Raw genomic sequence first — 46,164 nt, 5'->3', positions numbered from 1 at the left:
TGAGCATGTCGTCGGTGTAGTCGAAGCCGTATTTGCGGGCGTAGCCGGTGAGCCAGTCGGCGAGGGGGTCGGTGCGCCGGTCGGGGGGTTGTTGCCGGTTGAGGTGTTGGTAGAGCCGGCGGACGCCGCCGTAGACGTCGATGCCGTACAGGAGGCGGGCGTGGGCGGCGCCGCTGGCTTTGGCGGCGATGGGGGCGGCGAAGGTGAGCGGCTCCCAGATGATCAGATCGGGTCGCCACCAGCGGGCGAACTCCACCAGGCCCGCGATCATGGGGAAGCTGCTCACCCGATGCCAGCCCTTCACGGCGTCGGCCATGCCGGGCTTGAGATAGTCCCAGGTCGCCTTGGCCGGGTCGTCGAAGGCGTCGTACGGCGCCATGATGCCCACCCGCAGCGCGTCCAGCGCGTCCTGCCGGTGCTCGGTGATCCGCCACTGGTTGCGGTCCTCGCCCACGGGCACGGCGGTCAGCCCGGCCTGGGTGACCACCCCGGCGAACGACGGCTGGCAGGCCACCCGCACCTCGTGCCCGGCCGTGCGCAGCGCCCACGCCAGCGGCACCATGTACTGAAAAATGCTCTTCTGCGGATTGACCGCGAACAGGATCCGCATGCTCACCCCGTCTCGTGCGCTTCCGCCGCGGCCTCCAGGCCCTCCAGCAGCGGCACCCGCGGGGTCCAGCCGGTCGCCCGGTGGAAGGCCGCCGGTTCGGCCACGAAGTCCAGCACGTCCGTCGGCATCGAGTGGTCCGCCGGCGGGACCGAGACGACCGGGGCGGGCGGCCGCCCCGACCGGGTCGCCACCACCTTCGCGATCAGCGCGAACAGGTCCGCGACACTGGTCGCCTGGCCGGTGCCGATCACCCAGTGCCCGCCCGCGACCACCTCGGCCTGGTCCAGGGCCGTCACGAACGCGGACGCGGCGTCGTCCACGCACAGCAGGTCGCGCTTGGTCGAGCCGTCGTGCCACATCGTCAGCGGCTGCCCGGCGAACGCCCGGCGCATCATCACCGACACCACCCCCCGGTCCAGGGCGACCGGATCCGTGCCGCGGCTGTAGAGGGTGGCGAGCCGCAACGTCGAGCCCTTGATCAGCCCTTCGGCGGTGGCCGCGGCGACGGCTCGCTCGGCGGCCAGCTTGTGCCGGTCGTAGGCGGTCAGCGGCTCGTCGGGCTCGCTGCCGTCGAGCCGCGCCGACGCCGAGCGCCCGGCCTGCGACACCGACCCGGCGAACAGCACGACCGGGGGCCGCGCGCGCCGCTGGGCGCGCACCGCGTGGACGAGGTCGTGAACCAGGCCCAGATTGACCCGTTCCGCCGTCGGATCGGCCGCGGCCGCCCGCCATGTGCTCGCCTTGCCCATGTGCGCGACCAGATGGATCACCACGTCGGCGCCCTGGGCCGCGGCGGCGACCGCGTCGCCCGCGGTCAGGTCGAGGGCGCGGACCTCCACCTCGGCGTGCGGCCGCGGCGGCACGACGACGGGCCGGCGCCCGACGAGCCTGAGGCGGACCGGCCGGGCGGCCAGCTCGCGGGTGATGGCCGTCCCGAGCAGGCCCGAGGCGCCGAGTACGGTGATCAGTGGTCTCGCGGCTGTCGTTGCCACGTCATCTCCTTCGGTCGATCTGGCCGGGGGCGCGCGCTCAGGACGCCTCAAGCGGCCGGGCCGGCGCGGTCCGCCAGGTCAGCGGCGGTGGCAGCATCCCTCTGGTGTTCCTGTCGATGTAGCGCTCCCACTCGGGGCGTTCGATCCGGAAGGTGTGCAGGTCCCAGAGCTGCCCCCGGAAGTAGAGGTGATCGCGCAGGGCGCCGATCTCCTGGTCGCCCTCGGTGATCCCGAACGAGGCGAAGCTGGCCTCGGTGGTCTGTCCGAGCACCCGGTCCACGTTCAGCGTGGCGAAGGCGTAGTTGACCAGCAGGAGCACCGCTTCCGAGCCGATGCCGAGCCGGGAGCGGCGCGGGTCCAGGTAGACCGCGCAGCGGATGTGCCCGGCCGGGTCCAGCCCGTGCAGGCCGCCGAAGCCCAGCCGCTCGCCCGTGCCGGCGGTGCTGACGTGGAAGGCCGCGTAGGCGCCCATCATGCCGCCGCCGCCCGCGCGCATCGCCGGGCGGATGCTCTCCACGCCCGACCGTACGAAAACCTGGGCGAAGCCCGCCTGGTCGGTGCTGCTCGCGGGATGGAGCACCACCCGCCGCGAGGCCGTGTGAGGAAAGAGCACGTCCGTAGGTCCCTTCTGTGCGCGAGGGCCTCAGGCCCGGTTCGAATCCGCGACGCGGTAGCGGTCCCAGGTCATCTCGCCGACCGGCGGCGGCAACTCCTCGATCTCCCTCAGGTCGTCGGCGGTGAGCCGCAGGTCGGCCGCCGCCACGTTGTCCGTGAGCCACTGCAGCTTCCGCGTCCCCGGGATGGGGACGACGTTGTCGCCCTGCGCCATGGTCCAGGCGATGGCCACCTGCGCCGGCGTGGCGCCGTGCCGGGCGCCGATCGTGCGCAGCCCCTCGACGATCGCGGTGTTCGCGCGCATCGCCTCGGGCAGGAAACGCGGGTCGCGCCGGCGGGAGTCGCCGGTGTCGAGCACCGTGCCGCCGAGCGTCCCCGGCAGGTAGCCGCGGCCGAGCGGCGCGAAGGCGAGGAAGCCGACGCCGTGTTTCCTGCTCCAGACCAGGACGTCGGCACGGCTGGCGGTGGCCCACACCGACAGCTCGTACTGCACGGCGGCGATCGGGAAGACCGAGTGCAGCAGCTCCAGCTCCTCGCAGGTGGCGTGGGAGATGCCCAGGGCCCGGACCTTGCCTTCGGTCACCAGCTCGCCCAGCGCGCCCCAGGTCTCCACGAGGGGGACGTCGGGGTCGACGCGGTGGAGCTGGTAGAGGCCGATGGCCTCGACCCGCAGCCGGCGCAGCGACGCGTCGCAGGCGGCGCGCAGGTGCTCGGGCCGGCCGTCGCGCTGGAACTTGCCGTCCGGGCCCACCACCAGGCCGCCCTTGGTCGCGATCGTCACCCGGTCCCCGCAGTCCTTGAGTGCCTGGCCGAGCAGGCGCTCGTTGGCGTACGGGCCGTAGATGTCGGCGGTGTCGAAGATGGTGACGCCGTACTCGACGGCCTGGCGGATGACACGGACGGACTCCTCGTCGTCCCGCTCGGCGGGGCCGTAGCCGTGCGACATGGAGCTGCAGCCGAGGCCGATCGCGCTCACCGAGAGGCCGTCCGTGAGTTGGGTCGTGCGCAATGTCTACCCCCTGTTCACCAGGTAGGTGATAGGTCAGTTGCCCGTGGCGGCCGGCGGCTCTGCGTCCGGCACCAAGAATTCGGCCAGGAGCCGCGGGGTCGCGTCGTGGGCGAACGTCACCGCCTCGTCGGCGGCGAAGTCCGGGATCTCGTAGAAACGGGCGCCGGCCGCGGTCGTCACCCGCACGGTCGTCAGGCCCAGCAGCCGCTGGAAGAGCGACTGGCTGAGCGTCCAGCCGATCACGCCCCGGCACTGCAACGCCACGGTGGCCCGGCGGATCACGCCCGACCTGGACACCAGGTACGGCCCGGCCCTGGCGTGACCCAGCGACCGGTACGCGACCACGGCCAGCGCCCACGCCGGCGGCAGCAGCCACAGCGGGATCTGCCAGAGGGCGCCCGGGATCGCGTCCCTGGCGCCGAGCCAGGCCAGCAGCCCCGCCACCAGCGCCAGGGCCAGGGTCGAGCCGGCGAGCCTGCGGTAGAGCGCGGTCCGCGGATGGGCGCGCAGCGGCGTCTCCAGCGGCCGGTGCTCCGCGCCCAGCACGGCCAGCGCCACCCGGCGCGCCTCGGTCACGGACGTGCGGGGCAGGATGGCGCTGGAGGCGTCGCTGCCGGGCACCCAGCGCAGCCCAGTCGAGATCACCTCCGTCTCGGCCAGCCTCATCCACCGCGACAACAGCGGCTCACTGAGGTGGATGCCGCGCAGGCGCCGCTCGTCGCGCAGCACCTCACGGGTCTGGAACAGTCCCTGCCTGGTCAGCAGCACCGTGCCGGCCTCGGTCGCGGTGCGGACGAGCTGGAAGTTCCACTTCTCCTTGAGGAAGGTGATCATCAGCCCGATCGTGCCCACGACGAAGCAGCCGGCCGCGCCGACGGCGATCGACCATCCCGTGCCGAGGCTCTCCCAGCCCACCGCGCCGGCCAGGATCTCCCTGAGGTCAACGTCGAACATCTGCAACGTCATGTAGGAGCTCCACAGGAACAGCGCGGCGGCGAGGAACGCCCATATGCTGATCACGTTGTAGAGGAACCACGACCACCGGAAACGGGCGATGACGTCCTCGTCCGCGGCCTGCCCTGTGACGTGGTCGGTGGCCTGTTCCGCCCCGCCGAGTCCCAGCAGCTCGTCGCGCAGGCGCTCCGCCGCGTCCGAGGTGACCGCGTCCAGTTTGAACGACGTGCCCGCCTCGCCGGAGGACAGGTGCACCACGCGCAGCCCGGCGAGCTTGTGCCGGAGCTTGGCGCTGGTGTCCGCGGTCCTGATCCGGTCCCTGGGAACGGAGCGGGAGCGGCGGACCAGCCAGCCCCGGCGGATCTCGACCCGGTCGGGCGTGACGCGGTAGCGCGTGGTCACCCAGCGCCTGAAGTCCATGACCGTGGCCAGCGCGCCGATCGCGGTGGCGACGAGGATCGGCCAGGCGTCCAGGCCCCGGCCGAACACCACGGTGACGAGCACGCTGGGGATGATCGTGAGCACGAGCCTGACCGCGTCGACCCAGGCGACCCGGCTGCTCAGCCGGGACCAGGGGATGCCGGCCCAGCGGTCCGCGCCGGGTTCGGGAGCCGCCTGCTGGTCTGCGGCGGGTTCGGGATCAGGCGGCCGGTCCACGGCGGGTTCGGAAGCCGCAGGCCCGTCCATGCCGGATTCGGAAGCCGCAGGCCGGTCCACCGTCTCGCCCGGGTTCACGTCGCGTCCCCCGGGGTGTCCTGGGTGATCTCGGTCAGCCGCCGGGCCAGCTCGCCGGCCACCGTCACGTCCAGGCCGGCGATGCCGATGCCGCCCTCGCGGGAGGCGGTGGTCACCTTGAGGGTGGCCAGGCCGAGCGCGTTCTGCAGCGGGCCGCGCCTGGTGTCGATGGACTGGATCCGGGAGATCGGGATGATCCGCCATTCGCGGGTGATCCAGCCGGTCAGCGAGTAGACGGCCTGGTCGGTGACCTCCCAGCGGTGAATGAGGTAACGGCACGCCGGCATGACCGCCACATTTACCGCATAAATCGCCGCGACGATAATCAGCAACGGTCCCAGCCACGACCGCACGCCGGGCACGAGCCAGTACGCCGCACCCAGCGCGGCGGAAACGGCTATTCCCCACAGCAGCGCGTTCAGCGTCCACATGAGAATGACCCGGCGGTCCAGCCGGTTGCGTGGCGGGCGCAGTTCGAGCGGTTTTCGCATCAGTCGGGAAGCGGGGTGATGGGTGTCGGACATGTCGCCATCCTGATTTCGTGGTCGTCCGGGGCACGATAAACGGATCGCGGCCAATTGCATTCGCCGCGCCCGCGTTTTCCCGGCCGGCTCCCGCGCCCCGGGAGCCGGCCCGGTCGCGCCGCCGCGCTGTCTCGCTGGCGGGACAGCGCGGCTGACCGGCGACGCTAGGCCGGCGTCTTCTCCTGGGCCGCCGCATCGTCGGCGGTGGTGAAGCGGACGATGAATTCGGCCAGGTCGCGGAAGGTTTCGCCCTCGAAGCCCTCGAACCGTTCGAGCAGCTTCAGATGGGTGACGTTCTCCAGTTCGAGCAGCACCTGAACCATCGAGAACGAGTCCAGGTCGTGCAGGGACTCCGGCTGAGGCACGTCGGGCTGCTCGGCGCAGATCATCTCGGCCGTGCCCCGTACCATCCGCTCCACATCATCGACCAAGGTGAGGTCGACACCGGCGGCGAGATCGTTGTCCGACATGTTTATCTGTCCTTTCATGCGGCCATCGGCGATGTTCTGTGTTGCGAAGCGAGCCGCCTCGAATGCTTTTATCGGTCGGTAAACGCCGCCGACAGTAGTCAGCGCCGACCGGGCAGGGCAATAGCGCCCGCCCTTTCCCTGGAATAGCCGCTCCGCACGCCGGTGTGGTAGACCTTGGAAAAATTCCCGTGAAAGGAGGGCGACCGAGAAATGTTGTTTCCCCATACCGAGTCCGGGCAGGTCGAGCTGCGCCCGGCCGGCGTGAAAGACGCCGCCAAGGTCTACGACATCCTTTTCCGGCTGGGACACGGCGGGCTGCCGCTCCTCGACAGATACGTCGAGGGCTTCGGCCGGGGCCTGGCCGCGTGCTTCCTCGTCCACCGGAAGGACACGGGGGAGACCGTCGGGGTCAGCACCCTGGGCGAGCTGTCCATGGCCGGGCACCTGAAGGCGGAGGTCCACCTCGCGGGCGAGCCGGAGGGGATCCGGCGTGACACGACCGCCCTCACGGTCAACTTCGCGTTCGCGATGTGGCGCACCAGGAAGGTCTACCTGCACGCCACCGACCCCGCCGTCGAGGAGCTCGGGTTCGCCGGGCCGCACGCGGCGATGGTGCGGGCCGAGGCGGTCCTGCCCAAGCACACGTACTTCCACGGCCGGGTCTGGGACGTCCACGTCTTCGCGGTCTACCGCGAGGACTGGGACGAGCACGGCGTGGACCTCGTCAAGAACATCGTCTGAAAGAACATCGTCTGAAAGGGTGACGTCTCCCGATGACCCTCTACGTCTGGGGCTACCTGCCGGAGTATGAGAAAGAGCGCGACGACATCCTCGACGCCGTCGACACCGTGTTCCGGTCGGGCAGGCTGGTGCTTGGGCCGTCCGTGGAGTCGTTCGAGCGCGAGTTCGCCGCCTACCACGGCCTCGCCCACGCCGTGGGCGTCGACAACGGGACGAACGCCATCGTGCTCGGCCTGAGAGCCCTCGGGATCGGCGCCGGCGACGAGGTGATCACGGTCTCGAACACCGCCGCGCCGACGGTGGTGGCCATCGACGCCGTGGGGGCCGTCCCGGTGTTCGCGGACGTCGACCCCGAGACGTACCTGATGGACGTGTCGCAGGTGGAGGCCGCCATCACCGAGCGCACCCGCTGCCTCCTGCCCGTCCACCTGTACGGCCAGTGCGTGGACATGGCGCCGCTGGAGCGGCTCGCCGAGCGGCACGGCCTCGTCATCCTGGAGGACTGCGCGCAGGCCCACGGGGCCCGGCACCACGGGCGCGTCGCCGGCTCGATGGGCAGGGCCGCGGCCTTCTCCTTCTACCCGACCAAGGTGCTGGGCGCCTACGGCGACGGCGGCGCCACCGTCACCGACGACGACGAGGTGGCCGCCAGGCTGCGCCGCCTGCGCTACTACGGCATGGAGAACAGGTACTACGTCGTCAGCACCCCCGGCTACAACAGCCGCCTCGACGAGGTGCAGGCCGAGATCCTGCGGCGCAAGCTCACCAGGCTGGACGACTACGTCTCCAGGCGGCGCGCCATCGCCGACCGTTATGCCGAGGCGTTCGCCGGCACCGGCCTGATCACCCCGGCGACGGCGCCGGGCAACGAGCACGTCTACTACGTCTACGTGGTCCGCCATCCCGAACGCGAACGCGTCATGGAGGGACTGAAGGAGCACGGCGTCTCGCTCAACATCAGCTATCCGTGGCCGGTACACACCCAGTCGGGTTTCGCGCACCTCGGCTACGCGAAGGGGTCACTGCCGGTGACCGAGGCCGTGGCCGAGGAGATCTTCTCGCTGCCGATGTACCCCTCGCTCTCCGACGCCGACCAGGAACGGGTCATCGACGCCCTGCACGCCGTGCTGGCCGGGCTCTGAAGAAGGACGACCCCATGACCCGACCCGCCCCGACGGCCGAGGGCACGGATGACGGCGCGCTCATGTCCACCGCCGCGTTCCACGACTGGTGGGCCGAGCGGCTCGCCGCCGGCCGCTTCGACGTGCGCAGGATCCCGTTCGCCGAGCTGGACGCGTGGTCCTTCGACGCCGGCACCGGCAATCTCGGGCACGCGAGCGGCCGCTTCTTCACCATCGAAGGGCTGCAGGTGCGCGACGGCGGCGTGGACACCTGGACGCAGCCCGTCATCAACCAGCCGGAGATCGGCGTGCTCGGCATCGTCGTCAAGAGGTTCGGCGGCGTGCTGCACTGCCTGATGCAGGCCAAGATGGAGCCGGGCAACGTCAACACGCTGCAGATCTCGCCGACCGTGCAGGCCACCAGGAGCAACTACACGCGGGTGCACCGCGGCGCGCTGCCGCCGTACCTGGAGCTCTTCCTCGGATCGCGGCGCGGCAGGATCGTCGTCGACGTGCTGCAGTCGGAGCAGGGCGCCTGGTTCTGGCGCAAGCGCAACCGCAACATGGTCGTCGAGGTCACCGAGGACCTGCCGGTGCGGGAGGACTTCTGCTGGCTCACCCTGGCCCAGATCCGCGAGCTGACCAGGATCGAGAACCTCGTCAACATGGACGCCAGAACCGTGCTGTCCTGCCTGCCGTTCGAGATGCCCGCCCGGGCCGGCGCGCCCCGCGACGCGTTCGGCGAGGCGCTCGTCCGCTCCTACCGGCATCCGCAGGGCGCGCTGCACACGGCGGGGGAGGCGCTGAGCTGGTTCACCGAGGCCAAGACCCGCTGCGACTGGTCGGCCCGCCTGGTGCCGCTCGACGCGGTCAAGGGCTGGGAGCGCGGCGCGTACGAGCTGGCCGAGCGCGACGGCCGGCTGTTCAGGATCATCGCGGTCGAGGCGGAGGCCCGCACCAGGGAGGTCACCCGTTGGACGCAGCCCCTGCTGTATCCCTGCGGCCAGGGCCGGGCGGTGTTCCTGGCCCGGCCCATCGAGGGCGTCCTGCACCTGCTCGTCCAGGCCAGGCCCGAGTACGGCCTGATGGACATGGTGGAGATGGCGCCGACCGTCCACCTGCCGCCCGGCATGGACGCCCAGGACGTCGAGGACCCGTTCCTGCGGGGCATCCTGCTCTCGCAGAGCGGCGTGACCAGGTACGACACCGTGCTGTCGGAGGAGGGCGGGCGCTTCTACCAGGCGCTGACCCGCTACCAGATCGTGGAGGCGGGCGACGAGGTCCCGCTCGACGTGCCGCCCAGCTTCCGCTGGATGACCGTCCGGCAGTTGCTGGACCTGCTCCACCACGGCCACTACCTGAACATCGAGGCCCGCAGCCTGCTCGCCTGCCTGCACAGTCTGTGCTGACCTCCCGCCGCCCGGCGGAGGAGAAGAAGTCGGAGTCTTCGATGCGCCTGCTGTTCACCACCGCGCCGCTGCGTGGGCATCTCCACCCGCTGGTGCCGCTGGCCTGGGCCGCGCGCGTCCTCGGTCACGAGGTCGTGGTCGGCGCGCCGGAGGCGTTCTGCGCCGTCGTGGCCGCGACCGGGCTGCCCGTCGCCTCCCTCGGCGCCGCGGACGGCTTCGTCGAGCTGGTGGGTCAGGAGCCGGAGGCGGAGGACTCCGCGGGCCGCAGGAGGGCCCACGGGCACGCGTTCGGCCGCATCGCCGCCCGTTGCCTGCCCGGCGCGCGGGCGCTGGTGGACGACTGGCGTCCTGACCTGGTCGTGAGCGAGCGGGCCGAGTTCGCCGGGCCGCTCGCCGCCGCGGCCGCCGGCGTGCCGCACGTGGAGTACCAGTGGGGCGTCGCGCCACTGGCGGAGTACGGCACGGCCGCCGCCGAGGAGCTCGGCGCCCGGCCGCCCGAGCCCGCCGAGGTGCTCAACCCCTGGCCGCCGCGGATGCGGCGGCCGCACGCGGCGCCGCACCGCGGCATCAGGGACGTGCCCTACTCGGGGGAGGGGCGGGTGCCCGGCTGGGCGCTGCGCCCCCGCTCGCGCCGGCGCGTCTGCGTCACCTTCGGCACCGTCGTGCCGCGGCTCGGGGCCGAGCGGGTCGGCGGCCTGCTCCTTCCCCTGCTGAACCGTCTGTCGGGGCTCGGCGCCGAGGTCGTGGTGGCCGCGGAGGAGCAGGTCGTGGCCGCCTGGCCGGAGCTCGCCGGCGCGGCCGACCACGTCGGACGGCTGCCGCTCGCGCAGGTGCTGCGGGTCTGCGACCTGCTGGTGAACCACGGCGGCCACGGCACCGTGCTGACGGCGCTGTCCGCCGGCTGCCCGCAGCTCGTCATCCCGCAATTCGACGACCAGTTCGACAACGCCGACGCGGTGGCGGCGACCGGCGCCGGAATCCGGCCCGCGCCCGGTGAGTCCGGGCCCGGGCAGCTGGCCGAGCGGTGCCGCGAGCTCCTCGGCGATCCCGGCTACGCGGCCGCCGCGGCCGGCGTCGCCGCCGAGATCGCCGCGCAGCCCGACCCGGTGGACGTCGTGAACCTGTTGGAGAAGCTGGCGAGCTGATCGCCGCACCGAACCGAGGAGCCCGCCCCATGTTCCAGGAGAACGCGATCACCGAGCTGTCGATACCCGGCGCGTTCCGGCTCACCCCGCCGCAGTACCCCGACGTGCGCGGCTATTTCATGGAGGGTTTCCGCGGCGGGGTGTTGTCCGACGCGATCGGCTACCCCTTCGTGACCGGCCAGGTGAACTGGTCGGCCAGCCGGCGCAACACCCTGCGCGGCATCCACGGCACCACGCTGCCGCCCGGGCAGGCCAAGCTCGTCACGTGCGTGCGCGGGGCGGTGCTCGACGTCGTGGTGGACCTGCGGGTGGGCTCGCCCACCTACGGCCGGTACGAGACCACCCGCCAGGAAGCGGACTCCGGCGTTTCCGTCTACCTCTCCGACGGCCTCGGCCACGCCTTCCTCGCACTGACCGACGACGCGTGCATGAACTACGTGTGTTCGGAGGCGTACATGCCCGGAACCATGATCGAGATCGACCCGCTCGACCCCGCGATCGGCATCCCGTGGCCGCTCACCGAGCCCCCGATCATGTCCGAGAAGGACGCCGGCGCCCCCACCCTGGCCGAGGCGCGCGCACAGGGGCTGCTCCCCGCGTACGAGGACTGCCTGGCCCACTACGCCGCGCTGAAGGCAGTCCCCTGCCCGCACTGACGCCCCCTGCCCCTGCTGTTGAGCGGAGTTCATCTGATGAGTGCCAGGACCCCCGACGGGCTGCGGATGGCGGTCATGGGCTGCGCCGACATCGCCTGGCGGCGGACGCTGCCCGCGATGGCCGGCGATCCGCGGGTGCAGGTGGCGGCGGTCGCCAGCCGGGACCTGAGGCGGGCCGAGCGCTTCGCCGAGCGGTTCGGCGGCGTGCCCGTCGAAGGGTATGAGGCGCTGCTGGAGCGCGCCGACCTCGACGCGGTCTACATCCCGCTGCCGGCGCTGCTGCACGCCGAGTGGGTGGAGCGGGCGCTGCGGGCCGGCCTGCACGTCCTGGTGGAGAAGCCGATGACCGGCAGCCACACCGAGACCGCCCGGCTGGTGGCGCTGGCCCGGGCGCGCGGCCTGGTGCTGCTGGAGAACTACATGTTCCTGCACCACTCCCAGCACGCCGCCGTCCGTGACCTGATCGCCGGCGGGGCCATCGGCGAGCTGCGCGGCTTCGCCGGCGCCTTCACCTTCCCGCCCAAGCCGCAGGGCGACATCCGCTACCAGCGCGAGGTCGGCGGCGGCGCGTTCCTGGACTTCGGCGGCTACCCGGTGCGGGCGGCGCTCTACTTCCTCGGCGACCTCCAGGTCGTCGGCGCGGTCTTCCGGCACGACCCGGAGCTGGACGTCGTGATGTCGGGCAACGTGCTGCTGAGCACCCCGGACGGCGTCGCGGCCCAGCTCACCTTCGGGATGGAGCACTCCTACCACAACGCCTACCGGCTGCTCGGCAGCACGGGGCAGATCCTGCTCGACCGCGTGTTCACCCCGCCGGAGACCCACCGCCCGGTGTTGCGCATCGAGCGCCAGGACAGCCGCGAGGAGCTCGTGCTGCCCGCCGACCACCAGTTCGCCAACGTGATCGCGGCGTTCGCGCGGGCGGTGCTGCACGGTGAGGACCTGAGCGCCCAGCAGGAGGGCACGCTGCGGCAGGCGCGGCTGATCGACGAGATCGGGGACACGGCCGTGTACGCCGACATCCGCTCGGGCACGCCCCGCGCGGCGGCCCCCGTCCCGCACTGACCTGCCGTACGGGAGCCGCCGCCGTTGCACGCTGACCTTCCGTCCGGGACGGTCGCCGCCCGCCCGCGCTCGACGGGCAGGCGACGGGCCGGTCAGCGCAGGGTCAGACTGCGCAGCTCCGGCCACAACCGGGACCAGGGCAGCCGTGGCCGCTCGCAGATCCACAGCGGCGTACCGATCGCGATGCCCACCCGGCCCCGCACGGTCCCCGCCCTCCTGACCACGCCGAAGTGCCGGCGCAGGTCCTGCTCCGACCCGCCGACGTACAACACCGTGGTCAGCTGATCCGCCGGCCGGCCGAAGTGCCAGTAGCCGCGGTGCGGGCTGTAGGGGCGCGGCAGGCCGCGGGCCGGGCCCATGACCTCCAGCACGCCGGCCTGCCAGTAGAGCTTGGTGACGACGGCGGTGTTCGCGGGCAGCGACCGGTGGACCTGGGCGACCGAGTCGGCGAACTCCGGCCAGCCGAACTGCACCAGCGTGTCGAAGCGCTCGCGCCGATCGTCGACCGACGTCGGCGGCTTGACCTCCGAGGCGGCGTCGATCGGCAACCCCAGCAACGTCAGCGCCGCCGACAGCGCGAACACCGGCCACGTCGGCACCCAGCGCCACCAGCGGGCCGGCCGCCGTTCCTGCAGCTGCACCGCCGCCGCCGCGAACAGCACGGGAAAGATCCCGGTCACGTACGTGAACCGCCCGTTGGCCGCCACCACGGCGACGACCACCACCAGGGCGGCCCACCCCAGGTAACGATGCGGGCGCAGCTCGGGCGAGCGCAGCAGCTTCCACAGGCCGTAACATCCCAGCACCGTCCCGATGACCAGGCCCATCGTGGCCAGCGTCTGCGGCAGGAAGGCCAGGCGGCCGCCCCACATCAGCTCGGTCTCCTCCGACAACACCGCGGTCATCTCCGCCTGCGGCCAGCCGTTGGCCGCCTGCCAGACCAGCCCGGGGACCGTGGCCGCCACCGCGACCGCCGCGCCCGCCCACAGCAGCGGCCGCGTCAGCATCCGCCGCGGCCCGGCCGCCAGCACCCCGGCCGCGATCCCCGCCCAGAAGATCGGGATCAGGAACTTGACCTGCAGCGCCACCGCCGTGGCCACGCCCGCCCACAACAACGGCAGGTCGGCGGCCGGCCCGCGCGCGCCCTCGGCGTGCAGGCGGACCCATCGCGTCACCAGCCACCCGCACAACGTCCACAACACGAGGTTGAACGTGCCGGTGTCCAGCTGCCCGCCATGGTTGAGGAAGGCGATCGCGAACGCCGCCGCCGCCATGACCTGGGCCCGGCCCCGGCCGCCGAGCTCGCGCGCGATGAGCGCGCACACCACCACCCCGGCCGCGACCGCCAGCGCGTCGGGCACGCGCAGCCAGAACAGCGAGCCGGGGACGAGCGTGTCCATGAGGTGCGCCAGCAGCGGCACGAACGGCGGCTGGTCGGCGTAACCCCAGTCGAGGTGGCGGCCGGCCGCGACGAAGTACAGCTCGTCCATGCTGTGGCCGTAGCGGTGGACGGTGAGCAGGAGCAGCGCGGCGACGGCCGCCGCGATGGCGCCCACCGGCCGCCACGCCGCCGGCGGCGGGCCGGTGGGCGCCGGGCCCGCGTCCGCCTTCTCGTCCTCCACGACGCTCACCGGCCGCTCCCCGGGCCGATCAGGTCCGGACGGGTCCAGCCGTCGAGGTCGTACTCGGCCAGGCACTGCTCGGCGAAGCCCTTCAGCGCCTGCGCCTGCCCGCTGGCCTGGTACGCCTGCAGCGTCTGCACGCGGATGCCCTCGTGGTCGCCCGCGTACGAGCGCTCATAGAGCTCGTGCCGCCCGGCGAACTCGGTCCCCACGCAGTCCCAGAGCAGCTTGAGCAGCTTGACCCGGTCCACGGCCTCCATCCCGCGCGAGCCGCGCAGATAACGGTCCAGGTAGGGCCGGACCTCGGGGTTCTTCCAGTCGTCGGCGTGCGAGTTGAGATAGATCAGGCCGCTGCCGAGCGTCTTCAGGATGATCTCCCGCACGCGCGGATAGCCGACGCCCATGAACGTGCGGTACGCCATGGCGAAGTTGAGGTTCGGCTGGACGGCGCCGCCGTGCCAGGGCATCGGTGACCTGGCCATCGCCTCCGACAACCCCCAGAACAGGTCGCGCCAGTTGAGGATCTCGCCCACCTGCGCCTGCACCCCGCGGAAGGTCGAGACGCCGGTCGCCTCGATGCCCTTCAGCACGCACCCGGCGATGAAGTCGAGCTTGACGGCCAGTCGGGCGCAGCCGTGGAAGGTGAACCGCTCCTGCACGCCGGAGCCGGCCGCGAACGAGTTCGCCGCGCCGGCGTCGTACATGAAGACGTTCTCCCAGGGCACGTGCACCCGGTCGAAGACCATGATGGCGTCGTTCTCGTCCATGCGGCTGGACAGCGGGTAGTCGAACGGGCTGCCCTGGGCCGCCGCCGCCCACTCGTAGGAGGAGCGGCAGAGCAGCTTGAGCCCGGGGGCGCTGGTCGGCGTGGTGAACACCAGCCCGAACCTCTTGTCCCTGATGGGCAGGCCGAAGTGGGCGATGAAGTTGGCGTTCGTGAGGGCCGAGCCGGTGGCGACGACCTTCGCGCCGGATACGATCAGGCCGGAGTCGGTCTCCTCCTCGACGTGCACGCACACGTCCGCCGTCCGGTCGGCCGGGCGGTCCCGGTCGACGGGGGGATGGGCGATGGCGTGGTTGAAGTAGAGCACCCGCTCCTGCGCCTCCTTGTACCAGCGCAGCGCGTTGTCGCGGAACGGGCCGTAGAAGTCCGCGTTGGCCTCCAGCGTGCCGAAGAAGCCCGCCTTGTAGTCCGGGGTGCGGCCCATCCAGCCGTAGACGTGCCGCTGCCAGGCCACGATCGCGTCGCGCGCCACCACCAGGTCGGCCGCGGACCGGGCGGTCCTGAAGTAGGGGTGGGTGAATCCGCCGTTTCCCGTGTCGGTGGGCACACGCAGGGTGCCGGCCGCCTCGGGTTCGTGCAACGCGTCGTACAGCCGGGCGATCGAGCGGGCGCTATTGCGGAAAGCGGGGTGGCTGGTAACGTCCGCCACGCGCTCGCCGCCGATATAAACGGCACGCCCGTCGCGCAGTGAATCCAGGTATTCGGCGCCGGTCATCGGCCGGATGTCATTCACCTGTCCGGCGGTGGTGGGGGAAACGGTCGTCATCCTCGGCATTCTCCTTCTGGTCTGCGGAGATCGGCCCTCCGACCTGAGGTTTTCCGCGCCCGTGCGTCCCGCTGGCGGGACATGCCGGTAATTGTTCCCGGGTATTTGTGTTGGCAATTCGGCGAGGGCCGAACTTATCATGCACAAGCAGCGGCCGGGCGGCAATGCGCGGTCGCTGTTGCCGTTTACAGGAGGCGCTGGTTAGAGTGCGACCCGAGTTTCGTGCCGAATGCCTGCGAATAGCGGGCGAACAATGTGCGAGAAGTGCTCAGGAAAGGTTGCGATGTCCGGCGGAGTAGATTATCCGCGAATCGGCGAGGGAATCCTCTCCACCATCGGAGCGACCCCGCTGGTCCGCCTCGATCGCCTCTTCGGCAAGGCGGAGGCCCGCTTCTACGCCAAGCTCGAGGCGGTGAACCCGGGCGGCAGCATGAAGGACCGCTCGGCCATGGGCATGGTGCTCGGCGCACTGGAGCGCGGCGAACTCGTCCCCGGCCGGTCCACCGTCGTCGAGTCCAGCTCCGGCAACCTCGCCATCGGCCTGGCCCAGGTGTGCCTGTGGCACGGGCTGCGCTTCATCTGCGTGGCCGACCCCAAGATGACCTCCCAGAACCTGGCGATCCTGACCGCGTACGGCGCCGAGGTCGACATCGTGCGGGAGCCGGACAACGACATGGGCGACTTCCTGTCGGCCCGGATCCGGCGCGTGCGCGAGCTCATCGAGCACCTGCCCAACGCCTACTGGCCCAACCAGTACGCCAACCCGCTCAACGCCCGCGCCCAGGAGAGCATCATGCGGGAGATCGACGAGCAGCTCCACGGCGAGGTGGACTACCTGTTCGTCGCCACCGGCACCTGCGGCACCATCAACGGCTGCGCCCGCTACATCGCGGGGCGCGGGCTCTCCACGCACATCGTCGCCGTCGACGCCGAGGGCAGCGCGATCTTCGGCGAGCGGACCTGCCGGCGGCTCATCCCCGGCCACGGCGCCGCCTTCCGCTCCGAGCTGTACTACGACGGCATCGCCCACTCCGTGGCGCGGATGACCGACCAGGACTGCGTGGTCGGCTGCCGGCGGCTGGTCGGCGCGGAGGCGATCCTGGGCGGCGGCTCCTCCGGCGCCGTGGTCAGCGCGGCCGCCCAGCGGCTGGCCGGCCTCCCGGCCGGGGCGAACTGCGTCCTGCTCCTGCCGGACCGTGGCGAGCGGTACCTGGACACCATCTACTCCGACTCCTGGGTCGAGGAGAGGTTCGGCGACGTCACCCATCTCTGGAAGGAGCAGATGGCATGTTGATTCTGGGCAGGAGCGACGTGCTCGATGTGCTGGAGGGCGCGGAGGACACCGTCTGCCGCATCGTCGGGCGCACCTACGCCGAGCACGCCCGCGGCCGTACCGTGGTGCCGCACTCGCTCTTCCTGCGCTTCCCCGATCGGCCCCGGGAGCGCATCATCGCGCTGCCCGCCTACGTCGGCGGCGAGCGTCCGGTCGCCGCGCTCAAATGGGTGGCCTCCTTTCCCGGCAACGTCGCCGCCGGCCGCGAGCGGGCCTCGGCCGCCATCCTGCTCAACTCGCTGACCGACGGCCGCTCCGAGGCGCTGCTCGAAGGGGCGGTCATCTCCGCCCGGCGGACCGCCGCCAGTGCCGCCGTGGCCGCCGACGCGCTCACGGCCGGCGCGCCGGCCGGCGTCCGCAGCGGGGTCTCGCTGATCGGCTGCGGGGTCATCGGCTACGAGATCCTCCGGTTCCTCCTGGCCCGGCTGCCAGGACTGCGCGAGATCACCCTGTACGACGTGGACCGCTCGCGCGCCGCCGCCCTCGCCGAGGGTCTCAGCGAGGGTTTCGCCGGGCCGGACGCGCCGAAGGTGACCGTCACCGAGGACGTGCGGGAGGCGATGGCCGCGCACCGTCTGGTCGCCCTCGCCACCACGGCGATCGAGCCGCACCTCGGTACCGAGGCGTGTCTGCCCGGCACGGTCGTCCTGCACGTGTCGCTGCGCGACCTCACCCCCGAGTCGATCCTCGCCGCCCGGAACGTCGTCGACGACACCGACCACGTCTGCCGCGAGGCCACCTCCCTCGACCTGGCCGCGCGGCGGTCCGGCGGACGGGACTTCATCACGGCCGAGCTCGGCGACCTGCTGGCGGGGACCGCCTCGCTGCCTTACTCCGCCACCGAGATCACGGTGTTCTCGCCGTTCGGGCTCGGCGCGCTCGACGCGGCCCTGGCCGCCCACGTCTTGGACGAGGCCGCCGCACGCGGCCTGGGAACGCACGTACCCGGCTTCTTCGCCGACCCGCGCCAGGGCGGCATGACCTTTTGACCCACTGCTGAGGAGATGAGATGTCCACGGAGGAGAAGTTCCTGGTCGTGGTCAACCACGAGGAGCAGTACTCGGTCTGGTTCGCCGACCGGGAGCTGCCCGCAGGGTGGCGGGCCGAGGGTGTCTCGGGGACCCGCCAGGAGTGCCTGGACCACATCGAACGGGTCTGGACTGACATGCGCCCGCTCAGCCTCCGGCTCCGCATGGCCGCCGAGTCCGTCTGAGAGGTCACCCGATGTCTTCGCCGATCCCCGTCCATGAGCAGCCCGTCCATGAGCAGCCCGTCCATGAGCAGCCCGTCCATGAGCAGCCTGTCCATGAGCAGCCTGTCTCTGGCCCGCCTGCTTCTGGCCCGCTCGTCTCCGGGCCGCCTGTAGCCGGCCTGCCTGTAGCCGGCCCGCCGGTCTCCGGCCTGCTCGTCTGCGAGTTGATCGCGGAGCGGGCGGCTCGGAGTCCGCAGGCCGTGGCGGTCGAGTGCGGATCGCGGTCGCTCACGTACGCCGAGCTCATGGACCTCGCGGGCGCCCTCGCGGAGCGCCTGCGCGCAGAGGGCGTCCGGCGCGCCGAACCGGTGGCCGTGGTGCTGCCGCGCGGGGTGGAGCTCGTGGCCGCGCTCATCGGCGTCCACCTGGCCGGGGCCGCCTACCTCCCGCTCGACCCGGAGCACCCGGGGGAGCGGCTGGCGTACATGCTGGCGGACTCGGGCACACGGGTGCTGATCACGACGGCCACCACTCCCGCCCCGCCCACGGAGGCGACCGCCGTGCGGTCCGTCGTCCAGATGGAGGACCTCGGCGAGCCTGCCGGCCGCATGGAGGACCTCGGCGAACCTGCCGGCCGCGCGGAGGACCTCGGTGAGCCCGCCGGCAGCGCGGATGGTCCGGGCCCGGTGCACCCGGATGATCCGGCCTACCTCATCTACACCTCGGGCTCGACCGGGCGGCCCAAGGGCGTGCTGGTGACGCAGCGCGCCCTCGCCAACTTCGTGTGCTCCATGAGCGAGCGCCCCGGCCTCGCCCCGGGGACCGCGTTCCCCGCGCTGACCACCGTGGCGTTCGACATCGCCGCACTGGAGCTCTTTTTGCCGCTGGTCGTCGGCGGCCGGGTGGTGATGGCCGGGCCCGCCGACGCCCGCGACCCGGACCGGCTGATGGCCCTGCTCGCCCGCATCGCCGCGACGGTCATGCAGGCGACTCCGGCCACCTGGCGGCTGCTCCTCGACGCCGGCTGGACCCCGCCGCCGGGCTTCACCGCCCTGTGCGGCGGCGAACGCCTGCCGCCCGAACTGGCCCGCCGCCTCTGCGCGATCGGCACGCGCCTTTGGGACCTGTACGGCCCCACCGAGACCACGATCTGGTCGTCCGTCGCACGCCTGGAGGACGGCCGGGTACACGACTTCGCGCCCGTCGCCGACACCACGCTGCACGTTCTCGACGCCCACCTGCGGCCCACCCCGGACGGGGAGCTCTACATCGGTGGCGACGGCGTGGCGCTCGGTTACCACGCCCGCACATCCCTGACCGCAGACCGCTTCATCCCCGACCCCTTCGCCGCGTCACCCGGGACCCGCCTCTACCGCACCGGCGACCTCGCCACCCGGCACCCGGACGGGAGGATCGAGATCCGCGGCCGCGCCGACGACCAGATCAAGATCCGCGGCCACCGCATCGAGCCCGGCGAGATCGAGGGAGTGCTCGCCACCCACGAAGGCGTGCGCTTCGCGGTCGTCCAGGCAGTTGTCCACACCACCTCCGCCGCCGGCGATGATCCGGATCCGGTCGCTTACGGTCGGTTTGCGGATGTCGTCTCGGCTGGTGGTGATGATCCGCGTCTGGTCGCCTACGTTCAGCCTGCGGACGCCGCCGCGCCGCCCGCGCCCGGTGAGCTCTACGACCACTGCGCGCGCGTCCTGCCGTCCTACCTCGTGCCCGCAGACTTCATCGTCGTCGCCGTGTTTCCTCTGACCCCCAACGGCAAGATCGACCGCGCCGCCCTGCGCGCGCTGCCGCCCTCGGCGCCGACCGGGGGCCGCGCGCCCGAGAGCGCGGCGGAGCAGGCCGTGGCCTGGGCGTTCGCCCGTGAGCTCGGACTCCCGGCCGTGCCCGCGACCGCGGACTTCTTCGTCCTCGGCGGCCATTCGCTGTCCGCCGTGCGGGTGACCGGCGCTCTGAGCGTCGAGTGGCAGGTGGAGCTGCCGGTGGCGGAGCTGTTCGCGGCCCGTACCGTCGAGGCCCTGGCCGCCCGCTTGGAGAAGGCGGGCCACGCCCGTCCGCCGCTGCCGGCGGCGACCGGGACCGGCGCGCCGCCGCTGTCGTTCGAGCAGCGCCGCATGTGGTTCCTCCAGCAGCTCGACCCTGAGGGCACCGCGTACCTGGAGTCGTTCGCCGTCCGGCTGCCCGAGCCCTTCGACCTCGAACGGCTCCGCACCACGCTGACCCGCCTCCTGACCCGCCACGAGACCCTCCGCACCCGCTATGTCACGGGCCCGGACGGCGAGCCCGGGCAAATCGTCGAGCCCGTGGCGGTCGAGCCTGTGGCGGCCGAGCGCGTCATGGTCGAGCCCGTCGTGGCCGAGCCCGCTATGGTGCTCGCCGCCGAGCTGGCCCGTCCCTTCGATCTGTCGTCCGCACCGCCGGTTCGCGTGCGTGTCGTCCGCACAGGGACCGGCGAGCACATCGTGCTGTTCGTCCTGCATCACATCGCCACTGACGACCGCACCCACGACGTGCTGGCCGGGGACCTGCTCGCGGCATACGCGGGTCGCGAGCTCTCGCCGCCGCCGGTCCGGTACGCGGACTATGCGGCCTGGCAGCGCACCCGGCTGACGCGCCCGGCACTGGAGCCGCAGTTGCACTATTGGCACGAGCGCCTCGCCGGCTGCGGTGTCACCGAGCTGCCCGCCGATCATCCGCTCGGTGATGGCCCGCCCGCCGATCGCCCGCTTGCCGATCACCTGCCCACCGATTACCCGCCCGCCGATCACCCGCTCGGTGAGCGGCGGCGTCCCGCTGGGTCGGTTGCCTTTGAGGTTTCGGCGCCGCTGGCCGCTCGCCTCGCACAGGTCGGTAGCCGTCACGCGGCGACGCCGTTCATGACCTCGCTGGCCGGCTTCCTCGGCGTGCTCAGCCGCTACACCGGGCAGGAGGACGTGGCTGTCGGCGTGCCGATCTCCCTCAGGGACCGGCCGGAACTGGACGACGTGGCCGGCCTGTTCGTCAACACCGTCGTGATCCGGGCCGACATGGCCGGGCGTACCTCGTTCACCGGCCTCCTGACGCAGGTCCGCGACGCGGTGGCGGACGCGCGCGCGCACGCCGAGGCGCCGTTCGAGCTGGTCGTCGAAGCTCTAGCGGCGCACCGGGGCCCGGCGCGGAACCCGCTGTTCTCCGTGATGTTCGTCTGGCACGAGGAGTCGCCGCACCTGGCCGACGTGGGCACGCCCGGGCCGGCGGAAGCCAAGTTCGACCTCACCTGCCACCTGACGCGCCGCACCGACGGCACCTTGTCCGGCCGCATCGAGTACGCGGCCCACCGCTACGCCCAGACGTCCGCGACCGGTCTCGCCGACGGTTTCGTCCGCCTGCTGGAGGCTGCCGCCACGGCCCCGGAGACCCCGGTCCGCCGCCTCCCCCTGCTCCCCTCGCCGACGCCGACGATCGGCAGTCCGGGGACGGGGACGGGGAGGCGGCAGCTGGAGCAGTTGAGGCCCGCGGACCTCGTACCGGACGGCGATCGCGGCACCGTCCTGGATCTGATCGCCCCGCATGCCGCCGGTGACGCGACCGCCGTCCGGGCGGCCGGCCGGGAGGCGGGCGACCTCACCTTCCGCGAGCTGGAGCGGCGGGCCAATCGGCTGGCGCACCGGCTGCGGGACCTGGGGGTCCGGCGCGGCGACCTCGTCGCGGTGTGGTTGCCGAGGACGCCCGACCTGATCGTGGCCCTGCTGGGTGTGCTCAAGGCCGGCGCCGCGTACGTTCCGCTCGATCCGGCGCATCCGGCCGCACGGCTCCGCCAGGCGCTGGCCGACTGCGCGGCACCGCTGCTCATCGCCGCCTCCGCGGCGACACCGCCCCTGCCGGACGGGGTGCGGGTGGTGGCGCTGGGCGGGGCGGTTGAGCGGGTCGCCATCGACGCATGCCCATCGACGGCTCCCGAGGTGGAGCTGAGCCCGGACGACCTGGCGTACGTGGTGTACACCTCGGGCTCCACCGGGCGGCCCAAGGGAGCCATGATCACGCACGGCGGCCTGGCGAACTACACCCGTTGGGCGCGCCGTGACCTGCGGCCCGAGGCAGGGTCCGGCTCGCCGCTGCACACCTCCATCGCCTACGACTTGGCGCTCACCTCGCTCTATCCCACGCTGGCGTCCGGCGCGCCGGTCCGGCTGGTCGATGAGGCCGCGGGCGTGGAGGCGCTCGTGGCGGCGCTGGGCGACGAGCCGTTCGGCACGCTCAAGCTGACCCCCACCCACCTGAGCCTGCTGACCGTGTCGACGCCCCCGGAGGCGCTGGCCCGCGCCGCCCGGTGCCTGGTGATCGGCGGTGAGGAACTGCGCGGGGAGCACCTGGCCGCCTGGGCGGTCCACGCTCCCGGCACGCGGGTCGTGAACAGCTACGGGCCCAGCGAGACCTCCGTCGCCTGCTGCGCGCACGAGGTGGCCGCGGGGGACGCACGGCCCGGACCGGTCCCCATCGGCCGGCCGCTGCCCGGCGTCACCGTGCATGTGCTGGACGAGGCCATGGGACCGGTGCCGCCCGGCGTCGTGGGTGAGATCTACGTGGGTGGTCGCGGGGTGGGGCGCGGCTATCTGGGCGATCCGCTGCTGACCGCGGACCGGTTCGTGCCCGATCCGTTCGCCGGAGAGCCGGGGGCGCGGCTGTATCGAACGGGGGATCTCGCCCGGATCGGGGCGAACGGCCTGCTGGTCTTCCGGGGCCGTGCGGACCAGCAGGTCAAGATCAACGGGTACCGGGCCGAGCCGGGGGAGGTCGAGGCGGTGCTGGCCGGGCATCCGGCGGTGCGCGCCGCCGCCGTCGTACTCGACCGGTCCGATCCCGGCAACCCGCGACTGGCCGCGCACGTCGTCCTCGCCGATCCCGGCAACCCGCGACTGGCCGCGCGCGTCGTCACCGCCGGCACCGGCGAGCGCCTCGCCGAGGTGCGGGAGTACGCGGCCGACCGGCTGCCCGCCCACCTGGTGCCCACGCTCTGGGGGACGCTCGGCGCGTTGCCGCTGCTCGGCAACGGCAAGGTGGACCGGCGCGCGCTGCCCCGCCTCGCCCCGCCGGAGGTGAACGCGACCGGCTACGTCGCGCCCGCCACCCCGGCCGAGCGGATGATCGCCGAGGTGTGGGCCGAGGTGCTCGGAGTGGAGCGCGTGGGCCTGCTGGACGACTTCTTCACGCTCGGCGGCCAGTCCATCCTGGCCACCCGGGCGGTGGCCAGGCTGCGCGGACGGTTCCCGCAGCCGCTCACGGTGCGGGACCTGTTCGCCGCTCCGACGGTGTCCGCCCTCGCCGAACTGGCCGCCGCGCGCGCCGCCGTACCCATGCCCGTCCTCCCCGCACCCGCCCTCATCACTCCGGCGGACCGCTCCCGCCCCCTGCCCTTGTCGTTCGCCCAGCGGGGCCTGTGGGTGCTGGACCGGCTGCGGCCCGGGAGTACGGACTATCTCGTCGCGGTGGCGCTGCGGTTACGGGGCCCGCTGGACGCCGACGCGCTCGGACGGGCGTTCGCCCAGGTGGTGGGGCGGCACGAGATCCTGCGCACCCGCTATGTCCCGGATCAGGACGGCGAGCCCGTGCAGGTCGTGGATCCGCCGCCGCAACCGTTCCCCACCGTCGAGAGCGGCGACCCGCGGGCGGTGCTCGATGCGGAGCTGGCGACCCCGGCCGACCTGGAGCGCGGCCCCGTGCTGCGGGCCAGGCTGGTACGTGTCGCGCCCGACGAGCACGTGCTCGTCCTCGTCACCCACCACATCGCCACGGACGGCTGGTCGAGCGGGATCATCGCCGCCGACCTGGCCGCCGCCTACGCGGGTGCGGAACTCCCCGCGCCGCGCGTCCAGTACGCGGACTTCGCCGCCTGGCAGCGCGGACAGCTCACCGAACCGGTGCTGCACGCGTCCCTGGAGTACTGGCGTGCGCGCCTGGCCGGACTGGAGCCGGCCGAGCTGCCGGCGGACCGGCCGCGACCGGCGATCAACGACCATCGGGGCGCGGTCGTGCGGTTCGAGGTGCCGCCCGCGCTGGCCGGCCGGCTCGCGCGGGTGGGGGAGCGGGCGCGGGTCACGCCGTTCATGACGTACCTGGCCGGCTTCCTGGCGCTCGTGGCCCGGTACACGGGCCGGGACGACGTGGCGGTCGGAGTGCCGCTGTCCGGGCGCGACCAGCCCGGCACCGAGGACCTCGTCGGCTACTTCGTCAACACCGTCGTCATGCGGGCCGACCTGAGCGGCGACCCGTCGTTCGGCAGCCTGCTCGAACGGGTGCGTGAGGTCGCCACCCAGGCGTACGAGCATGCCGGGCTGCCGTTCGAGCGGCTGGTCGAGGAGCTGGCGCCGGAGCGGCGGCTGTCCGGGCACCCGCTGTTCCAGCTCCTGTTCGCCTTCCGCGAAGAGGGGGAGGAGCGCTACGACCTGCGGGGGCTGGACGTCTCCGCCGAGCCGCTGCCGTCGCGCACCGCCAAGTTCGACCTGACGCTGGAGCTGACGCGACGGGCCGACGGCGGCCTGAACGCGGAGATCGAGTACGCCACCGCCCTGTACGACCAGGACACCGTGGAGCGACTCGGACGCCACTACCTCGGGCTGCTGGAGTCCGCCACGGACCCGGCCACCACGCTGAGCGACCTGAAGCTCCTCGCCGAACGGGAGCTGCACGCGCTCACCACCGGCGCGAACGGGCCCGTCGTCACCCGACCCGAGGCCGGGCTGCCTGAGCTGATCGCCCGCCAGGCCGCGTCGGCCCCGGAGCACGTCGCGGTGGAGTGCGGGGGAGAGGTGCTCCGCTACCGGGAGCTGGACGAGCAGGCCAACCGGCTGGCGCACCACCTGCGCGACCTCGGCGTACGCCGTGACGACGTCGTCGGTGTCTGCCTGCCGCGCCGGCCCGGCCTGGTCGTCACCCTGCTCGCCGTGCTGCGCGCGGGCGCCGCCTACCTGCCGCTCGACGCCTCCCATCCGGCCGAACGACTGGCTTGGACGCTGCGGGACTCCGCCGCGAAGCTGGTCATCGTCGAAGGCGCGGGGGAGCCGGGGCCGGGGCACGGCGTGCCCGTGCTGGCCCTGTCGGCCGCGTGTACCGCCGCCGCGATCCAGCCCGGAGACCGCGCGCCCGCCGCCACCGACCCGGACGGCCTGGCGTACGTCATCTACACCTCCGGGTCCACGGGCAGGCCCAAGGGCGTGGGGGTCACGCATCGCGGGATCCGCAACCGGGTGTTGTGGACCGTGCGCCGGCACGCCCTCGGCTCCGCCGACCGGCTGCTGCAGAAGACCTCCCTCACCTTCGACGCCTCCGTGTGGGAGTTCCTGGGTCCGCTGGTGTCCGGCGGCACGGTGGTGCTGCCGCCGGACGGCACCGAGCGCGACCCGGGGCTCATGGTCGAGGCGCTGGTGGCCGGGCGGATCACGGTGCTGCAGGGCGTGCCGTCGTTCCTGCGGACGCTGGCCGACCAGCGCGGGCTCGAACGGTGTGCGTCCCTGCGCCTCCTGTTCTCCGCAGGCGAGCCGCTGCCCGTGGAGCTGGCCGACCGGCTGGCCGCCCGCCTGACCACCGCCGTGGTCAACACCTATGGGCCGACCGAGTGCTCGATCGACGTGACGGCGTGGGCGCACACACCAGGCGGTGACCCCGGCGTCGTCCCGATCGGCAGGCCGCTGGACAACACGCGGGCCGTCGTGTGCGCGCCGGACGGGCGGCCGGCGCCCTTCGGGGTGCCGGGCGAGCTGCACGTCGCCGGGGACGGGCTGGCCAGAGGCTATCTGGGCAGGGCCGGGCTGACGGCGGACCGGTTCGTGCCCGACCCGTACGGGCCGCCCGGGTCCCGCGCCTACCGGACCGGCGACATGGTGCGGCGCGGGCCGGACGGGGTGCTGACGTTCGTGGGGCGGGCCGACCACCAGGTCAAGATCCGCGGCGTCCGGGTCGAGCTGGGTGAGGTGGAGACCGTGCTCGGCCGGCATCCCGGCCTCGCCGCCGCCGTCGTGGCGGCCCGCCCGGGACCGGACGGCCAGCCCCGCCTCATCGGGTACGTGGTACCGCGCGAGGATGTCCCCGGGCTCCCCATACCGCGCGAAGGCGCCCCCGCGCACCCCACGCCGCGCGCGTTCCTGCTGGAGCGGCTGCCGGAGGCGTTCGTGCCCTCGGCGTTCGTCACCCTGGACCGGTTGCCCCGCACCTCCAGCGGCAAGATCGACCGCGCGGCCCTGCCCGACCCCGGCGGCGTCCGCGCGGGCGGGACCGTGACGCCGCCGCGCACCCCGCTCGAACGCGCCGTCACCGCGACCATGGCCGAGGTGCTGGGGCTCGACGCCGTGGGCCGGAGCGACGACTTCTTCGAGCTCGGCGGCCACTCGCTGCTGGCGATCAGGATCGCCGGCCGGCTGGGCGCCGCGCACGGCGTGGACCTGCCGGTACGGGCCGTCTTCGAGGACCGCACGGCCGCGGCGCTGGCCGCCAGGATCGGCACGCTCGACGGGCGGCAGAGCGGCCGGATCGCCCGGCGGGCGGACGACGCGGGTCCCGGCCCGCTCTCCTACGCCCAGCAACGGCTCTGGTTCCTGGACCTGCTCGACCCGGGCAGCTCCCGATACCACCTGACGTGGGCGTACCGTCTGACCGGCCGTCTCGACGTGGCGGCGCTGGAAGGCGCGCTGACCGAGCTGTTCGCCCGTCACGGCGCGCTCCGGACCCGCTACGTGACCGGCCCCGGAGGGGAGCCCGCGCAGGTCGTCGACCCGCCGGGGGCGGTTCCGCTGCCGGTCGCCGACCTGGGTGGCCGGGAGTTGCCCGCGCTCGTCAGGGAGCTCGCCGACCGGCCGTTCGACCTGCGTCACGACGGCCCGGCCCGGCCGCACCTGATCAGGGTCGGCCCGGACGACCACGTGTTCCTGCTGGCCATGCACCACATCGCGGGCGACGCCTGGTCCGAGGAGATCCTGGCCCGCGAGCTCACCGAGCTGTACGGGGCACGGGTGGCGGGCCGGCCGGCGGCGCTCGGCCCGCCACCGCTGCAGTACGCCGACTACGCGGCGTGGCAGCGTTCGCACCTCACCGGCGACCTCGTGGCCGCCCGGCTGGCCCACTGGCGCGAGCGGCTGGCCGGGCTGCCCCCGCTGAGCCTGCCCACCGACCGGCCGCGCCCGCTGACCAGGGACGACCGGGGCGCGGCGATCGGTTTCCGCCTCCCGGCCGAGATCGCGCGGCCGCTGGTGGAGCTGGGCAGGCGGCGCGGGGCGACCGCGTTCATGACGTTCCTGAGCGTGTTCGGCGCCCTGCTCGGCCGCTACGCGGGCACGGACGACCTGGCCATCGGCATTCCGGTGGCCGACCGGAACCGCCCCGAACTGGAGGACGTCGTCGGCTTCTTCGTCAACACCGTCGTCGTCCGCGTCGACCGGGCCGGGGACCCGGCGATGGAGCAGTTGATCGACCGGGTGCGGGCGGAGGTGCTCGACGGGCTCGGGCATGAGCTGCCCTTCGACCGGCTGGTGGAGGAGCTGGCGCCGCAGCGCGACCCGTCGCGCTCGCCGCTGGTGGATGTGCTGATGGAGGTGCGCGAGACCGTTCCCGAGCGGCCGGCCCTGCCGGGCCTGGAGGCGCGGCGGGTCGCGGCCGCGCGGACCACCGCGAAGTTCGACCTGACGCTCACGCTGGTGGCCGAGCCCGGCGGCGGTTACTCCGGCGAGCTGGAGTACGCCACGTCGCTGTTCGACGAGGCCACGGCCCGGCGGCTGGCCGGGCACTTCCGCACCCTCGCCGCCTCCGCCGCGGCCGGGCCGCACCGTCCGGTCAGCCGGCTGGAGCTCCTGGACGAGGCCGGCCACCGGCTGGTGGACGAGTGGAGCAGGACGGCGGACTGGGGTGACGGGCTGGGCGCCGGTGAGTGCCTGCACGAGGCGTTCGCCGCGCAGGCGGCGCGCACCCCCGGCGCGGTGGCCGTCGTCGCGGACGGCGAGCGCCTCACCTACCGGGAGGTGGCCGAGCGCAGTGAGGCTCTGGCCCGCAGGCTGGTGGCGGGGGGCGTGCGGCCGGAGTCCCCGGTCGCGGTGCACCTGGAGCGGACGCCCTCCGTCGTGGTCGTGCTGCTGGCGGTGCTCCGGGCGGGCGGGGTGTACGTGCCGCTGGGAACGGGACAGCCCGCCGAGCGCCTCGCCCTGATCCTGGCCGACCTCCGGCCGGCGCTGCTGATCACCGAGGAACGCCTCCGGGACCGGCTCGGCGCGGTCGGGGTGCCCGTCCTGGTGGCCGACTCCCCGGAGCCGGCGCCCCCCGCCGCGCTGCCCCCCGGCGACCCGGACCGGCTCGCGTACATGATCTACACGTCCGGCTCGACCGGCCGGCCCAAGGCCGTCATGATCCCGCACAGCGCCTACACCCACCACTGCCGGGTCGCGGCCAGGCACCACGGCCTGCACGCGGGCGACCGCGCCGTGCTGCTGTCGGCGCTCACCTTCGACCTGGCCATGGAGCAACTGGGCGTCATCCTGCTGATCGGCGGCACGCTGGTGATCAGCGACGCCCAGCGGTTCTGGGCGCCGTCGGAGGCCCCCGGCCGCCTGGCGGAGAACGGCGTGACGAACGTGTTCCTCACGCCCGCCTACCTCCGGGAGGTCATGGACGGCGTACGGCACGGCGACCCGAGGCTCAAGGACCTGCGGCTGCTCCAGGTCGGCGGCGAGGCCGTGACCTACGACGCCGCGCGGCGCTGGTACGCGGCCGCCCTGCCGGGCGAGTTCGTCTGCTCCTACGGGCCCACGGAGACCACGATCGTCTCCGTGACCCACCGGGTGACCCCGGAGGAGGCGTCCGCGCGGCCCCCCGAGAGCTACGTCCCCATCGGCCGCCCGGTGCCCGGCACCACGGCGTACGTGCTCGACGACGCGCTCAACCCCGTGCCCCCCGGCGCGACGGGCGAGTTGTGCCTGGGCGGAGCCCGCCTGAGCCGGGGCTACTTCCGCGGGCCGGGCCTGACCGCGGACCGGTTCGTGCCCGACCCGTTCGGCCGGTCGCCCGGCGGGCGGCTCTACCGCACCGGCGACTACGCCAGGCACCGCCCGGACGGGGTCATCGAGTTCCTCGGCCGCATCGACACGCAGGTGAAGGTGCGCGGCTTCCGGATCGAGCTGGGCGAGATCGAGGCCGCGCTGGCGAGCCACCCCGCGATCCAGGCGGCGGCCGTGGCGGTGCGCGAGCCGGCTCCCGGCGATCGCCGCCTGGTGGCGTACGTGGTGCTCCGGGCCGGAGCCGCCTGCTCGCACCAGGACCTGCGCGACCATCTGCGCGCACGGCTGCCCGACTACATGGTGCCCGGCGGCTGGATGACGCTCGCCGAGCTGCCGCTCAACGCGAGCAAGAAGGTCGATCGCCGGGCGCTGCCCGAGCCGGACCCGGCCGCCCTCAGCGTGCCGGGTGCGGAGACCGCCCCGCGCAACCCGGTCGAGCAGGCCATCGCCGAGTCGTGGTCCGCCGTGCTCGGGGTGCCACGGGTGGGCGCCGAGCAGGACTTCTTCAGCCTGGGCGGCCATTCCCTGCTCGCCACCCGCCTGCTCGTCCGGCTGCGCGAGCTGTTCGGCCTGGACATACCGCTGCGCGTGCTGTTCGAGGCCACCACCGTGGCCGCGCAGGCCGGCGCACTGGAGAGACTCGCCGACGCGTCGGCGACCACCACGCAAGGGGAGTGACGCGGAGCATGGACGTGACGGACCAGGGGATGAGCGCCGGTGCGCGGCTGCTGCACGAGCGCCTGCGGCAGCGGCCGCCGGGTCCCGCCACGCGCGTGCCCGCGATCGCGCCCGCCGACCGCGACGGCCCGCTGCCGCTGTCGGCGGCGCAGAGCGGGCTGTGGGTCCTCGATCAGCTCCGGCCCGGCGGGGCCGACTATCTGGTGCCCATCGCGCTCCGGCTGCGTGGCGACCTGTCGGGCCTGGACCTGCCCGGGGCGCTCGACGAGCTCGTACGCCGGCACGAGATCCTGCGCACCCGCTACGCCGCCGGCCCCGACGGCGAGCCGGTCCAGGTCATCGACCCGCCCGCCCCGGTGGACCTGGCCCGCGACGACCTCGCGGACGCCGGACCCGGCGCGCTGGAGGCGCTGCTGCACGCGGAGACCACCCGCCCGATCGACCTGGCGGCCGGTCCGGTCCTGCGCGCCCGGCTGGTCCGCCTGACCGGGGACGAGCACCTGCTGCTGATCGTGGCCCACCACATCGCGATGGACGGCTGGGCCATCGGCCTGCTGGTCCGCGAGCTCGCCGCGCTCTGCGCCGGGGAACGCCCGCCACCGCCCGCCCTGCAGTACGCCGACCACGCCGCCTGGCAGCGCCGCGAGCTGCCGGCGGAGCGGCTGGAGCCGGGCGTCGCCCACTGGGCCGACCGGCTGCGCGACCTGCCCCCGCTGGAACTGCGCACCGACCGGCCGCGCCCCGCCGTCTGGCAGCCCGGCGGCCGCACCGTGACCTTCCGCGTCCCGGCCGGCGTGCGCGACCGGGTGACCGCGCTGGCCCGCGCGCACCGGGCGACGCCGTTCATGGTCTACCTGACGGCGTTCTGGTCGCTGCTGCACCGCCACACCGGCCGGCGCGACTTCGCCGTCGGCTCGCCCATCGCCGGGCGGACGACGGCCGAGAGCCAGGAGCTGATCGGCTACTTCGCCAACATGATCGTGCTGCGCGCCGACCTGTCGGGCGACCCGGCGTTCACCGAGCTGCTCGGCCGCGCGCGCGAGGTGGCGCTGGACGCCTACAGCCACCAGGACGTGCCGTTCCAGCGGATCGCCGACCGCCTCGGCGTCGGCCGCGACCTGGCCGCGAACCCGCTGTTCGGGGTCAGCTTCGCGGTGCAGACCTACGAGCCGGCCGGCTTCCGCGCCGGTCAGGTGGCGGGCGAGCTGATGCCGGTCCCGTCCAGTCAGGCCAAGTTCGACATGAGCTGGACGCTGGAGGAGCAGCCGGACGGATCGGTCGCCGGCGAGGTGACGTTCCCCGACGCGCTGTTCGACGCCGGCACCGTGCGGCGCCTGAGCGAGCACTACGTCCGCCTGCTCGGGGCGGCGGTCGCCGCCCCCGAGCGCAGGATCGGCGAGCTGCCCCTGCTGAGCGCCGCCGAGCTGACGGACCTGGTCCGCCCGCCGGTCGCCACCGCGCCCGCCGGCCCGTGCCTGCACGAGCGCTTCGCCGATCAGGTACGGCGGGCGCCCGCCGCCATCGCGGTCACCTCCGGCGGCGAGCACCTCACCTACGCCGAGCTGGACGCGCGCGCGAACAGGCTGGCGCACCGCCTGCGTGCGGACGGCGCGGGCCCCGAGGACCTGGTCGGCATCTGCCTCTCCCGCGGCCCCGACCTGATCGTCGCCCTGCTGGCCGTGCTCAAGGCGGGCGCCGCCTACCTGCCGCTCGACCCTGACCAGCCGGCCGAACGCCTCGGCTTCCTCCTCCGCGACGCCGGCGCCCGCCTGGTCGTCACCGAGCGCGCCCTGACCGGCCGGCTGGAAGAGGCGGACGCCGGACTGCGCCCGATCGTCCTCGACGACCCCGCCGAACGGGCCGATCTCGCGGCCCGGCCGGACGTGTGCCCCCGCACCGCCGTGGCCCCCGGCAACCTCGCCTACGTGATCTACACCTCGGGCTCGACCGGCCGGCCCAAGGGCGTCCACGTCACCCATGCCAACGTGGCCCGCCTCTTCACCGCCACCGAGGACGACTTCGGCTTCGGCTCCGGCGACGTGTGGGCGCTCTTCCACTCCTTCGCCTTCGACTTCTCCGTCTGGGAGATCTGGGGCCCGCTCCTGCACGGCGGGCGGCTGGTCCTGGTGCCCTACGAGACCTCCCGCTCGCCCTGGGACCTGGCCGCCCTGCTGGCCGGCGAGGGCGTCACGGTGCTCAACCAGACGCCGTCGGCCTTCCGGTCCCTGGTCGAGCTGGCCCAGCGCGGCGAGGCCGTCCTCGACGGCCTGCGCCTCCGCCTGGTGATCTTCGGTGGCGAGGCGCTCGACGTGGCCCTGCTGCGCCCCTGGTGGGACCGGTTCGGGGAGACGCGGCCGCGCCTGGTGAACATGTACGGCATCACCGAGACCACCGTGCACGTGACCTGCCGCCCGCTCGGCGTGGCCGACCTGGCCGCGCGGCACAGCCCCATCGGCCGCCCCATCGCCGACCTCGCCCTGTACGTGCTCGACGAGCGCATGCGCCCGGTTCCGGCCGGCGTCCCCGGCGAGCTGTACGTCGGCGGCGCCGGCGTCGCCCGCGGCTACCTGGGCCGGCCGGCGCTGACCGCCGAGCGCTTCGTGCCGGATCCCTTCGTGCCGGATCCCTTCGTGCCGGATCCCTTCGTGCCGGATCCCTTCGTGCCGGATCCCTTCGGCGGCCCTGGGGCGCGGCTGTACCGCACGGGCGACAAGGCGTACGTGCTGCCTGGCGGCGAGGTGGCCTTCCTCGGCAGGTTCGACGACCAGGTGAAGATCAGGGGCTTCCGGATCGAGCTCGGCGAGGTGCGGGCCTGCCTGGCCGGGCATCCAGGGGTGGACGCGGCGGTGGTCGTGGCCGCCGAGGCGGCCCCGGGTGAGCGGCGGCTGGTCGCCTACGCCGTCCCGGCCGCCGCAGGCCGCCTGGACGAGGTGGACCTGCGCCGCTACGCGATCGAGCACCTGCCCGGCTACATGGTTCCGGCCGCGTTCGTGATCGTGCCCGAGCTGCCGCTGACCACGAGCGGCAAGGTCGACGTACGCGCGTTGCCCGCGCCCGGCGGCCGCCCGTCCGCCCGCACCGCCCCGCGTACTCCTGCCGAGGAGGCGATCGCCGGCCTCTGGAGCCAGGCGCTGGGCGTCGAGGACGTCGGCGTGGACGACAACTTCTTCCAGCTCGGCGGCGACTCGATCGTCGCGGTCCGGCTGGTGGGCCTGTTGCGCACGAACGGCTTCGACGTCTCGGTGCGCGACCTGTTCACCAACCAGAGCGTGGCCGACCTGGCCAGACTCGGCGCGGGTACGGGCAGCGGGTACGTGCCGGTAGCGCCGTTCGCCCTGATCGGCCAGGAAGACCGGGCGAAGTTGCCGGCCGGCCTGCTGGACGCCTACCCGATGGCCCAGGTCCAGGCCGGCATGGCGTACGAGCTGCTGGCCGACCCCGGCGCCCGGCCGTACCACAACGTCACCAGCTACCTGATCCGCGACGGCGGCCCCTTCTCCGCGGCGGCGCTGTCCGCCGCGATCGACGCGCTGGTCGCCCGGCACGAGATCCTGCGCACGTCCTTCGACCTCGGCTCCTACGCGGAGCCGCTGCAGCTCGTGCACCGCCAGGCCACCGCCGAGCTCGGCCACCAGGACCTGCGGGCGTCGACGGCGGCCGAGCAGGACGAGCGCATGGAGGCGTTCCGCGAGCGTGAGCGCGCGCGGGTGTTCGCGCTCGACACGGCGCCGCTCATCCGCGTGCACGCGCACCAGGTCGCCGATGACCGCTGGTACCTGTCGCTGACCGAGTTCCACGCCATCCTCGACGGGTGGAGCCACAACTCCCTGGTCACCGAGTTGCTCGCCGGGTACCGCGCGGCCCGCGCGGGCGGCCCGCTCCCGTCCCCCGAGGCCGGCGCGGTCCGCTACGCCGACTTCATCGCCGAGGAGCGCAGGAGCCTCGCCGATCCCGCCGACCGGGCCTTCTGGCAGGGGCGGCTGGCGGGCGCGGACCGGCTCACCATCCCGCCGGCCTGGGCCGATCCCGGCGGCCCCGCCCAGTACTCGGTGTCCGTGCCCTACCGCGACCTGGTCGAGCCGCTGCGGGCGCTGGCCGCCGCCGCGGGCGCGTCGCTGAAGAGCGTGCTGCTCGCCGCGCACCTGGCGGTGTGGCGCACGCTCACCGACTCCGAGAGCTTCCACTGCGGGCTCGTGTGCAACGGCCGGACCGAGGCCGAGGGCGGCGACCAGGTACGCGGCATGTTCCTCAACCCGGTGCCCTTCGTCGCGCCCGCCGCCGCGGGCACCTGGCGCGACCTGGTGCGGGCCGTGTTCGAGGAGGAGGTGGAGCTGTGGCCGCACCGCCGCTTCCCCCTGCCGGAGATGCAGCGCGAGCAGGGCGACGGCGAACGGCTGATCAACGTGGCCTTCAACTACCTCGACTTCCACGTGCTCGACCGGGAGATGGTGGACACGGCGGGCAGCACCGACGTCAGCCCGAACGAGTTCCCGCTGGCCGTCTCGACGCAGGGCGGCGCGCTGCTGATCATGGCGCAGTCCGCCTGGGTGGGCCACGGCCACGCCGAGCTGCTCGGCCGGATGTACCGGCGGGCGCTGACGCTGATGGCCGCGGACTTCGACGGCCCGGCGCGCGGGCCGCTGCTGCCGCCCGGCGAGCGCGCCCGCCTGCTGGCCCAGGGGAACGACACCGCCGCGCCCGTGCCGGGCCGCATGGTGCACGAGGAGGTCGCCGCGCGGGCCGCCGCCGCGCCGGACGCGGTGGCGGTCGAGTGCGGGCCGGAACGCATGACGTACGGGGAGCTGGAGGAGCGGGCGCGGGCCTGGGCCGGGCGGCTGCGCGCGGCCGGGGTGCGGCGGGGCGACCTCGTCGCCCTGTGCCTGCCCCGCGACTGCGAGGCGATCGCGGTCCTGCTCGGCGTCCTGAAGGCGGGCGCGGCCTACGCGCCGATCGATCCGGGGTATCCCATCGCGCGGGTGGCCGCGATGCTGGCCGGGACCGGCGCCCGCGCCGTCGTCACGACGGCCGCGACGGCCGCCGCACTGCCCGTCGACGCACCCCCGATCCTGATGCCCGACCTGCCCGACCTGCCTGACTTGCCCGGGGCCGGGCAGCCCGTCGGTCTCCGGGCGGCCGTGCATCCGGACGAGATCGCCTACGTCGTGCACACCTCGGGGTCCACCGGGCGGCCCAAGGGCGTCATGGCCCGGCACCGCGCGCTCGCCGACCGGGTGGCGTCCATGCGCCGCAACCTGCGGCTGACCGAGCGGGACGCCGTGGCGCTGGTGGTGCCGATGGTGACCGACGTGGCCCAGCTGGCCGTCTTCACCGCCCTCGTGGGCGGCGGCCGGCTCGTGCTCGCCGGGGAGGACTTCGCCCGGGACCCGCAGTCGCTGGCCGCCCTGCTGGGCGACAGCGGCGCCCGCTTCATGCAGGCCTCGCCCACGACCTGGCGGATGCTCATCGAACGCGGCTGGCGGCCGCCGCGCGGGTTCCGGCTGCTGTCCGGCGGCGAGGCCGTCAACGCCGAGCTCGTCCGCGCCCTGTGCGCCACCGAGGCCGAGGTGTGGAACAACTACGGCCCCAGCGAGGCGACCGTCTTCTGCTTCGGCACCCGCCTGTCCGGCCCGCGCGCCTGGGTGCAGGCGGCCAACACCACGACGTACCTGCTCGACGACCGGATGGAGCCCGTCCCCTTCGGCGTGCCCGGGCAGATCTACGCCGGCGGCGACGGCCTGGCCGCGGGCTACCTCGGCCGGCCGGGCGCCACCGCCCGGTCGTTCCTGCCCGATCCGCACGGCGACGTCCCCGGCGGACGCCTGTACGCGACCGGCGACATCGGCCGGCGCACCCCCGACGGCGGCATCGAGATCCTCGGCCGGCGCGACCACCAGCTCAAGATCCGTGGGTTCCGTGTCGAGCTCGGCGAGATCGAGGACGCCCTGGCCGCTCATCCGGAGGTGACCGCCGTGGTCGCGCATCCGGTGCCGGGACCGCAGGGGGAGCGGCAGCTGGCCGCGTACGTCATCGGCCGCGCCGACCTGGGCGACCTGCGCGCGCATGCCGAGCGCGGCCTGCCCGCCCACATGGTGCCCACGCGCTTCGTCGCCATGGAGTCCTTCCCCCGCCTGCCGAACGGCAAGGTCGATCGTGCGGCGCTCCCCGTGCCCGCGGGGCTGCGCCCGGAGGTGACCACGCCGTACGCGCCGCCGGAGGGCGAGACCGAGACGCTCATCGCCGCCGTCTGGGCCGACGCGCTCGGCATCGAGAAGGTGGGCCGCGACGACGACTTCTTCGCGCTCGGCGGCCACTCGCTGCTCACGCTGCGCATCATCTCCCGGCTGCGCAAGGAGCACGGGGTCCACCTCACCTTCCGCGAGTTCCTGGCGCGGCGCACGGTCCGCGGCCTGGCGACCGCGGCCGAGCGCGGCGTGGCGCCCGCGGCCCGGCCGCCCGCCCTGTTGTGGCTGGGCGCGGAGGGCCAGGGGACGCCGCTGTTCTGCGTGCACCCCGGCGGCGGCAGCGCCCGCTGGTACCTCGACCTCGCCGACGCGCTCGCCCCCGGCCGTCCGCTCGCCGCCTTCGAGTGGCCGGGCCTGCACGGCGACCACGGCCCGGCCGGCAGCGTGGCCGAGATCGCCCGCATGTACGTCGATGAGCTGCGCGCGGCCCGCCCGGAAGGCCCGTACCACGTCGTCGGCTGGTGCGGCTCCAGCGGCATCGCCTGGGAGATGGTGCGGCGGCTCACCGCGGCCGGCGAGCGGGCCCGGCTGATCCTCGTCGACCCGGTCGTCGACACCTCGCTGCGCGACAACGCCGCCCTGCTCGCCAACGTCGAGCTCTTCCGCCGGGCCGAGGGCCTGTTCGCGTTCCTGCGGGACGGCGCCGACGAGCGGCGGCTGCGCTCGGCCCGGACCGAGCTGGTGGAGCTGTTGCGCGGCGTCGTGGACGACGGCGACGTCGTGTTCGAGGAGGAGGATCTCGACGACGCCTGGGTGCACCGGCTGCGGGCCTGGCGGGAGCTGCTGGAGGTGCGCCTGCACTATCGCTTCCCCCGCCACCCCGGCCGGATCGAGCTGATCCTGAGCGAGGAGCTGGCGTCCGGCGGCCTGGACGGCGTCCTGACCCAGCGCTTCGACGACTACCTGGAGCAGTGGGGGCGGCTCGCCGCCGAGGTGCGCGTGCACCTGACGTCCGGTGACCACCGGGGCGCGCTGCGCCCGCCCCACGTGTCCGCGCTCGCGGCCACGATGGCCTCGATCATCGAGGAGTGAACATGCCCGCCCGTCACGTCATCTCGTTGCGCGACCTGGCCGACGCCGACATCGAGCACATCGTCGACCGCGGTGCCCGGATCGCCGCCGACCCCGCCTCGGCCGGACCGGTGCTCGCCGGGCGGACGCTCGGCGTGCTCTTCACCAAGACCTCCACCAGGACACGCACGTCGTTCACGGCGGGCGCGCTGCGGCTCGGCGCGCAGGTGATCGCGTACGGGCCGAACGACCTGCAGCTCAACACCGGCGAGTCGCTGGACGACACCGCCCGCGTGCTCGGGTCCATGCTGGACGGCCTGGTGATCCGCACAGCCGGGCCGCCCGCGGAGATGCGCGCCTTCGCCGCCCACTGCCCGGCCGTCGTCAACGCCATGAGCGCCGACGAGCACCCCACGCAGGCCCTGGCCGACCTCACGACCATGGCGGCCAGGTTCGGGCGGATCAAGGAGCTGCGGGTGCTGTACGTCGGCGAGGGCAACAACACCGCGGTCGCGCTGGCCCTGGCGCTGCCCCGCTTCCGGGGCGTCGAGCTGGACTTCCGCACGCCCCCCGGGTACGGGCTCGCCCCCGCCGTGCTCGCCGAGGCCCAGGCGCTGGCGGAGCGGTCCGGCGGGCGTGTGCGCGAGCGCCACGACATGGCCGGGCTGCCCGTGGGGGTGGACGTCGTCTACACGACCCGCTGGCAGACCACCGGCACGACCAAGCCCGACCCGGACTGGCGGACGACGTTCGCGCCGTTCCGGGTGGACGGCGGCCTGATGGGCCGCTATCCGGACGCCTGCTTCATGCACGACCTGCCGGCGCACCGCGGCGAGGAGGTGAGCGCGGGCGTGCTGGACGGCCCCGCGAGCATCGCCTTCGACCAGGCCCGCACCAAACTGCACAGTGCGATGGCGGTGCTGGAATGGTGCCTGGCCGGCTGAGTTCCCCTTCAGTCGCAAGCGAGAGGTGGAAGTCCGCTCATGAGAGTCCTCGTCACCGGCGGAGCCGGGTTCATCGGCTCGCACTTCGTCCGCACCGCGCGCGAGGCGCGGGTCACCGTGCTGGACCGCCTCACGTACGCGGCGGACCCGGCCAACCTGGACGGAGTGCCGCACGACTTCGTCCACGGCGACATCTGCGACGCCGCCCTCCTGGCCGGCGTGGTGCCCGGGCACGACCTGGTGGTCAACTTCGCGGCCGAGTCACACGTGGACCGCTCGATCGAGGGGGCCGCCGAGTTCGTCCGGACGAACGTGCTCGGCACCGAGACGCTGATGCGCGCCTGCCTCGACGCGGGCATCCCGCGCATCGTGCACGTCTCCACCGACGAGGTGTACGGCACCATCGACACCGGCTCGTGGACCGAGGACGCGCCGCTCGCGCCGCGTTCGCCGTACGCGGCCGCGAAGGCCGGCGGAGACCTGATCGCCAGGGCGTACGCCGTCACCCACGGCCTGCCGGTCCTCATCACCAGGTGCGGCAACAACTACGGCCCGCGCCAGTACCCGGAGAAGGTCATCCCGCTGTTCGTCACCAACCTCCTCGAAGGCAGGAAGGTCCCCCTGTACGGCGACGGCGGCAACGTCCGCGACTGGATCCACGTCGACGACCACTGCCGCGCCATCCGCCTGGTCGCCGAGCGCGGCGAGCCCGGCGAGGTCTACCACGTCGCGGGCACCGCCGAGCTGAGCAACGTGGAGCTGACCGGACGCCTGCTGGAGGCGGTGGGCGCCGGCTGGGACATGGTCGAGCGGGTGCCCGACCGCAAGGGGCACGACCGCCGCTACTCCCTCGACGACGCCAAGCTGCGCGCGCTCGGCTACCGGCCGCTGACCGGGTTCGGCGAGGGCCTGGCCGCGACCGTCCGCTGGTACGAGGACAATCCGTCCTGGTGGAAGCCCAAGCGCGGCGGCTGAGCGCTGTTTCCGGGATCAGGGCGGCTTACTGCTGGTCGAGCAGGCCGGCGTCGTGGACGAGCAGCGCGATCTGGACGCGGTTGTTGAGATCGCACTTGGTGAGGATGGCCGACACGTGCGTCTTCACCGTGGGCAGGCTCAGGTGGAGCCGGCCGGCGATCTCGGCGTTGGACAGCCCGTGCCCGACCGCGAGGGCGACCTGCCGTTCCCTGTCGACCAGCCGGGCGAGCCGGTCCCTGGCCCGGGTGCGGCGCTCGTCCGCGCGCGAGTCGGCGACCCGGGCCAGCAGCCGCCGCGTCACGGCGGGTGAGAGCACCGGGTTGCCCGCCTTGACCTGGCGTACCGCAGCCACGATCTCGGCCGGCGGGGTGTCCTTGAGCAGGTAGCCGGCCGCGCCCGCGCGCAGGGCGCGCACGACATGGTCGTCGGCGTCGAACGTGGTCAGGACGATGACCTCCGGCGCGCCGGGGACGGCGCGCAGCTCCTTGGTCGCGGTGAGCCCGTCCATGATCGGCATCCTGATGTCCATCAGGACCACGTCGGGCCGATGGAGGGCGGCCAGGGCCAGCGCCTCACGCCCGTCGCCGGCCTCGGCGACGACCTTGAGGTCGGGGGCGCCGCTCAGCATCATCGCCAGCCCGGCGCGCACGAGGGGGTCGTCGTCGACGATGAGCACACCGACCTGCGGTTCGGGGGAGATCATACGGGCCAGGGTAACCAGGCCGACAGGCGCCAACCACCCTCGCGGCCGTCCGGGGTGTCCGGCCCGTGCCGCAGTCGTCCCCCCGTCAGCCGCACACGCTCGGCCAGCCCGACCAGCCCCTGCCCGGCCCCCTCGGGCCGCGCGGCGGACGCGGTGGACGCGGTGGACGCGGTGGACGCGGCAGCGGATGCGGCCGATTCGGCGGCGGGTGTGGCCGGTTCGGCAGCGGTAGTAGTGGATGCGGCAGCAGGTGTGGCCGGTTCGGCGGTAGCGGGTGCGGTGGGTGCGGTGGGGGCCGAGTTGCGGACCTCGACCGACAGCCACTCGCCCGGCGTGCCCGACACCCGCACCCACACCTCCGCACCCGGCGCGTGCTTGCGGGCGTTCGTCAGGCCCTCCTGGACGATCCGGTAGGCGGTGTGCCCGGCGCGGCCGGTGACGGCGCCGTCGAGTTCCACGTCGAGGTGCACGGTCATGCCCGCCCGCCGCGATTCGGCGGCGAGCTCCGCCAGCCCGTTCAGCGACGGCTGGGAGAGCTCCGCGACGGGGGCCCGGAGCACCCCGATGACCTCGCGCAGATCCTGCAGCGCCTCATGGGCGCTCCGCCTGATCACCTCGGCCGCCCGGGCGATGTCCTCGCGCGAGGCGTCGGGATGGAACTCCAGCGCGCCCGCGTGCACGCTGAGCAGCGACAACCGGTGGCCCAGCACGTCGTGGATCTCCCGGGCGATCGCCTCGCGGACGCGCTGCTGGGCCTCGGCCTCGGCTCTGGCCGCGCTCTCCTTCAGCGAGTCCAGCAGGCGGCGGCGATGGTGGACGAGCATGCCCCAGCCGGCGGCCGCGCTCTGGGTGGCGGCCGCCAGCAGGAACAGGGTCTCGCGCGAGGCGTCGTCGCCCTGCCTGAGCACGGCGAAGACGAGCGCGGTGAGCATGCTCAACCCGAAGATCGCCATCGTGGTCCTGGCCGACCGGTGCACCGCCACCGTGAACAGCGCCACCAGCATCGCGCCGCCGACCAGCTCGGAGATCGCCGAGAGCGCGACCAGGGCCACGGCCAGCTCGACCGGCCACCGCTTGCGCGCCCACAGGGCGACGCAGCCCAGCACGCCGACGACCTGGTCCAGCCCGAACAGCACCGGCTGCACCGGATCCGCCATGCCCAGCCGCTCGGCCGCGGTCATCACCCCGAGCGCCGCCGCGAACAGGAACAGGACGGTGTCGGCGGTCCAGTCGCGAAGGCTGCGGCGGGGCTTGCGCACGGCTGCGGATTCGTCCATCGGACGGTAGCCTAAGCGCCCCTCGGGCAGCCGGACGGCCCCGGCGGAGAAGGTCGCTACCAAAGTCGTGAGGAAGCCGACTTCCGTCGCCGCCAGGCGCCCCGCGCGGTGACCGTCTCGCCAGGCGCCCCGCGCGATGATCGTCTCGCCCCGGGCCCGCGCTATGACTGTCTCGCCCCGAGCCCGGGTTCGTCACTCGTAACCGTACTGCTGGATGAGGTCGCCGAACTGCTCGGTGAACCTGGCCAGGTTCCGCTCGGTGAACCGCTCGGGCCAGCCGCCGCTGCGTCCCTTGTAGAAGCTCCACGCGTCCGGGTTGTAGACCTTGCCGGCGACCTCCTCGGCGTCGCGCCCCGAGCCGAGGTGGCGCAGCACCCGGTTGACCGCGCCGAGCTGGCGCTCGCGCGAACCGCCGCCCTCCGGCCCCACCAGGTCCTCGTAGCGGACCTTGCACACCTGGGGATGGTTGAGCAGCCAGAGCGCCTTCTCGAACTGGTCGCGGCCGAGGAACGACTTGTCACGCAGCGCGTGGTCGATCTTCTCTTCCCAGGTGGGCTTGCTGCGCAGGATGGCGCTGAAGATGTCGGCCTCGAAGAAGTTGCCGTACCCCTCCTTCGTCCGCCCCTCCAGAAAGTTGATCATCGAGATGACGGCGTCGCGCGGGTCGCGGTAGTTGAAGATGATCGGCGGGCTGCCGCCGTCCACCCACTCGCTGAGGAACGTGCCGTCCACCCGCTCGATGTCCAGCTCGTGGAAGACCCAGCACAACCCCGGCGGGGTGTCGGCGAAGCGGCTGTAGGACAGGTGCGGGTTGGTGACGATCTGCTCGGCGTACTCGTATCTGGTGCGCCCGTAGCGGTTGACCACCCGCTGGCCGAGCTGGCGCTGCCAGTGCCACATCATGGCCGCCCACACCTCGCGCGCCCGTTCCTCGAACGCCTCCGTGCCGCGCAGCCCGGCGAACTCGTCGTAGTCGACCTTGGACAGCACCTGGGCGCCGATGGCCAGGCTCCGCTCCTCGTCGAAGCGGGGCGTGGTGTGCGGCGCGGGGCGCGGCACGCCCACCATCTTGTAACCCAGCTCCAGCATGAGCTCCTGCATCAGGTGGGTCCCGCTCTTCTGCAGCGAGATCACCATCACGCGCTGTTCCCGGTTCACCGGGACCTCCTTCGGTACAGGACGCCGTCACTCCAGATCACCTCGACGCGGCCCCACCGCATGGCGGAGGCGACGTCGGGGAAGAAACCGTCGCCGCTCGGGCCGGCGCTCGTGCTGCACAACACCGGGATGCCGCTCCACTTGGCGTACTCGCGCAGGATCGTGGTCAGCACCGGGTCGTCGTCCGCCGTGACCGTCTGCAGGCGCGCGGTGCCGTCGAGGTGCTGGATCGCGGGGATGCGGTCCACCCACTCCGGGCGGATGCGGTGCTCGTACAGCATGTACGGATCGGGCGTCCCCGGATCGAAGACGTCCTGGGCCCGGTCGGCCAGGCAGATCGGCGTGACCGGCCGGCGCTCGTCGCGCTGCTTCAGGGCGTTGAGCACCCGCCGCGTCGCGGGCCGTACCGCGGGAGCCAGGACGCTGCGCGAGCCCAGCGCGCGCGGGCCGAGCTTGGCCCGCCCGCTGAGCACGACCGCCGGCCTGCCGGTGACGTGCAGGAGCCTGGCCAGCTCCTCGGGCCGGCAGGGCGACAACGTCCAGTCGTCCGGCAGGTGGGGGTGGCGGGTCAGCGCGGGGCCGAGCCGCAGGCTCCATTCGATGGGCCGCAGCCCGTCCGCCCGCCCCAGGTGCGCCGCCGCCGCGCCGATGGCCGAGCCGGAGTCGTCGGGGAAGGGCGGCACCCACATCTCGCGGATCGCCGGCTCCGCCCGCAGGGCCGAGTTCCACTTGATGTTGAGCGCGCAGCCGCCGGCGAAGCACAGGTTGAAGGGCTCGTCGCCCTGCCACTCCCGCACGCGGGCGACGAGCCGCTCCAGCAGGAGCCGCTCGACGAAGGCGTGCAGGCTCGCCAGCACGTCGGCGTCGCCCACGCCCATCCGGATGGTCCGCTCGCGCAGCCCGGCCAGGCAGGCGCGGGCGTGGCGGTGGGACGGCTCGGCCGAGCCGCCGCAGCCCACGATGGACCGCCGGTACGCCGCCGCCCGTTCTCCGCCTCCGGTGAAGTGCTCGTCGAACAGCTCGCGCAGCACCCCCTGGATCTCGTCCTTGGCCGCGCCCAGCGCGAGGTAGGACATGAGGTTGCCGGCCGCCAGCGGGTCGGGGGCGCCGTCGCCGCCCTGCCGCGGAGCCGGACCGAAGTACTCGAAGGCCAGCGCGTAGACGTCGCCGATCAGCGGGAACAGCGCGCCGCCCGGCTCGGCCCGCCCGTCCGCGCCCACGCGGTAGAGCCGGGGGAAGGAGTCGCCGTCCCAGACCAGGACCATGGACGGCTCGCCGGCGGCGGCGAAGGGGCTCGTGCAGTACGCGGCCGCCAGGTGCCCGGTCAGGTGCGGATGGCTCGTGTAGCCGACGGTCCTGCCGCCCAGGCGCATGGTGCCGCGCACCCCCGCAGGGGCCGGGCCCTCCGCGTACGGCGCCACGTCCAGCCCGAGCACCCGGCCCGCGTGCGCGCCCGCCCAGCCGTCCACCACCCATTCGCCGACGTCGCCGATCTCGTAACCGCCGGCGGCGAGTAATGCCGGCACGATTTCCAGATTCGGCATGCCGCTGTGCCGCGGGTTGTTATCCAGCTTCTGGACCTCGATATTGAACTCGAGCTTGCCGTCCCTGAGTAGAGCCACCCCGCCGCTCTTGGTCAGCTTGAGCCCGGCAGTAATCATCGCTCTCCTCCGCATTCGATGGCGCCGTGGTCGTTCATGGATATCCAATTATTCGGTCGGAAAGCTAGCGGCCTGTTGCGCCTCGCACCAGCGCCTGGCCCTGATGATGCGGCGCTCCGTCCCGCTGGCGGGACAGCCGGGCGGCTATTCAGGGAGCCGCAGGGGGGTCAATTGTTTGCGGCAATCGCGGGCTCCCTCGAAAATGCTGCGCAGAGATTCCAGGCCACGGTCGATCAGGAGCTCGTATGCCCAACAAATCCCGGTGCCGCGTCTGCGACGGTACGGTTCATGAATTCTTCGACTTCGGGCGGCAGCCGTTATCGGACGCATTCCTCCCGATCGGCTTCGACCCGGGGCGTGAGTTCTTTTACCGGCTCGCCACCGGCCTGTGCGAGTCGTGCACGATGGTGCAGCTCATGGAGGAGGTTCCGCGTGAGCGCATGTTCCACGAGGAGTACCCGTACCACTCCTCGGGATCGGCCTACATGCGCACGCACTTCGAGGAGCTGGCCAAGCGGCTGCTGACCACCGAGCTCACCGGCGGCGACCCCTTCGTCGTGGAGGTGGGCTGCAACGACGGCGTCATGCTCAAGGCGCTGGCCGAGGCGGGCGTGCGGCACCTGGGCGTCGAGCCGTCCGGGGGCGTGGCCGACGTGGCGGCGGCGAAGGGCATCAGGGTCCGCAAGTCGTTCTTCGAAGAGGCGACCGCCCAGGAGATCCTCGCCGCCGAGGGCCCCGCCGACGTCATCTACGCGGCCAACACCCTCTGCCACATCCCGTACGTCGGGTCCGTCCTGTCCGGCGTCGCCGCGCTGCTGGCGCCCACCGGCGTGTTCGTCTTCGAGGACCCGTACCTGTCGGACATCGTCGAGCGGACCTCCTTCGACCAGATCTACGACGAGCACTTCTTCTTCTTCACCGTCCGCTCGGTCCAGGCCATGGCCGCCCGGCACGGGCTGGAGCTGGTGGACGTGGAGCGGCTGCCGGTGCACGGCGGCGAGGTCCGCTACACGCTGGCGCGCGCCGGGGCCCGCACGCCGGCTCCCGGGGTGGCGGAGCTGCTGGCCGAGGAGGACACGCGGCGGCTCGGCGACATGGACACCCTGCGCCGCTTCGGCGAGAACGTGTTGCGGATCCGCGACGACCTGACGGCCCTGCTGCGGGACCTGCGGGCCCAGGGCAAGCGGGTGGCCGGCTACGGCGCCACGGCCAAGAGCGCCACCGTCACCAACCTGTGCGGGATCGGCCCGGACCTGGTGCCGTACGTCTGCGACAGCACGCCCGCCAAGCAGGGGCGGCTCACCCCTGGCACGCACATCCCGGTCCGGCCGCCGGAGGAGTTCGCGCGGCACCACCCCGACTACGCGCTGCTGTTCGCCTGGAACCACGCCGACGAGATCATGGCCAAGGAGCAGGCGTTCAGGGACGCGGGCGGCCAATGGATCTTGTACGTCCCCGACGTACGGATCGTGTGAAGCCCTGAGGAGGCCCTGATGAACGCACACGCCACCAAGTCCAGCGACATCTTCAACGCAACCGTGGCCGGGTTCGCGATCGCCGCCGCCTGGGAGGTGGGCGCGCTCGACGAGCTCCACGACCGCGGCGTGGTCGACGTGCCGGCCTTCTGCCTCCGGCACGACCTGCACCTGCCGTCGATCCGCAGCATGTTCGCGGCGCTCGCCGCGGTCGGCGTCGCGGTGCGCGACGGCCAGGACAGCGTGCACGCCGGCCCCGCGCTCGCCGGGGTCCACCGCGACAAGGCGTTCTTCCACTGGCTGACCGTCGGCTGCGCCGAGCTGTTCGGCAGCATGCCGCGCATCGTGCGCAACGAGCGCAGGAACGGCAACTTCTACCGCCGCGACGCGGTGGCCATCAGCCACGCCTGCAAGGACATCAACCGCCAGGCGTTCGACCCGGCGTTCTGGGCGGCCATGGACGCCATCGACTTCTCCTTCCGCGTCGTCGCCGACCTCGGCTGCGGCGGCGGGGGGCGGCTGGCGCAGATCGCGGGCCGCTACCCCGACGTCACCGGCGTCGGGATCGACATCGCCCCCGACGCCCTGCGCGACGCCGCGGCCAACGTGGCCGCCGAGGGGTTCGGCGGCCGGTTCGAGTTCGTCCAGGCCGACGTGCGCGGCCTCGATCCCGATCCGCGGCTGGAGAAGGTCGAGGTGCTCACGTGCTTCATGATGGGCCACGACTTCTGGCCGCGGGAGCGGTGCGTGACCTCGCTGCGCCGGCTGCGCGAGGCGTTCCCCAATGTCCGCCGCTTCCTGCTGGGCGACACCGCCCGCACCACGGGCCTCCCCGACCGGGACAAACCGGTGTTCACGCTGGCGTTCGAGACCGCCCATGACCTTATGGGCGTCTACCTCCCGTCTCTCGTCGAATGGGAAAGCGTTTTCGAAGAGAGCGGGTGGACGTGCCTCAACGCCCGCCCCGTCCGCGTGCCCGCGGACTCCGTCGTCTACGAGCTGGCCTGAAGGAGTGACGCATGATTCGTTCTGTGGTGATCGTCGGTGGTGGCACCGCCGGATGGATGACCGCCAGTTACCTGAAGGCGGCTTTCGGCCCGCGGCTGGACGTGACGCTCATCGAGTCGCCACGGGTGAAGCGCATCGGCGTGGGTGAGGCCACGTTCAGCACCGTGCGGCACTTCTTCGACTACCTCGGCCTGGACGAGGCCGAGTGGCTGCCGAAGTGCGCGGGTGGCTACAAGCTCGGCATCCGCTTCGAGAACTGGAGCGG

General features: G+C 73.3%; 28 protein-coding genes and 1 pseudogene (1 of these 29 running past the window's edge). 16 read left to right on the top strand and 13 right to left on the bottom strand.

The features are described 5' to 3' along the window. The 7 genes and pseudogenes from ACWD0F_RS41430 to ACWD0F_RS41400 form a co-directional block, all read right to left on the bottom strand. A pseudogene (locus ACWD0F_RS41430) lies at positions 1-610 on the bottom strand (glycosyl transferase); the annotation flags it as partial. A gap of 2 nt (positions 611-612) precedes the next feature. Next, positions 613-1,602 (bottom strand): NAD-dependent epimerase/dehydratase, encoded by a 990-nt coding sequence (locus ACWD0F_RS41425; protein WP_449886818.1) that lies wholly within the window; start codon positions 1,600-1,602, stop codon positions 613-615. 37 nt (positions 1,603-1,639) lie between these two features. Beyond that, a complete protein-coding gene (locus ACWD0F_RS41420) occupies positions 1,640-2,215 on the bottom strand; it encodes a GNAT family N-acetyltransferase (RefSeq protein ID WP_449886817.1) in 576 nt (191 codons plus the stop codon). A 30-nt stretch (positions 2,216-2,245) separates the two neighbouring features. Beyond that, positions 2,246-3,226 carry an aldo/keto reductase gene (locus tag ACWD0F_RS41415; protein ID WP_449886814.1) on the bottom strand — a complete coding sequence of 327 codons (981 nt, stop codon included), beginning with the start codon at positions 3,224-3,226 and terminating at the stop codon, positions 2,246-2,248. 33 nt (positions 3,227-3,259) lie between these two features. Continuing rightward, positions 3,260-4,915, bottom strand: a complete 1,656-nt coding sequence (locus ACWD0F_RS41410; RefSeq protein ID WP_449886811.1) for a PH domain-containing protein — start codon at positions 4,913-4,915, stop codon at positions 3,260-3,262. Continuing rightward, complete coding sequence (locus ACWD0F_RS41405; RefSeq protein WP_449886808.1) at positions 4,912-5,439, bottom strand: PH domain-containing protein; 528 nt, start codon at positions 5,437-5,439, stop codon at positions 4,912-4,914. The genes ACWD0F_RS41410 and ACWD0F_RS41405 overlap by 4 nt, the downstream gene beginning before the upstream one ends. A 164-nt stretch (positions 5,440-5,603) precedes the next feature. After that, on the bottom strand, positions 5,604-6,134 hold the full coding sequence (locus ACWD0F_RS41400; protein ID WP_449886805.1) for a hypothetical protein: 531 nt from the start codon (positions 6,132-6,134) through the stop codon (positions 5,604-5,606). On the opposite strand from ACWD0F_RS41400, the gene ACWD0F_RS41395 reads away from it, so the two are divergent. From ACWD0F_RS41395 to ACWD0F_RS41370, 6 genes are read left to right on the top strand one after another with little or no spacing between them, the layout of a single operon-like run. Beyond that, the gene (locus tag ACWD0F_RS41395; protein WP_449886803.1) at positions 6,120-6,650 is read left to right on the top strand and encodes a GNAT family N-acetyltransferase; all 531 of its coding nucleotides are present in this window, start codon (positions 6,120-6,122) and stop codon (positions 6,648-6,650) included. The two genes, ACWD0F_RS41400 and ACWD0F_RS41395, sit on opposite strands and share 15 nt — an antisense overlap. Before the next feature lie 32 nt (positions 6,651-6,682). Then, positions 6,683-7,792: a DegT/DnrJ/EryC1/StrS family aminotransferase gene (locus ACWD0F_RS41390; protein WP_449886801.1), complete on the top strand. Its 1,110-nt coding sequence runs from the start codon at positions 6,683-6,685 to the stop codon at positions 7,790-7,792. Between the two features lie 14 nt (positions 7,793-7,806). Next, a complete protein-coding gene (locus ACWD0F_RS41385) occupies positions 7,807-9,180 on the top strand; it encodes an NDP-hexose 2,3-dehydratase family protein (protein ID WP_449886798.1) in 1,374 nt (457 codons plus the stop codon). 41 nt (positions 9,181-9,221) lie between these two features. After that, a complete protein-coding gene (locus tag ACWD0F_RS41380; RefSeq protein ID WP_449886796.1) occupies positions 9,222-10,325 on the top strand; it encodes a glycosyltransferase in 1,104 nt (367 codons plus the stop codon). Positions 10,326-10,354: 29 nt separating this feature from the next. After that, complete coding sequence (locus ACWD0F_RS41375; protein WP_449886793.1) at positions 10,355-10,981, top strand: dTDP-4-dehydrorhamnose 3,5-epimerase family protein; 627 nt, start codon at positions 10,355-10,357, stop codon at positions 10,979-10,981. Between the two features lie 36 nt (positions 10,982-11,017). Next, the gene (locus ACWD0F_RS41370) at positions 11,018-12,046 is read left to right on the top strand and encodes a Gfo/Idh/MocA family protein (RefSeq protein WP_449886791.1); all 1,029 of its coding nucleotides are present in this window, start codon (positions 11,018-11,020) and stop codon (positions 12,044-12,046) included. Positions 12,047-12,138: 92 nt separating this feature from the next. Here ACWD0F_RS41370 and ACWD0F_RS41365 read toward each other — a convergent pair whose 3' ends face one another. Together ACWD0F_RS41365 and ACWD0F_RS41360 are read right to left on the bottom strand one after the other, a co-directional pair. Beyond that, positions 12,139-13,677 carry a glycosyltransferase family 39 protein gene (locus tag ACWD0F_RS41365; RefSeq protein WP_449886789.1) on the bottom strand — a complete coding sequence of 513 codons (1,539 nt, stop codon included), beginning with the start codon at positions 13,675-13,677 and terminating at the stop codon, positions 12,139-12,141. After that, complete coding sequence (locus ACWD0F_RS41360) at positions 13,674-15,218, bottom strand: 4-hydroxyphenylacetate 3-hydroxylase family protein (RefSeq protein WP_449886786.1); 1,545 nt, start codon at positions 15,216-15,218, stop codon at positions 13,674-13,676. Before ACWD0F_RS41360 ends, ACWD0F_RS41365 begins: the two co-directional genes overlap by 4 nt. Before the next feature lie 283 nt (positions 15,219-15,501). On the opposite strand from ACWD0F_RS41360, the gene sbnA reads away from it, so the two are divergent. The 7 genes from sbnA to rfbB are packed head-to-tail and all read left to right on the top strand — an operon-like array spanning position 15,502 to position 38,617. Continuing rightward, on the top strand, positions 15,502-16,512 hold the full coding sequence (gene sbnA, locus ACWD0F_RS41355; protein ID WP_449886783.1) for a 2,3-diaminopropionate biosynthesis protein SbnA: 1,011 nt from the start codon (positions 15,502-15,504) through the stop codon (positions 16,510-16,512). After that, the gene (gene sbnB, locus ACWD0F_RS41350) at positions 16,506-17,540 is read left to right on the top strand and encodes a 2,3-diaminopropionate biosynthesis protein SbnB (protein WP_449886780.1); all 1,035 of its coding nucleotides are present in this window, start codon (positions 16,506-16,508) and stop codon (positions 17,538-17,540) included. The genes sbnA and sbnB overlap by 7 nt, the downstream gene beginning before the upstream one ends. 20 nt (positions 17,541-17,560) lie before the next feature. After that, on the top strand, positions 17,561-17,764 hold the full coding sequence (locus tag ACWD0F_RS41345) for an MbtH family protein (protein ID WP_449886776.1): 204 nt from the start codon (positions 17,561-17,563) through the stop codon (positions 17,762-17,764). 11 nt (positions 17,765-17,775) lie between these two features. Beyond that, on the top strand, positions 17,776-29,445 hold the full coding sequence (locus ACWD0F_RS41340) for an amino acid adenylation domain-containing protein (protein WP_449886773.1): 11,670 nt from the start codon (positions 17,776-17,778) through the stop codon (positions 29,443-29,445). Between the two features lie 8 nt (positions 29,446-29,453). After that, positions 29,454-36,719: an amino acid adenylation domain-containing protein gene (locus ACWD0F_RS41335; RefSeq protein WP_449886770.1), complete on the top strand. Its 7,266-nt coding sequence runs from the start codon at positions 29,454-29,456 to the stop codon at positions 36,717-36,719. A 2-nt stretch (positions 36,720-36,721) separates the two neighbouring features. Then, the gene (locus ACWD0F_RS41330; protein WP_449886768.1) at positions 36,722-37,642 is read left to right on the top strand and encodes an ornithine carbamoyltransferase; all 921 of its coding nucleotides are present in this window, start codon (positions 36,722-36,724) and stop codon (positions 37,640-37,642) included. Between the two features lie 39 nt (positions 37,643-37,681). Then, a complete protein-coding gene (gene rfbB, locus ACWD0F_RS41325; protein ID WP_449886766.1) occupies positions 37,682-38,617 on the top strand; it encodes a dTDP-glucose 4,6-dehydratase in 936 nt (311 codons plus the stop codon). Positions 38,618-38,642: 25 nt separating this feature from the next. Here rfbB and ACWD0F_RS41320 read toward each other — a convergent pair whose 3' ends face one another. The 4 genes from ACWD0F_RS41320 to ACWD0F_RS41305 form a co-directional block, all read right to left on the bottom strand. After that, complete coding sequence (locus ACWD0F_RS41320; RefSeq protein ID WP_449886762.1) at positions 38,643-39,320, bottom strand: response regulator; 678 nt, start codon at positions 39,318-39,320, stop codon at positions 38,643-38,645. Then, entirely contained in the window at positions 39,317-40,597 is a 1,281-nt protein-coding gene (locus ACWD0F_RS41315) for a sensor histidine kinase (RefSeq protein WP_449886759.1), read from the bottom strand. Before ACWD0F_RS41315 ends, ACWD0F_RS41320 begins: the two co-directional genes overlap by 4 nt. A gap of 192 nt (positions 40,598-40,789) precedes the next feature. Further along, positions 40,790-41,755, bottom strand: coding sequence for a hypothetical protein (locus tag ACWD0F_RS41310; protein ID WP_449886756.1), 966 nt, complete (start codon positions 41,753-41,755; stop codon positions 40,790-40,792). Further along, positions 41,752-43,416 carry a carbamoyltransferase N-terminal domain-containing protein gene (locus ACWD0F_RS41305; RefSeq protein WP_449886754.1) on the bottom strand — a complete coding sequence of 555 codons (1,665 nt, stop codon included), beginning with the start codon at positions 43,414-43,416 and terminating at the stop codon, positions 41,752-41,754. Before ACWD0F_RS41305 ends, ACWD0F_RS41310 begins: the two co-directional genes overlap by 4 nt. 245 nt (positions 43,417-43,661) lie before the next feature. Here ACWD0F_RS41305 and ACWD0F_RS41300 point away from each other — a divergent pair, with 245 nt between their 5' ends. The 3 genes in view from ACWD0F_RS41300 to ACWD0F_RS41290 are tightly spaced (at most 18 nt apart) and all read left to right on the top strand, a layout consistent with a single transcriptional unit that may run on beyond the window. Further along, positions 43,662-44,891 carry a methyltransferase domain-containing protein gene (locus ACWD0F_RS41300; protein ID WP_449886752.1) on the top strand — a complete coding sequence of 410 codons (1,230 nt, stop codon included), beginning with the start codon at positions 43,662-43,664 and terminating at the stop codon, positions 44,889-44,891. 18 nt (positions 44,892-44,909) lie between these two features. Next, positions 44,910-45,899 (top strand): class I SAM-dependent methyltransferase, encoded by a 990-nt coding sequence (locus tag ACWD0F_RS41295; protein WP_449886749.1) that lies wholly within the window; start codon positions 44,910-44,912, stop codon positions 45,897-45,899. 11 nt (positions 45,900-45,910) lie between these two features. Then, positions 45,911-46,164 carry the 5' end (the start) of a tryptophan halogenase family protein gene (locus ACWD0F_RS41290; RefSeq protein ID WP_449886746.1) on the top strand. It continues 1,285 nt past the right edge of the window, so the window shows 254 of its 1,539 coding nt (coding positions 1-254); it begins with the start codon at positions 45,911-45,913; the stop codon falls past the right edge of the window.

This window comes from Nonomuraea sp. NPDC002799 (assembly GCF_053592075.1).
The sequence above is the reverse complement of the archived record's forward strand: the minus strand, read 5'-3'. Positions and strand labels throughout refer to the sequence as shown.

Excerpts from the sequence above, each read along its gene's own strand:
- ACWD0F_RS41340 (WP_449886773.1), top strand. The coding sequence starts at position 17,776 with ATGTCTTCGCCGATCCCCGTCCATGAGCAGCCCGTCCATGAGCAGCCC.
- ACWD0F_RS41360 (WP_449886786.1), bottom strand. The coding sequence starts at position 15,218 with ATGACGACCGTTTCCCCCACCACCGCCGGACAGGTGAATGACATCCGG.
- ACWD0F_RS41370 (WP_449886791.1), top strand. The coding sequence starts at position 11,018 with ATGAGTGCCAGGACCCCCGACGGGCTGCGGATGGCGGTCATGGGCTGC.
- ACWD0F_RS41400 (WP_449886805.1), bottom strand. The coding sequence starts at position 6,134 with ATGGGGAAACAACATTTCTCGGTCGCCCTCCTTTCACGGGAATTTTTC.
- ACWD0F_RS41300 (WP_449886752.1), top strand. The coding sequence starts at position 43,662 with ATGCCCAACAAATCCCGGTGCCGCGTCTGCGACGGTACGGTTCATGAA.
- sbnB (WP_449886780.1), top strand. The coding sequence starts at position 16,506 with ATGTTGATTCTGGGCAGGAGCGACGTGCTCGATGTGCTGGAGGGCGCG.
- ACWD0F_RS41320 (WP_449886762.1), bottom strand. The coding sequence starts at position 39,320 with ATGATCTCCCCCGAACCGCAGGTCGGTGTGCTCATCGTCGACGACGAC.
- ACWD0F_RS41375 (WP_449886793.1), top strand. The coding sequence starts at position 10,355 with ATGTTCCAGGAGAACGCGATCACCGAGCTGTCGATACCCGGCGCGTTC.
- ACWD0F_RS41295 (WP_449886749.1), top strand. The coding sequence starts at position 44,910 with ATGAACGCACACGCCACCAAGTCCAGCGACATCTTCAACGCAACCGTG.
- ACWD0F_RS41315 (WP_449886759.1), bottom strand. The coding sequence starts at position 40,597 with ATGGACGAATCCGCAGCCGTGCGCAAGCCCCGCCGCAGCCTTCGCGAC.
- ACWD0F_RS41385 (WP_449886798.1), top strand. The coding sequence starts at position 7,807 with ATGACCCGACCCGCCCCGACGGCCGAGGGCACGGATGACGGCGCGCTC.
- ACWD0F_RS41305 (WP_449886754.1), bottom strand. The coding sequence starts at position 43,416 with ATGATTACTGCCGGGCTCAAGCTGACCAAGAGCGGCGGGGTGGCTCTA.
- ACWD0F_RS41390 (WP_449886801.1), top strand. The coding sequence starts at position 6,683 with ATGACCCTCTACGTCTGGGGCTACCTGCCGGAGTATGAGAAAGAGCGC.
- ACWD0F_RS41345 (WP_449886776.1), top strand. The coding sequence starts at position 17,561 with ATGTCCACGGAGGAGAAGTTCCTGGTCGTGGTCAACCACGAGGAGCAG.
- rfbB (WP_449886766.1), top strand. The coding sequence starts at position 37,682 with ATGAGAGTCCTCGTCACCGGCGGAGCCGGGTTCATCGGCTCGCACTTC.
- ACWD0F_RS41395 (WP_449886803.1), top strand. The coding sequence starts at position 6,120 with ATGTTGTTTCCCCATACCGAGTCCGGGCAGGTCGAGCTGCGCCCGGCC.
- ACWD0F_RS41335 (WP_449886770.1), top strand. The coding sequence starts at position 29,454 with ATGGACGTGACGGACCAGGGGATGAGCGCCGGTGCGCGGCTGCTGCAC.
- ACWD0F_RS41380 (WP_449886796.1), top strand. The coding sequence starts at position 9,222 with ATGCGCCTGCTGTTCACCACCGCGCCGCTGCGTGGGCATCTCCACCCG.
- ACWD0F_RS41330 (WP_449886768.1), top strand. The coding sequence starts at position 36,722 with ATGCCCGCCCGTCACGTCATCTCGTTGCGCGACCTGGCCGACGCCGAC.
- sbnA (WP_449886783.1), top strand. The coding sequence starts at position 15,502 with ATGTCCGGCGGAGTAGATTATCCGCGAATCGGCGAGGGAATCCTCTCC.
- ACWD0F_RS41405 (WP_449886808.1), bottom strand. The coding sequence starts at position 5,439 with ATGTCCGACACCCATCACCCCGCTTCCCGACTGATGCGAAAACCGCTC.